A 57,671-nucleotide genomic window follows, 5' to 3' on the forward strand; every position below is an offset into this window, starting at 1 on the left:
GCCTTCTCGTATTTCACTTTCATTAATATCTAAAAACTCTTTCATCAGTAGATTGGTGTAAATCATAGCTTTGTCCTAAATGTCATATTAATCCAGTGCTGGCTTTAATTTTCTCTATTTCAGATAAAGATAATTGAGTCATAGCTATGATACATAACTCTTTACTATTATTAAAACCTACTACTAATCTATCATTTATAATATACGACTCCACTTTGCAATAACTAATTGAAAACCTTACAGATATATAGTTATTTCCTAAATCGAGATAAAGATCTGAATCAAGAGTATCTATAAAAGAGCTATCTAAGCACTTATTTGATTTTGTAATATCAAAAATTACAATACCTTTAGTTAGTGAATAGTCAGGAATTTTAAAAGAACTATTAAGTCTCTTAATATTTTCTCTTTTAATCACTGTCAAGGTACAACTGCTCATTACACCCTCTTCCGCATTAACTCCAATTTCGAGCAATGACCTTTTTCCATCACCGTATCTAAAATATGATTTTTGAAAGTTTGGCTTGCCGATATTTATATCAAAGGGAATATAGTCATCAAATTCGATGGAAACTATTTTATTATCATTGCTAATACTTTTGAACTTTAACAATTTATTCTCCTATTTATATAGCGTATACCCCAAGGGAACCAGCTATTTCACCCTCGAAACCTATTAATAGACCACTCATAACAGACTGCTATAGTGGAACCACTTATATTAGACCGTGTTTGATAATTCATAAATAGCCATCATTCACAACAAAGTTACCCAATACTGCGTGACACACTTCGAGTGTAGCAGTTTTATATAAGAGGTCTATTAATAAGCGATTTATCCGCCATCTCATTGGCCATCAATAGTGCTTGGTATAAGCTGGTCGCACTTGCGCCGTCGCGCCCTGCTAAATCAAGCGCCGTCCCATGGTCAACTGAGGTACGAATATACGGCAACCCCAAAGTAAGATTGACCGTATCGCCAAAGCCATGCGATTTGAGCACCGGCAAACCTTGGTCATGATACATGGCAATCACAGCGTCACAATTCGCTAAATGTCTTGGGGTAAATAAGGTATCCGCTGGCATCGCCTCTGATATATCGACGTCCGCATCGATAAATTCTTGTAGCACGGGGTTAATAATCTGAATTTCCTCGACACCCAAATGCCCGCCCTCGCCTGCATGCGGATTAAGACCGCAGACCAAAATACGCGGCTGCGTTAAGCCAAACTTCTCGCGCATATCGTCAATGACAATTTGTACGGTTTGGCGTACATTATCAGCGGTGATAGCAGCAGGTATGTCTTTTAATGCTAAATGTGTGGTAACAAGCGCCACTTTCATGGTTTGATTGGCGAGCATCATCACCACTTTTTCACAGCCACTTTGCTGCATAAAAAACTCAGTATGACCACTAAACATGGTGCCATCGAGCAGTTTAATATCAGCATCTATCAGTGCAGATTTTTGCAATGGCCCTGTGACGATAGCAGCAACTGTTTTGTTGATTGCTAACTGATGGGCGATGTCCAATTGCTTGGCAACCATGGCCGAATTGCGAGTATTAATTTTTCCGCAGACAACTGGTTCAGCACAAGGGATATTCAGCAGGATAAAAGCATGATTGTCATTATTAGTTTGCTGTGACATCTGCTCTAAAAAGTCATCGGCTGCGATGTCTAAATCGACAATTTGCCAAAATGGACAGCTCTCGAGCACGCCTGCTGTTACCAGCATATCAGCGCGCTTTTGCATCGCAGTGCTATCGGCAGTAACCCAGATTGGGCGTTTAAAATCTTGCAATTTACCTTCAGCTGCTAATAGCAGCACAACATCCATCCCAATACCAGCAGGCTCACCGGTTGTGATTAATAATGGTAGTTTTTTTTGTGTATCTTGCATAAGAACAATACCTTTATATTTAAAATAAGTATTTGATTTAATTATAATTATAATTGTCAGGATAAATATTTATATTAATATCGCATAAATGATTTTTTTACGTATTACAACCCTAATTTAGGTTAGATTGTTATTTATAGAGTCTGAAAAAAGTACATTATGTGTTAAACTTTCGCCTTTCATTGTAACATTTACCAGCAAGCGCTGAGACCACGTTTTGGTACTTCTCTCGTAGAGCTATGTCGCGCTTGCTTGACGGTATCACTCCTAAAATAAATACTGATAGCAAATAGCTATTTATACTCTTATATAATTAATTTTATACCGACTTTTGAAACTGACTTTTAAGACACTGGGCACCCATGGCAGACAACGAAAAAACCGACGACTTACTCAATCAGACACCGCCGCACAATATCGATATTGAAAAGGCCTTGCTAGCGTCTTTGATGAGTATCGAAGAGGCATACGATAAGATTGCAGATATCGTCACCAAAGACGACTTTTATGCAGGGCGACATCAGTATATTTTTGATGCGATTGCGCATTTGGCGGCGGTCAACGAGCCTTATGATACGGTCATGGTACATGACTGGTTAGAAGCACAAAAACTACTCAAAGGTGCCGGTGGTGACAGCTACTTAGCCGATATTTTGAGTCAAAGTCCTGCCACCTTGTTTAACCTCACCGCTTATGCGCAGCGCGTGCGCGAGCTATCGACCTTACGCCAGCTGATTACTACTGGCAATGACATGCTGACCCTTGCCTATAATCCCAAAGACCAAACGGTAAGCGATATCTTGGACAATGTTGAGGCAAAAATATTTAGTATTAATGAGCAACATAACAAACGCGCAGAACAGCGTGGCCCTGTTGGCATTACCTCGGTATTGACCAATGTTATTGATAAAATCCAAGAATTAAAATCCAATCCTGACGGCATGATAGGTTTGCAAACCCCATTCGTCGAGCTAAACAATAAGACTCAAGGCTTGCAGGCAGGCGATTTAATTATCGTCGCCGCACGTCCTTCTATGGGTAAAACAACCTTTGCGATGAACTTAGCAGAAGGGATTTTATTTAATGAGGATTTGCCAGTCGTGGTGTTTTCGATGGAGATGCCAGCCGAGTCTATCGTCATGCGTTTGCTATCTTCATGGGGCGCGATTAATCAGACGCACTTGCGTTCTGGGCAAATGAACGAAGATGAATGGGCAAAAATGATGAACGCCATTCAGCATTTGCAGTCTAAGCATTTATACATTGATGACAGTACTGCCCTTCCGCCCTCTGAGCTACGTTCGCGCTGCCGCCGTATCGCTAAAAATCATGATGGCAAACTTGGCGCTATCATTGTCGATTATCTACAGCTGATGAAAGTGCCTAATCTTGATGGCAACCGTGTTGGAGAAATCTCCGAGATTTCTCGTAGCTTAAAAGCCTTGGCTCGTGAGCTTGAATGTCCGGTTATTGCCTTATCGCAGCTTAACCGTAGTTTAGAGAACCGTCCTAATAAGCGCCCTATCATGTCGGATTTGCGTGAATCGGGTGCGATTGAGCAGGATGCCGATTTGATTATGTTTATTTATCGCGATGAGGTTTATAATGAAAACTCAGACCACAAAGGCGTGGCTGAAATCATCATTGGTAAACAGCGTAATGGCCCTATCGGCACCATACGCTTGGGTTTTGAAGGGCAATTTACCCGCTTTATCAACCTGACGCCAGAATATTATCAAAACGTCAGCTTTGAAAATGACGAGTAAGCGTCTGACTAAACGGTACATATAATAAGCTTTAACCTTAAAGCAATTACTCATAAAACTAGCCAGTGCGTCATCAGCCAAATTGATGACGTACTGGCTTTATTGCTTTACCACATTACTAATAACACCATTTGTTTAATGAAACCGTTTTACTAATAAAAATAACTTTGCTAATAAAGAAGGCAATTATGCGCACCATCACAATCAAACCAGCTGCCATTACCCATAATTTGGCTCAAGTTAAAAAACTGGCACCGACGGCTAAAGTCCTTGCTATGGTTAAAGCCAATGCCTATGGTCATGGCGTAGCCGCTATCCTGCCAGCATTAAAACAAGCTAAACCACAGGCAGATGGTATCGGCGTCGCCACCTTGATAGAAGCCTTGGAAGCTCGTCAATTGGGTTGGGATAAAACCATTGGTCTAATCGAAGGCGCATTTACCGCCGATGAATGGCAGCTGGCGATAGAGCATGATATTAGCTGCGTGATTCATCATGAGCCGCAATTAATATGGGCATTAGAAAACACCCCACCGGCTACCAGCGCCACCCGTGTGGTTTGGCTTAAATACAATACTGGCATGAACCGCTTAGGGTTTAATGACCAAACCCTTATTCCAGCAGCCAAACGTCTGCATGAAGCCGGTTATCAGTTGGTTTTGACCACTCACTTTGCCAATGCCGATGACCGCGCTCATCCTCTAAACGCCATTCAAATCCAGCGCTTTAACGACATGCTGCAGACCCTAAAAGAAACGGTGAGTAGCGATGTAAAAGGCTCATTGTGCAACTCAGCGGGTATCGTCAATTTCCCCGAGCATCATCACGATTGGGTACGTCCGGGCATCATGCTCTACGGGAGTACGCCTGTTATTGATAAAAGTGCGCGTGATTTGGACTTACAGCCAGCGATGGAATTTAGCGCGCAGATTATCGCCCTACAAACGGTCAACGCCGGTGATGGTATTGGTTATGGCAGCCGCTGGACTGCGATGCAAGATACCAAAACGGCTTTGGTTAGTATCGGTTATGGTGATGGCTATCCACGGGTGGTAAGTGACAACGCTTATGTTTCTGTTATTGATGCTATAAATCGTCAAAGCTATCCATGCGCGGTAGTCGGACGAGTGGCGATGGATATGATCGTCATTGATGTCAGCACTGTTCCAGAAAGCGTGGCTTTAGATAGTAAAGTGATACTTTGGGGTGATGCGCCGCACGTCGATGAAGTCGCCGCCCATGCTGAGACCATTAGCTATGAGTTGCTATGCCGCCTAAGCGCTCGTCCAAATCGGACCATAGCAAAATCATAATTAATAGAGTTTAATGTAATGATGGTTTGAGAGAAGAATGAAGCAATGCAACACTGCAGCACTGCTGAATCACGGCAAATTGGACATTTACATTAAGCCTAATTGCGCTATACTAAAAGTTTGTTGTCACACCAGTATACGCACTGACGCGATGCTATTAAAAAATGACAACGTATCATTTTTCATCGACTGCGATCGACTGCTAGGATTACTATGAGTTTGCGCCATTTTTTGACCCTATCTGATTTAACCAAACAAGAACTAGAAAACCTAATCAAACGCGCGAGCGAACTGCGTAAGATGCAACATGCTGGCGAGATATATCAGCCTTTTGTTGGTCGGACGCTTGGCATGATATTTGAGAAATCATCCACCCGTACGCGTATCTCCTTCGAGACTGGCATGGGTCAGTTTGGCGGTAATGCTATCTTTTTATCACCAAATGACACCCAACTTGGCCGTGGTGAGCCGCTAGAAGATTCCGCTCGCGTCATCTCGAGCATGGTCGATATCATCATGATTCGCACCTTTGGGCACGAAAAAGTTGAGACCTTTGCGGAATATTCTAGTGTACCGATTATCAACGCGCTCACTGACGAATTCCATCCCTGCCAGCTGCTTGCTGATATGCAGACCTATTATGAGCATCGCGGTAGTATCGAAAATAAAATCGTCACGTGGGTCGGTGATGGCAACAATATGTGTGCCTCCTACATGCAAGCGGCCAATCAGTTTGGCTTTGAGCTACGTGTAGCAGCCCCTTATGGTTTTGAGCCTGACCCTGAGCTGATGAAACGCTTCTCGCATTGCGTCAGTATCGTTGAAAACGTCCAAGAAGCGGCGAAAGATTCAAACTTAATTGTCACCGATGTCTGGGCAAGTATGGGGCAAGAGTCTGAACAAAATACCCGTGCGCGCCGCTTTGCTTCTTATCAAGTGACACCATCACTACTCGATAAAGCCGACCCTGAAGTGGTGTTCATGCATTGCTTGCCAGCCCATCGCGGCGAAGAAATCTCTCATGATATGCTCGATGATCCGCGCTCTGTGGTGTGGCATGAAGCCGAGAACCGCTTACATGCGCAAAAAGCTTTGATGGAATTTTTATTAAAAGACAAAATTAAGCTGCCTGCCTAAAAACAGGCTGGTAAAGAGCATAACGTGAAATATTGATAAACCAGCACGTATAAAAATAACACGTACAAAAAAAGGCAGAGCATATTTATAGTGCTCTGCCTTTTTATTGTTGACAGCTTTATTTAGCGATAAGTTATAGCATTAAATTCTGTCAATAATACATTAGCGCGTTAAAGTCGTCACGCCATTACTGCCCGCTTTTAATAAGACATCGGCTTGATTGGCAGCAAAGATACCATTACAGACCACCCCAACGATATTGTTTAATTGCTGCTCAAGCGCTAGTGGATTACTGACATCTAAGTCATAAGTATCTAAAATCACATTGCCATAATCGGTAACGAAATCTTCACGATATACTGGCTCAGCGCCCAAACGGGCTAATTGCCTTGCCACATACGAGCGCGCTTGTGGCAGCACCTCTATCGGTACGGGAAATTCGCGTCCCAACCATTCAACGCTTTTACTTTCATCAACCATGCAGATAAATTTATTGGATGCTGCAGCGACAATTTTTTCACGTGTGAGCGCGCCGCCGCCACCTTTAATCAATTGCAAATGCTCATTTACCTCATCAGCACCATCGATATAGACATCAAGCTGACCGGCAAAGTTTAAATCGACAATTTCGATACCAAGGGCACGAAGTTTATCTTCGGTGACCTGTGAGCTTGCAACCGCGCCAGCAAGCCTTAGTGTCGGCAACAACTCAATCAAACAGTTAACCGTACTGCCCGTCCCCACTCCAAGTATCATGTCATCTTCAATATAGCTTAGGGCAGCTTTGGCTGCAGCTTGCTTTTGTGCTTGCTGATCACTCATCATAAATCCTTGGAAAAATAAACGTCTCACTCTAAAAGAGCTAAAATGATAAAAGAGGTAAAATGCGCGCTTATTATAACCGATGGCTTTAAGCGATGTTAGCGTAAAACCCATTCTAAATACTCATTGCCCCTTCTCAGAGCCCATACTTACTTTAATGTATTGATGGCTTGACCTTTAACCTTCAAAAAAACTCCCTATAAAATTTGCAATTGTGTCTTGCAAGATAGTGAAAATCAGCATAGGCTAATCTATTTCGTTTTTGTGCTTATCTATACTGGTTTATAGTTATTTATAGCGGCTAATTTATAAACACTGACTTTATAGCCATTTGCACTTCTTTTATTCATCTTCACTCTGTTTAGGAATTATTATGCTGTCACATTGGGTACGAGCCATCTTGCAAGCCACCGTCTATGACGTTGCCATTCAAACACCACTTGAAGCTGCACCCAAGCTGACCCAACGTTTTGCTAATGATATTCGATTTAAGCGCGAAGACCTGCAACCAGTTAAGTCCTTTAAATTACGCGGTGCTTACAACCGTATTAGCCAATTGAGCGATGAGCAAAAAGCGCGCGGCGTCATTTGTGCCTCAGCGGGCAACCATGCCCAAGGCGTTGCTTATTCAGCGCGTAAGCTTGCCCTAAATAACATCATCGTGATGCCAACCACCACCCCTGATATTAAAGTAGATGCCGTTAGAGCACTCGGCGGCAATGTCGACTTGTATGGCGATAGCTTTGATGAAGCCAACCGTTATGCAATCAATCGCGCTGAAACAGAAGGTTTAACCTTTATTCCCCCTTATGATGATGAATTGGTCATTGCAGGACAAGGCACCATTGGTCTGGAATTAACCCAGCAATGGCGCAACATGGATTATGTATTCGTTGCTGTGGGTGGTGGCGGTTTGATTTCTGGTGTCGCAGCATTCTTGGGTGAAGTCGCGCCGCACGTCAAAGTCATCGCTGTAGAAGCAGACCAATCAGCTTCACTTAAAGCTGCTCTTGAAGCAAATGAGCGGGTCACGCTTAAGCAAGTCGGTCTGTTTGTCGATGGTGTTGCAGTCGCTCAAATTGGCGAGCTACCTTTTGATATCGTGCGTACGCAAAAAAGTGATAAATCAGGTCCTGTCGTCGAGCCTGAAGTGGTCACTTGTACCAACGATGAAGTCTGCGCGGCGGTGAAAGATATCTTTGAAGAGAATCGCAGCATCGTTGAACCTGCGGGCGCCCTACCCGTTGCAGGCATGAAAAAATATATCGAAGCCCATAACCTACAAGGTAAAAACTGCGTCAGTATCATTTGCGGTGCCAATATGAACTTTGACCGCTTGCGTTATATCGCTGAGCGTACTGAGATTGGTGAGAAAAAAGAAGCCATCTTTGGCGTGACCATTCCTGAGCAAACCGGCGCTTTCTTAAACTTCTGCCGCAGCTTACATGGCCGTAATATCACCGAGTTTAACTACCGTGCCGATAGCAAAAAATCACCAGATTCGATGGAACCTGCAGCAATCTTTGTCGGTATCGCCCTAAAAGAGGGCGACAAAGAGCGTCAAACGATTAGCAATCAATTGGCGGCTGATGGCTATGAAGCACACGATTTAACCGATGATGATATCGCCAAATCCCATATCCGTCATCTGATTGGTGGTCATGCGCATGTCGAAAATGAGCAGTTATTAAAGGTAGTGTTCCCTGAACGTCCGGGCGCATTGCTGACTTTCTTAGAAAAACTGGGTGACGATTTTAATATTACCTTGTTCCACTATCGCAACCATGGCGCCGCTGAAGGTCGTGTGTTGGTCGGCTTGCAAGCTTCTGAAGGCAACTCTCGCCAACTACAAGATGCGCTTCTTGATATTGGTTATGACTGCACTATGCTCAATGACAACATTGGTTATCAGTTGTTTTTAAAATAATCAAAGCAGAAGTAAACTTTCATTTATCAATGCGGTTTTTTAGCAATTAGAAAACCGCCTCTGATGCATCAATAATGACTATTCACTTATAGCATTGATTCATTTGTAGTGACTATTATTAGGTGGTAAGCCGTGATTCAAAAGATAGTGATATTTGTATTATTACTGGTTTTAACACTAGTAGGTTATAAGATGCTGCAACCTAAAACCACGACTAGCAATCCTACCACTGATGTTGCGGCTGATACTTCAGCTGCCGCTGCTTTCACCTCGACTGACTTGGATGACATACCGCCAACGTACGTCGATTTAGGCACAGCTTCAGATGCAACATCAATTCAGGCAGTAAACCCCGTATTAACGTCACAACTAGTATTAACGCCTAAACCAACAGCACCAAGTTTTGCCTGTGATGGCAGGCAACATTGCTCTCAGATGACCTCATGCGCCGAAGCAACCTACTTCCTACAACACTGTCCTAATACAAAAATGGATGGTAACTATGACGGCATCCCTTGTGAGCAGCAGTGGTGTAAATAGTTTTATATCAAGCATAAGTTGAGAACGTCATGTGCCGCGGTATTATTGGCTTTAGATTGCCTATCGATTCGATACAAGCTCAGTTTAAATTGAGCCAGAATAAAACTGTAGAAAACATTAATGGTGTGATAAACGGTTTAGAGCAGTTAAATACTAACAGTGCTGTAACAATGGCTGCTAAAGTTACCAATCAGAACAATGGCTAATTTCAGTTGTCCTTATTCACCATAAAAACCTATTTTGAAATACTTTAATCGCTCACCGCTCTTTTAATCAGTAAAAACAACACCATTATTATCTTACGTTATTGATATCTATGAGGTTTTGATGAGTAAACACAATAAGAACCATAATCAGCCCGCACATAGCCAACCAGATGCCGTGCGTATGCGTCTTGATAAATGGTTATGGGCCGCTAGATTCTATCGCACCCGCACCCTTGCCAAAGAAGCCATCGAAAGCGGACGCGTCCACTATGCAGGGAGCCGCGTCAAAACCAGCAAAGAGATTGCCGTCGGGGATGAACTCAGTATTCGCCAAGGCTCAGCAACCGCCATGACTGAGAAAACTGTGTTGGTTGAAGCACTAAGCGCACAACGTGGTAATGCGATTGCTGCCCAAGCGTTATATTCTGAAACTGAGGAAAGCGAGGAGCGCCGCGCTTTTTATGCCGAGCAGCGCAAACTTGCCAACCTTGCTCGCCCTGATAACAAGCCCAATAAAAAAGAGCGGCGTGATTTACAACGCTTCAAACACAACCAAGACTAAGGCTGTTATCCATACTGCTCACTCAATATTTATCGCTTTAACTTATTTTAATAATAAAGATGATAAATATTGAGGGTTCATACAGACTATTTATATAAGCTATTAAAGTCGGCAGCTTGCTATTATTCATAGCCTAATGTGACCCTATTGTTTTACCTCTACCCTTGCCATTCAACGTATTAACCGTTACGCTGATAGCCAATTAATTTACTCGATAACATGCTAATAAACCGCATTAACCATGCTGGTCTTGATAGCATGTTTTTTTGTTGTGATAAAAGGTCATTATATGCCAATTAAAGCGTCTACTCCCTCCTCTGTGCTACTGGTTTGTTTGGGAAATATTTGCCGTTCACCGACCGCCGAAGAGATTTTTCGTCAGCAAGCAGCCATTGCAGGGCTGGCGATGAAAGTGGATTCGGCAGGGACTGGCGACTGGCATATTGGTCATGCGCCTGATGTACGGGCACAGCGCCATGCTAAAGCTCATGGTTATAACATTAATAAGCTGGTCGCGCGTCAAGTAAGCGCTGACGACTTTCGCAAATTTGATTTGATTTTGGCGATGGATGCGCAAAACTTAGCCGACCTGCAAGCTATTAAAGACAGCATCAGCGACACAGATGGCAAGCTTGCCAAACTGGCGCTATTTAGTGAAGAAGATCCAACCTACGGCGGCGACGATGTACCAGACCCTTATCAAGGTGATGGCGACGCCTTTGAAGAAGTCATCGAACGTATCGAATCAAGTGCCCAAGCTTGGATTGAAAGTTGGAAAACTGCTTAGCAATGATTAATAGTGCTTAGCAATAAAGCACCATATTTCTGCTACTTTTATGCCGTGCATCCTTTATAATAAACACCGCATAATTTCTTGTTTATTTGCCAGATAGGCTATGTTATGACCTCAGCTTTACGCCATGATTCGAATGCTCAACCTACGACATCGACTAATCTTGCGGTAAATGTACCCCAGGCTAAGTCGGTCGATTTGTCCCATAGCAATACCATGGCATTGGCATGTGTGGCGGATGTGGTCGTGACTCTCACCGATGAGGCGCAACTTGATGCCTTTATGGCAAATTACGGAAAAGATGCAGAGCTTACTAAGCCGTTATTCGTACTTTCTGGCGGTAGCAATGTTTTATTGCCAGCGCATCTAGATGCGATTGTCTTACGTCCCCAAATGCACGGTATCACTATGACGGCGCAAACAGACAGTCATGTCGATATCGAAGTGATGGCCGGTGAAAACTGGCATGATTTGGTGATGTATACCGTGGCTCAAGGTTGGTATGGACTTGAAAACTTGGCATTGATACCGGGTCTGACGGGAGCGGCGCCTGTACAAAATATCGGTGCTTACGGTGTGCAATTAGAAGATTGCTTAGAGTACGTACGTGCTTATCATCTGCCAACCCAAACTTGGCATCATCTAACAGCAGCAGACTGCCAGCTTGGCTACCGTGACAGCCTCTTTAAGCGTGCGCCCAATACTTGGCTTATCACTCGCGTGGGTTTTCGCTTACATACCAATGCCAATAAAATCCTTGCCAGCTATGGCGATGTACAGACGGTCGCGCAGCGCTATGCAGAGCAGCAAGGGCGCGTGCAGCCCGTACCTGCTGATGTCATGCAGGCGATTATAGATATTCGCCAACAAAAACTGCCCGACCCTAAACAGCTCCCTAATTGCGGCAGTTTTTTTCAGAACCCTATTATTCCTCAAGCGCAATTTATAGCGCTACAATCCGCTCACCCTACCATCGTTGGCTATCCAATGCCGGATGCCATGGTCAAGGTAGCGGCTGGCTGGTTGATTGAACAATCTGGTTTAAAAGGTGGCGGTTTAGCGCCGATTATGACCCATCAGCAGCAAGCCTTGGTGTTGACCAATCACAGCCCTTATCAAGCGACGCAAGCCGATGTGGCAAAGGCTCAAAATCATATTGCCCATATTGTCTCTGAGATATTTGCGATTGAATTATCACGCGAGCCAGTTTGGGTAAATGTTGACGGCTCTATTGGGTTTCATGAGCATGTGGTCTAAACGATCATGGTCTAAGCGCTTATGGCGCTCTTACTTACGTTCAGCTGAGCGTATGATAAAGCTGTTTCGAATTATAAATGCCACCTTTTTACTGGGTTCAACGGCTGTTATTCTCGTTATTATCAGTTTATTTACCCCGCTATTTTCACAAGCGGTGATTTACCTTTTAGCCCATTTACCTTTACCAAAGATGCCACCTGCCGCCATGAGCTCTCCACCGACCGCCTATGTGGTATTGGGCGGCGGTCTGACCAATGACAATAATAATCAAACCATCCTAAACAGTTATAGCCTCAACCGCGCCCGTACGGCGGCAACCGCCTATCATGATTTGCCGCTACCTATTGTACTGAGTGGTGCTGAGGCGCCTTGGCTTGGTCAGTGGCTTATAGAACACGGTATTGATGGGCTCATCAGCGAAAATGCCAGTATGAATACCTGTGAAAATGCGCGTTTTACTGCTAAGCGTATTCCTCTACATCATGTGTACCTGATTACCGATAGCTATCATATGGCGCGGGCAAGGAGACAGTTTGCCCTAAACGGCATCAATAGTACCCCAATCAATGCGCCTTTACCGGTCAAACGCGATTGGATGGAACCGGCACAGAACTTGAGTCATTCGCGGCGGGCAGTTTATGAAGTGGCCGCCTACTTACGTGATGTGATACGCCCACAAGCAAACTGTCGGCATGCTAAGGATGTGACCTCGCAGCAACTCTTAACCCCTAGAGGCAATGCCGTGAAAACGCCTACTGAATAACGCTTAGCTGGCATTCTCTGACCTAGTATTATTAAATTAGCATCATTAGATTAGTATTATTAGATTAGTATCATCAGACGACTATTATTGCCCCATTATCCACTGTCTCACTTTTAGTATTTATAGAACATCTATAACAATTGCAATAAGTGTATAATATAAGAAACTGCTATTGAAGAGGTTTGCCATGCTCAGTATATTTTTATTAATTCCTTTAAGTTTAATGCTGTTCGTGGTCGCCATCTGGGCAATACGCTATGCGGTCAAATCAAACCAGTTTGAGGACTTAGATAATGCGTCACAGCGTATTATCTTGGATGATCGTCAAGAACGTCGGCAAACGATTCAAGCTCATACGCCTAGTGACGATATACCGCAAGCTGATGACACGGCAGACTCCAACAAAGCCGACGATTGAGTACTACTGATTCACCTTTTGCCGATATCGTCTTAACAAAGCAAATAGCTATCAATAAAATTCAAACATATAGCCTTCCATATCTCATTTATACGTGACTGCTTTTATCATTTTTTTAGATAAATGATAAAAATAGGCTCACGCTTTACTATTTTTAGGAGAGACTCCCCATGACCACAGCTTTACTTGTTGCGGCATTACTAATGGGATTTTTTGGTTCACCACATTGCTTAGGCATGTGTGGCGGGCTAGTAGCAGCATTTAGTCTATCGATGAAAGATGTCAGCCCTGCTAAGCGCCGCGCTTTGATAGCCACCTACCACTTCGGGCGTTTAAGCAGTTACGCATTTTTAGGCTTGGTCGCCGGACTTGTGGGTACCACTGTTTTAGAGCCATTAATGAAAGGCAATAGTACGCCTCGTATCTTATTGGGCTTGGTATTGGTATTTGTTGGTGTCACGATGCTTGGTGCACCATTTTTAACCAAGCTTGAGCGTGTCGGCATGCGTTTTTGGCAGTATCTGAGTCCGCTACGCCAAAAAGTATTTCCACTTAATACCTTCCCGCGTGCTTTAGCGGCAGGGTTATTATGGGGGTTCTTACCTTGTGGTTTGGTCTACGGTGCGCTACTCATTGCCGTCGTTGCTCATAACCCATTGGGCGGTGCGGCATTGATGTTTGTCTTTGGTTTGGGGACAGTGCCGATGTTGGTTGCCACCCATGAAACGGTTGGTTGGCTACGTGAGAAAATTGGACGCCTACGTTTAAGGCAAATTAATGGCGCTATCATGGTTTTATCGGGGTTAGCCGTCGTTTTCGTGCCTATCGCTATGTCCAGTATGCATGGTGACCATGGCGGTGGTCATAGCGTGAACATGGAGCATGGTGAGCATACCATGATGAATGACACAGGTAATACCACCGACCACGATATGAGTCAGATGGACCATAGTATGCACAATATGAATGATGACTCAGCAGATATGGAACATCATCACTAACTAATTGCTGTTTAATATTCCTTTAAATTGATGGCATCTAAAAACAGACGTATAAAAAAGCCCTTAATCATGCATTAAGGGCTTTTTGCTGTTTAAATACTTTAGAACTTAATTCAAAAAATTCTATTAAGGCTGCCACTGCTCAAGGCTAAACTTGGTATCTAAATGCTTCTCTAATGCTGGGATATTAAAGGCATCATCTTCGCTGACGAAGCTAATACTGATACCGGTTTGGCCCGCGCGTCCAGTACGTCCGATACGGTGTACGTAATCATCTGGCTGATCCGGCAAGGTATAATTAATCACATGGCTGACATCATCAACATGAATACCGCGTCCTGCCACATCGGTTGCGACCAACACAGAAGCATGACCATCTTTAAAGCGTTGCAGATATTTTTCGCGCTTTTGCTGAATCACATCGCCTGATAACATGACGATTCTATGTCCCTGACGCAGCTTATGATACAAGCGCTTAACCTGATCTTTACGGTTGGCAAAAATAATCACCTTCTCGACTGTGCTATCAGTGATGATACGTTCGACCGCTGCTAGTTTTTGATCTTCGGTTAATAAGTAAAAATGCTGATCGACCAATTCGCTGGTCTTATGCTCAGGCTCAATCTCTACAAACTCTGGCTCATGCAACCAGCGGTAAGCGAGATTCATCACATCTTGGTTAAAGGTGGCAGAAAACAACAAGCTTTGACGATCAGTATTTGGCGGCATACGACCAACCAAACGCTTGATATCAGGGATAAAACCCATATCGAGCATACGATCCGCTTCATCTAATACCAATACTTCAACGCGATCTAGATAGACCATGCCTTTGTGCATTAGGTCAATCAAACGACCTGGAGTGGCAATTAAGATATCCACATATTGGCGCTCAAGCTCATGCTGCTGGGTTTCATAATTGGTGCCACCCATGATACACACGCTGTGTAGCGAGGTGTATTTGGTCAGGGCAATGCAGTCGTCAAATATCTGCTGGGCAAGCTCACGGGTTGGCGCCATAACAACGGCACGTGGCTCACCTAAATAACGTTCTTCATCGGCAGCAAAAGGACGTTTTAATAACGCTTCCATAATGGTCAGTAAAAACGTTGCCGTCTTGCCAGTACCCGTTTGCGCCTGTCCAATGGCGTCTTGATTTGCCAATGTATGCGGTAATATCTGTGCTTGAATGGGCGTCAATTCAGTAAAACCTAAATCACTCACGGCACGTAAAGTAGGGTTTGATAACGGCAAATCCGTAAACGTCTTAAAAGTACTCAAAAAAATATCCTTGTGTGTGAATCGCTTGTCTATTATTAATAAATAAAAGCTCATGATAAGCGTTGGTTTTATAATACGACTATCTGTTGTGAATAGGAAACATTGTGATTAAGAGCTACTACTTAAAAAAGCCCAGTCCGTAATCTCTAATCAGATAAATTATAAAACTCATAAGCATAAAAAAGCCAAGCCCAACGCCTAAACTTACCAAATATGCTGCGTTCAACTCAACATAGGTAAGACAAGACGGGCTTGACTCAGTAGTATATCAGTAGTTTGTACAGACATTATAGCTGAACGGCGCTAATCACTGTAGCGATTACTCTTCTACTTTTCTGACTTCTTCAGCTTGCAGGCCTTTATCGCCTTCTACCACACTGAACTCAACCTTTTCGCCATCTTTTAGAGAGCGATAACCATCACCTTGGATTGCGCGGAAATGGACAAAAATATCTTCGCCGCTATCACGTTGAATGAAACCAAAGCCTTTTGAGTCATTAAACCACTTAACGATACCTTGCTCACGAGCTGACATAATATTACTTCCTAAAAAGTCACTTAACCCCAAATTCCTTTGCGACATTGCATATAAACGGGGTTTAAGATTATGAAATCAAAATGTAAGAGTACTACTCTACATACCATCATCTGCACATAAAGCGTGTTATTACCCTCTTTATGATGCAGCCTATAGTAAAATTACCATAGTCAATGTAGGTTCATATCAAAATTGCTTTATGCACTTTAATAATTAACCTAACTGACATTAGCAACAAATAGGTAATATTTGTTGCGTAAAAAATATCATAGCACGGGTTTTTAGCAACATAAAGACTTTTAACACGATTTTTAACCCCTAGGATAATTTTTCATGTTATTTTTTATTACATGGCTGCCAAGCTGTTATGATAAAAGGATAAGCGCTTATCTATTCGGCTAGTTTTATTCTTCGGATAACTTTACTCTTAAAACCTTACAGCAAAGTTATCTTATACGGCCCTACTATTGACCCATAGCGATAACAATACTTATAAATAAAATACCACTTTATAAAGATAGAGACTATTATGACCACACCTTCTCAGTCAACAGTGACCGACAAAACCTCTAATCAAGAAACTCTTATAAGTTCAAATGACATAAGTTCAAACAATATAAGTGCAAACGCCAAAACGCATAAGCTGTTGCTTATCAATGGCGTTAATTTAAATTTATTGGGTAAACGTGAGCCTGAGATTTATGGTCATACAACCCTTGCTGATATTGAGAAAAATTTGGTCGCACGGGCAGCCAAATATGGCATTGAGCTGATTTGCATTCAATCAAACCATGAAGGCAAGCTTGTCGATGAGATTCAATATTATGGTCTGTTAGCAGAGTCAGCAGCGCAAGTAGATGCGATTATTATCAATCCTGCTGCCTTTACTCATACTTCGGTTGCGATACGGGATGCATTATCGGCGACACAAAAACCCTTTATAGAAGTGCATTTGTCCAATGTTCACGCCCGTGAATCGTTCCGGCAGCATTCTTATTTTAGTGATATAGCCGTCGGCGTTATTTGCGGCTTGGGGCATTTAGGCTATCAGATGGCATTAGATTATTGGCTGACTCATACTTATGATTTGAAGTTAGACAGCTAATGATTTATCACTTGATGCTTGTTATTGAAACCCTATTTATTAGCCAATAAAAAACCGTCATACTGTTAAGTCATAAGCGACAATATATAACTTATAAGCAGCATTAAGATACGCATACTGTTGCTTTTGGCACATTTTTTGGCACACTAGTCAAACAGCAATCCTTTGCTTAAAATAATAACATTAGGGCTTAGTAAATAAACCCACTATATGGTGACATGAATGGCAAAATCGTCCGGAAAACGCTTTATGAAACTCGCTGGCATGACCGCCAGTATTGCCGGCAAAGCCGCAAAAAACTCATTAAAGCATCTCTCAAGTGACGAAGAAAAACGTCTACAAGCGCGCTCAGAGCTGATGCAAGATGTCGGTGTTCAGATAGCTGAAACGCTTGGCGAAATGAAAGGCGCGGTGATGAAAGTGGGTCAAATTGCCTCGCAATATAAAGATGTTTTTCCGCCGGAAGTTGCAACGGCTTTAGAGAAGCTGCAAAAAGATGCACCGCCGATGCCGTATGCGCAGATACGTGCTCAAGTTGAACGTGAGCTTAACGCACCAGTTGCTGAGTTATTTACTGAATTTGAAGAAGCACCCTTTGCCGCCGCCTCAATCGGGCAAGTGCATAGAGCCGTTTTGCCATCTGGACAAAGGGTGGTGGTAAAGGTTCAATACCCTGATGTCGATGAGAACTGTGATAGCGACCTGAAGCAAGTACGCATGGCGCTAAAAATCGCCGGCGTGCTCAATATGAGTAAACAATTACAAGAGCAGTTATTTCACGAGATTCGCCAAAGCTTGCACGATGAGCTCGACTATATTAAAGAGGCGCACAACCTCCAAGTATTTGGTGCGTTTCATGCAGAAGACGACGGTCTTATTATTCCTAAAGTGATTGGTAGTCATTCATCTAGACGGATTTTGACCTTAACCGAAGAGATGGGTGAAACGCTCACGGTCGCCGCGACGTGGGATAATGCTATCAAGCAAAAAATTGCTGAGCGCCTGTTCCATTTTAGCGCAGGGCAACTATTTGGTTTATACCGCATGCACTGTGACCCACACCCTGGCAACTTTGCTTTTCGCACCGATGGCAGTGTGGTCGCTTATGATTTTGGCGGAATTCGCAGTTATAGCCATAGCGAAGTACAATTATTTCGCCGTTTTGCCAAGCATGCTTTAAAGGGTGACGTGACCGCGCTTGAGCAAGATTTAATCGCCCTAGACATTCGCCGTGATGACGAGAAAGTTGTGCCGGGTGAGTTTTATCAGAAATGGCTAGAGATTGGCCTTAAGCCTTTATCCGTAAAACCTTATCAAGAAGGTGCATTTGATTTCGGTAGCAGCCAGACCCATCACGAAGCCATCGCCCAAATGCGTACTTCTTTAAAGTATTTTGGTCAGTTTCAGCCATCAGCGACGACGATGATGCTTGACCGTACGATTTCGGGTCAGTATTGGAATTTGGTCAATCTGGATGTGGTGATAGATTTATCGCCACTGGTTGCTGAATATATAGACTATTAGTACTTAGAAGCCCGATAATTTTAAAAAGCCATATAAATCGCGTTAATAAACACTAAACATGCAGGGCATGACCGCAGCGATCGCAGAAATCTGCTCCTACGGCGTGGCCGAATTTTCCGCAGTTTGGACAGGCAATAGGATTGAGCTGTGGACGCATATTACGTGCCAGCTCAGCGGTAAAGATACCCGTCGGTACGGCAATAATCGCATAACCGGTAATCATGACCATAGATGCAATTGCTTGTCCGATGGGCGTTTTTGGTGACATATCGCCATAGCCAGTGGTGGTAACCGTTACTACCGCCCAATAAATAGAGATTGGGATACTGGTAAAACCATTTTCCGGTCCTTCTACTACATAAACGACCGAGCCAAAAATAGTCACCAGCAATACCAAGGATAAGAAAAATACCGTGATTTTCTGCTGGCTGGTTTTAAGTGCTGAGGCAAGAAAACCCGCTTGCTGCATATAAGTGTTGAGCTTGAGCACGCGAAATATACGCAAGATACGTAGTATGCGAATCACGAGCAAATACTGTACACCACCAAATATTAAGCTTAAATAGCTTGGCAATACCGATAATAAATCCACTATCCCAAAGAAGCTAAAGGTATAACGAAAGCGATTGGGCGCTGAAAATAGCCTTAAGATGTATTCAATAGTAAACAAAATGGTAAAAAACCATTCTGCATAGCGAAATATGGTGCCATATTGCAAACGCATGTACAGCACACTATCTAGCATCACTACGCCGACACTGGCCAAAATCGCAATCAGCAATACGATATCAAACAGCTTACCCAAACGGGTATCCGTGCCTTCGATAATAATATGAATGCGGTTACGCAAATGAGTAATAGCTTCGGCAGTTGGTTGCTTCATAGAGTCAATAAAGTCACAAGATCAATGGTTATATAGAACCGAACGTTTTAGGCTGGCATGGACAAGCTAAGGTTGGTCAAAATGCGCTAAAGTGGTTTATAATATTGCAAATATTGTTGCTCTCGACCGTCATCGTCAGAATTGATGATGGGTCAAAATATAGAAAATAGCAGTGTAGCAAAAAAGCGCACCAAACGACATACAAATCGTTAACTGGCTGATAGGTCTATTACACTGCCTTAACAGCACAATCATATAATAAGAATACCTCATCAGGTATAAAAAGTTGTTACTGATGTATAGTCCTAACAACTTTTTTATCCGCACTATAAATAACACGTAAAACTTAAGGATGTCATATGGCAGGCCATTCAAAATGGGCAAATATCAAACACCGTAAAGCCCGTCAGGATGCGGTAAAAGGTAAAGTCTTTACCAAAATTATTCGTGAAATTGTTTCTGCTGCCAAGCAAGGTGACCCCGACCCTGATAAAAACCCGCGCTTGCGTGCCGTTATCGAAAAAGCACTGTCAGTCAATATGACACGAGATACCATCAATCGCGCGGTTGCTCGTGGTACAGGCGGCGATGACAATGATAATATGGATGAGGTCAGCTACGAAGGCTATGGTGTCGGCGGCGTCGCAGTATTGGTCGAAACCTTGACTGATAACCTGAATCGTACGGTCAGTGAAGTGCGTCATGCTTTTACCAAAAACGAAGGCAACCTTGGTACCTCAGGCTCAGTGGCTTATCTATTTACCAAGCGCGGCGAAATCACCTTTAACGATATCAGCTTAGAAGAAGAAGTTATGCTAACGGCCTTAGACGCTGGGGCACTTGATATCGAAAACGACGGCGAGTCACTACTGGTCATCACCGAATGGGAAAGTTTCGGTCAAGTCAAAGATGCGCTCAATGCGGCAGGTCTGGTCTCTGACAATGCTGAAGTGACTATGTCGCCATCTACCAGCGCTGAGATAGACAACGTAGAAGATGCCGAAAAAGTCATCAAGATGATTGATATGTTAGAAGATATTGACGATGTGCAAGAAGTTTATAGTAATGTGACTTTTTCAGATGAGGTTATGGCGCAGCTTGAGCAATAGTTCGAGCAATAGTTTCTAACCAATACCACCATTTATCAACACCTTATTGATTATTAATAAAAAGGCGAAACATTAAATATGTTTCGCCTTTTTTAGTGTTTAAGCGCGGGTGATGAGCACTTTTTCCATGCTAAGTTTTGTAGCTCACCCCTTCCAGCGCTAACAAATACGCTTTCTTGTCTAAGCCGCCTGTATAACCACCCAGCTTACCATCGCTGGCAATTACTCGGTGACAAGGAATGATGATACTAAAAGGGTTTTTACCATTGGCATTAGCAACCGCACGAAAGCCTTTAGGATTACCTACGTGCTGCGCCAGTGTGGCATAGCTAATCGTTTCACCATGCTTGATGCCTTGTAACGCCCGCCATACCTGTTGTTGAAACTCAGTGCCTAAGCTTATATCTAATGGCAAATCAAATACTTGACGCTTACCCTCAAAATACGTGATTAATTGCGCTATCGCTTCTATAAGTAGCGCTTGAGCAGGCACGTCTTTGCTTAGGCTGTTTTGAGCGATAAAGGTAAAATCTTGATCGACAAGCCCATAATGCTTTTTAAGTTTAGGAATGGATTTTGAGCTGTGCCAAGAATCGCCCACCTGCAGCCAATTGACTTCGACCAGCTTAGGGCTACTATGCACACTGGCAATCAGTGCTAACTGGTGCGACTCAACAGCTGCGATGGTGACTATCATAATTCTTCCCTCTAAACACTCATATTTTTAACGCTTATTTATTCATTGAAAAAACTACCAAGCGCTACTCTTTATCGTCAGTCTCAAATAGCGCTGCGACAAACTGTTTTGGACTAAAGGTACGCAAATCATCAATCGACTCACCGACCCCAATATAACGAATCGGCACATCCGAGGTTTCAGCGATATTGAACACCACACCCCCTTTTGCAGTACCGTCTAATTTAGTAATAGTAATGCCGGTTAATGGCACGACTTTGTTAAACAATTCCACTTGGTTAATCGCATTTTGACCCGTGCCAGCGTCGAGGACAATCATGCCTTCATGCGGCGCGCTTGGATCGGCTTTACGCATCACGCGTACGACTTTTTCAAGCTCCGCCATCAGGTGGGTTTTATTTTGCAAGCGCCCAGCCGTATCAGCAATTAATACGTCGATATTTTTTGCTTTCGCAGACTGCATAGCATCAAAGATAACAGAGGCGCTGTCAGAGCCATGACCTTGGGCAACGACTGGAATATTATTGCGCTCACCCCAGATTTGTAGCTGTTCAGTCGCCGCCGCACGGAACGTATCGCCAGCTGCCAACATAACGGATTTACCTTCACCTTGTAGACGCTTAGCAAGTTTACCAATAGTCGTGGTTTTACCAACACCATTCACGCCCACTACCAAGATAACAAAGGGCTTTTTACTGGTATCAATAACGAGTGGCGCAACTTTTGGCGTTAAAATATCGACCAGCTCAGTTTGTAAGGCTTTATATAATGAATGGGCATAAATCAAATCGCCACGAGCGGTTTGCTCAGTGAGACTTTTGATAATACGATTGGTTGCATTGACACCGATATCAGCCACCAACAGCTGGTCTTCAACCTCTTCTAATAGCTCATCATCAATCTCTTTACCACCGATAAGAATACTGACCATACCTTCGGCAAGATTTTTACGTGACTTACTCAGTCCCGTTTTCATGCGATTAAACCAGCCGCCTTTTTTCTTATTTTCCTCAGTCTGTTTTGACTCTTGTGACTCTTGTGACTCTTGTGACTCTTCTGGCGCGGCTGATAGCTGCTGTATTTCGGTTTGTGCTTTATTTATGGCACTGGTATCACCAGTGGCAGATGTAGCGCTTGGTCTATCGCCCAGATGATCTTGCAAAGGCATGGTAGGAATGGTAGTTGTAGACTGCGATGAAATAGCATTTGTATTGGTATTCGCAGTAGCTTCCAAAGTGTTTTCAGAAGAACTTTGTTTTTCTATCTCAACGATGGGCGTACCTAATGCCATATCTGCTGTATTACTCTTTTCTGCATCACTCTTTTCTGTATTACTGCTTGCAACACTGTCTGACGCATCGACGATGGGCACCGTTTGCGCTGGCAGACTGGGTAAGGTAATATCATCGTCATCCAAATCATCAAGACCACCGTCAAGGTTGATGACCACACGATTGCTATTATTGGGATTATTCATAAGCTTGCCCTAAAAGTTATCATTATCAGTAATTTGTTTTAAAGTAACTGTTTTTAAAGTGATTGTTTTAAAATGACTATGCCGCCCGCTTTTTATTATTTAACGGGTGATTATTTTTAGCCTAGTTTAGCATAATTCAAGTGGTGCTTAGCCTTTAGCATTGTAGAGCGCTGTCAAATTGTAAAAACGTGGTAATCCATAACAAACAGCCATGCCAAAAACCGTGCCAAACATACTGCTTTAAACAAGACTAAAAATTATGCTAGCAATCATACTGTAAACCATACGCTGGTCTAAGCAAGTTTCGCTTAAGGTTTGGACACAAAAATCTGACCTTTGATAGGCCAAACTTCGCCTACTCTTAGCGAGCGCTAAACCGTTGTATTTTTTAATTTACTCAACCACTTATATTGGAAATGACCTATGTTATCACTATCGAATAACTATAAAAAAATGACCCAGATGGGCGCCGCCGTGCTTCTCGCTACCATTGCATTATCGTCAACAGGCTGTAGCACCACACAAGAATTTAAGCCGACCGCTAGCGTCATGGTTGGGGCGCATAAGTCGTTATAACGGCTTTATGCTCATTATAAATATGTATATTACTAGACGCATTAACATACGCTCTTCTCATTCTATAAATCAGTTACTTATCAGCTGCCTTTTTATATAAGTAGAACCTATCATGTCATTGTCACTGCCTTCATCACTGTCTTTACCATCATCTGCTCACTCTCTACGCCTTGCCTGCGCTCTAGCTATGGCCACTACCCTTGCGGCTTGCCAAACCAGCGCGATTTCTTCGGCGAGTGGAGTTGCTACAAATAAAAATACTACAACTACAGATGTGATAAATAAAAACCAAACGCTTAAAGATGCTGAGCAATCTTCAGCGTTGACCATGGATATGTCTGGTCGCCATGAATATAAGCTCGCAAACGGTCTAAAGATAGTGGTCAAAGAAGACCACCGCGCGCCTGTGGTTATGACCCAGATTTGGTATCGCGTCGGGTCAGCAGATGAGCCACTTGATAAAGGCGGCATCTCTCATGTGCTAGAGCATATGATGTTTAAAGGCACCACTGATGTATCAAGCGACGATTATGAGCGTTTGATTGCTAAATTTGGCGGCGTTAATAATGCCTTTACCAGTTACGACTATACTGGCTATTACGAGCTATTCCCTGCCAATCGTTTGCCGTTAGCTTTAGAGCTAGAAGCGGATCGCATGAAAAACTTAATATTTGATGACAAAGCGTTTGCCAAAGAGCATCAAGTGGTGATGGAAGAGCGTCGTCAGCGTACGGATGACAACCCCCTTGCCAAAGCTTATGAGTCATTTCGCTTGCTGGCCTTGCCGAACAGCCCGAAAGGTGAATCGGTCATTGGACCCATGAGCGAGCTTGAGTCGATTACTCTTAACGATTTAAAAGACTGGTATAAAATATGGTACGCGCCCAATAATGCGACGTTGGTTATCGTCGGTGATGTCGAACCAACCGAAGTATTGGCGCAGGTTAAACGCTACTTTGGGGCGCTAAAACCAAGCGCGCTACCCAAGCGTCCTGCGGTCACTCAAAAGGGCTTTCGCGGTTATCAGCAAGTAGAATCCGAGCAAGCGGTGCAAGTGCCAGTTTTATTAATGGGTTATAACGTACCCAGTCTGGTGAGCGCTGGTGCTAATAATGAAAAACAAGCCTATGCGCTATCACTTGCCCAAGATGTATTGGATGGTGGTCTATCAGCACGTTTAGAGAGCAGACTGGTACGCGAGCAAGGTCTACTCACCACAGTTGGTACGTCTTACGATTTGCTTGATCGCGGCGATGGACTGTTTTTGATACAAGCAACCCCGCGCGAAGGCGTCAGCTTAGCGCAAGCACAACAAGCCATCATTAATGAGATTAATAAGCTATCGACCGACCCGATTGCTGCCGATGAAATCGAGCGCGCCAAAACCAATACTGTCACCGGTTTGGTGTATGCACAGGACAGCATGGAAGGTCAGGCGCGTATGATTGGCTCACTGCAATCTATCGGTCTTGATGATAGGTTACTGGCCAAATTGCCAACCAAGCTTGATAGCGTAACGATTGCGGATATCCAAGCGGCAAGTAAAAAGTATTTGGTCAAAGACAATTTAACGGTGATGCACATCATCCCGCCTAAAGAAACTGCCAATAAAGATAAAGCTAGCCAAGGTAAGATGAGCAAAGATACCGTTAGTAAAAATAATGCTACTAAAGAAGCGGTAAGTAAAGATAAATAATATCAATATGTTATCTAATTATCTTAGCAAAAAACCAATACTTATGACCTTATTAATAAGAAGAAAGACATGACTCAAATACCTTTTCTTAAGAAAACCAAATTCTCATCTAATGTTAAGCAGCTTCCTTATCTGAGTGCAGGTATATTCTTTGGGATGATGACCTTAACTACTATCGCTCAGGCAGATATGGCAGGTGGCGAAGATGCTCGCACGCCGGCTGCCGCAGTCGATACTAGCGCGCCTATTGCCGCTTTAGCTAAGCTTAGTAGCCTTGATAATGCCAAACCTTTAGAAGTCACTGTTCCAAAGATTCAAACCTTTAAGACCAAAGCCGGTATTCCTGTGCTTTTTGTGCCGACGACTACCTTACCCATCGTCGATATTGATTTGCGCTTTAACGCCGGTAGCGCACGTGATGGCAGTATCAGTAAATCAGGCTTTGGTATTGCCAATATGACCGCAACGATGCTTGAACAAGGCTCCAAACGCTTAGATGAAAACGCGTTCACGCGGGCGGTCGAAACCTTGGGTATCAATCTAAGCAGTGGCGCTTATAAAGACATGTTTATTGTCTCGTTGCGTAGCTTATCTGATGATAAACATCTACTGCCTGCCGTTGACTTAATGACGCAAATGCTTACTGAACCAAGCTTTGATGAGCAAATATTAGCCCGTAATAAAGCACGCTTACTGGTCGGTTTACAGCAGCAAAAACAAGACCCAGGCAGTCTTGCTAGCATTGCCTTTAGCAAGGCACTCTATGGCGACCATCCTTACGCTCATCCATCGGTTGGCACGCTTGAAACGGTTCCTAATATTAAAAGACAACAGTTAATCGACTTTAAAAACCGCTATCTAGTCGCCGCCAATGCGTCGCTTGCCATGACCGGTAATTTGACTTTGGCACAAGCGAAAAATTTGGCTGAAGAAATAACGGCTGACTTATCGATTGGTCAAGCGGCGGCTACCCTGCCCGAACCAAAACCATTAACCCAATCTCAGCACATTCATATTCCGTTTCCTAGTAGTCAAACCACGGTATTAATGGGTCAATTGGGCGATAAGCGCGCGACTGACCCCCAAGCGCAGCAAAAGCAAACCAACTTTGCCGTCGGTAATGAAGTGCTAGCAGGTGGCGATTTTAACGCGCGCTTGATGACCGAAGTCAGGCAAAACCTTGGTTATACCTATGGCATTTCAGGCTCTATGAACCCGATGCTGGCGCGCGGACCTTATCAGATTGGTTTTTCGACTCGTAATGATAAAGCGCGCGCGGCGATTGATGCCAGCTTGGCGGTGATTAATGAGACGTTAGATAAAGGTATCACCAGCGATGAGATGAGATTGACCACGGATAATTTAAAAAACAGCTTCCCGATGGGTTTCGCCAGTAACGCAGGAATCAATAGTCTACTTGGCATGATGAATTTTTATCAGCTACCCAACAGCTACCTGACCAATTATGTCAGTCGTATCGAACAGGTCAAACTGTCAGAGGTCAACCAAACCCTGCGCGACACCTTAAAACCTGACGACTTTTTAATCGTTACCGTTGGTGAGGTGAACCCTTGGGATGAGAAGACGTCTAAGAAAAAATAATAAGCCTGATAGCATGTTTTTTATAGGCGTTTAAGAATATCGATTGAGCATTGATATACCTTTATTGATAATCAATTATCTATAAAAAACCAACTAAAAAAAAGCTCAGCCAGTAATATTGACTGGCTGAGCTTTTTTTAATTGAAGAGAAAGATTTTAATAGCGGCAAGCAGAGCTGCTACTGGCATGATTAAAGCCCCATTTACGATAACCATCAGTATCTAAATGAATCGCACCAGTAGAGTATAATCCTAGGCCAAAGTTGTGCGATTGACCCTGATATTGCCAAAACTCACATAAGCTGTCTTGCATACGACTCAGCTGCCATGGGCTACTTTCATATTCTGGCACCCAAATATCCATCGCGCCTGCGGTCATGTGCTTACTGGCGTTTGCCCCGCCTGCACAGCCATTTAACCCAGGACTGCGATAGACTGAACGTATCTCGGTATTGGCAGGCAAGATACCTTGGTTTTTGAGCTGACTATAAAGCTGCAAGGTCGGCACAATATTCGCCCATAGCTCCTGCGGCGGTAGCTGATAAGGCTCATAGCCGCATTTATCCCAACTACGGGCAGTCGTTAGCAGCTGTGATAAGGGCGGGACGTTTTGTGCCCCCACTCGTGAGCTTAAATAGCGCTGATAATTGGCCACTTGTCCGGCGCGGTAGCTATTACTATTTAGCCAAGTATTAAAATCCATACTGGTAAAATCGTTATAATTACTATTTCCGAAGTTATTATTACCAGTGTTATAAGTGGTGTTATAACGTGGCGTAACTTTATTGGTAATGACGCGTTTGCTCTCTTCTATCGACAAACCACTATCAAAATTAAATTCGCGCTGTTTTTGCTGAATGAGCCCTTGCATACTATCGCCGCCTAAGCTATTTGACCCACTCCTGCCCTCGCTTAATATTGTCGCGCCGCCACTATAACTATTGCTTTGACTGCCATAATTTCTAGCAGGCGTGATATAGGCGTTAGAAGTGCTATCAGTAGCGCTACTGCCATGGCGGATTTGGATACGGCGCTCACTATTATCACTTATAATAGCGGCAGAAGCCGAGACACTGCTGGCACAAATACATAGGGCAATAACAGGCTTATATATTTGCCTATAAACAGATTTTTTTGTCTTTATCATTATTAGAAACTACCGCTGAAAACGTTTTATCGATACTATCAAATTTTAAGCAAGCAGGCTAAACTATCGCAGCGAATCAGCGGTCACCTATTCGTTATTAACACTTATCCTTATAATGTTCATATTGACGTTACTTTATTACCAGCACGTTACTTTATGCGCTATTATCTGGTTAAATGAACGCCTTATAATCGCCGCTTGCTTAATGATTAGTTGCTTAATTGCCTAATTGATGAGCTATTATCCGTCAAACCTGACTTTTCTTTCACACCAACTGCCAGTCACATTTTGCCTATGTCTTCTAACCCGCAATACCGTTTTTCACGTCAGAGCCATCATCTAGGTCAAGGTCATGCGCCGACGCTATGGCAACGTACTCATATTGACCCGTGGCTAACCTTACTGCTATTAACGGTTTGCTGTATTGGTTTGACAATTTTATACAGCGCATCCGGCCAAGATAGCGACATGGTCATACGCCAAATGGTCAGCTATGGCGTTGCCTTTACGGTGATGTTTATCATGGCGCAGATACCGCCTAGCCTCTATCGCACCTTTACCCCCATATTTTATGTGTTAGGGCTGATATTATTGGTACTGGTTGATATCATTGGCGAGGTGCGCATGGGTGCGCAGCGCTGGATTAACTTACCGGGATTTGGCAGTGTGCAGCCTTCAGAGTTTATGAAACTTGGCATGCCGATGATGTGTGCATGGTTTTTATCCAAACGTGACTTGCCGCCCTCACTATCCAGCATTGCCATCACTTTGGCGTTAATCGTAGTGCCGGTATTGTTAATCGCTAAAGAGCCTGACCTTGGTACTTCATTACTGGTCGCGGCCAGTGGCATTTTTGTGTTGTTTTTGGCAGGACTTTCGTGGCGATTGATTGCGATTGCAGCGGCTTTGGCGGTGCCTTTGGTCGCTTTCGCTTGGAACTTTTTATTACATGATTACCAACGTACGCGCGTCTTAACCTTATTTAATCCTGAGGCTGATGTACAAGGAGCTGGCTGGAATATCATTCAATCCAAGACCGCTATTGGTGCAGGCGGCCTTACTGGCAAAGGCTATCTAGAAGGCACCCAGTCTCATCTACATTTTCTACCAGAAGGTCATACTGACTTTATCATTGCCGCATTTTCTGAAGAATTTGGCTTACTTGGCGTGATATTACTCATATCTATTTATGCCTGTGTGCTGACTCGTGCCTTATATATTGCGTTCAGCCATCCTGATACCTACAGTCGATTACTGGCAGGCGCGATTGCTATGTCCTTTTTTGTCTATGTTTTCGTCAATGTCGGTATGGTCGGCGGCATTTTGCCGGTTGTTGGCGTGCCTTTGCCTTTTATTAGTTATGGCGGTACAGCTATCGTTACCTTGATGGCAGGTTTCGGCTTATTGATGTCAATCCATACCCATAAATCTGACTAATGCTTTTTTAAGCAGCTTGCAAATAAAGTAACTTACAAAGTGAATTATGTATAGCAATTTTTATGCTTAATGGCCGTTTTAGCCTTGGTTGAAATAACGATAAAAACACGCTATTAAGCATCCAACTTAGTCATTTAAAAAGTCATTAGGCAGCAAATCGGTGGGCAAATTTAGGAAGAATTTGCCATCAGCATTCATTCAGCCTTTATTCGATATCAACACAGAATTTGCAAAATTAGGCGGACACTTGTTGTTTTAACCTAATTTTATTTGTAATCAATTCTACATAGATTGTCATAAAAACCCTAACATCACGCACTTATTAATAATCATAAGTCATTGTTATTATTACAAATAATACCAAAAACCTACCAACTACACCCCTATAAAAACCCACTATTAGCCCACTCATACTGAGAGGTTTTATTCCTTGTTTTTTACAAAAAATTGCGTTAACCTCGTTTTATGGTAGATATGATACATAACCCGTACATAGATACTAACAAACTTATCATTCAATTATATTGTCGTTGTAGCTCCTCCGTATAGTTAGCAACTTGTAGATTTCAGACTTTCAAAGTTACTACTTAATTAACGGTTTAATAACAAAGTAATACGTAATACACTTTAAACTCTTTATTAATTTAGCATTGTGTGAAAGTTTGGTTATCGAATAGCAGTATCCCATTTTAGTGGTTGATGCGTTATTTAATTCATATTGTTAACTATCATTTGAGCGTGTCATAAGTTAAGTTTGGTGATTTGTCCCTAAATCATAAACGCCTACTCACTTATGATGATGAAATAAAAATTACCATATATTAAAATTTATTGAAGCCGGGCGGTAACGTCAGTCATTATGAGAAAGGTGATTGATCTCGGTTTTAGGGTTTGCGGCAGGGTTAGATTGGTCTAACCCTGCCTCGCTCCATCTAAGAGGTTTTTAGTGTTAAGTTTTGATGTATAAGTTATAGAGGTACTTATGAATAAGCGTTTATCTGGTTTACTTACAATGTCAGCGGTTTTATTTGCTGGCTCTGCAGTCGCTTCTAATGCAAATGCGGTAGAATCAAAAACCTCCCTTGCAATGATCTCGCAAGATAACGCCTCCCATATTGACCGTGTACTCGGTGAACTTAGTCGTCAGCACGACGGCGCATCAAGCTTAGTTAAGTCTGCCCGCCAACCTACTTCATTGGCACTGAGCAGCTCACTGTTGGCCAGTGACACCGCACAAGTATCTAAAGACGAAGATGTGCTAGAACGTCTAACAGCAGTCGCCTCTAACTCTGTGAGCAAATTCAAGCAAACCGGCTTAGCCTCTTGGTATGGTCGTCAGTTTCATGGTCGCAAAACCGCTAGCGGTGAGACTTTTGATATGAATGGTCTAACCGCTGCGCACCGTTCACTACCACTGAACTGCTACGTTAAAGTGACCAATAAAAACAATGGTAAAAGCGTTGTGGTAAAAGTAAATGATCGTGGTCCATTCCATGGTAACCGTGTGTTAGATTTGTCTTATGGTGCGGCGAAGCAACTTGGTATTACTGGTAAAGGTGTGGGTAACGTGGCTATTGAACGTGTTTCAGGCCCATCCTCTTAAACCATTAACGTCTTAGAATAATAGCGTTTTAAGCCCTTAACGGTTTCGTATTATAGAAAAACCATACTTTTAGCTTCAAATAAAAAGCGCCTAACTCATTCAAAGTTAGGCGCTTTTTTGTTGTGTAAATTTTAATTATGAATATAAAAGGGTTTGCTATTAAACCCTTATAGCTCAAACGCCCTTTCAATCGCATCATCTAAGCGTTCTACTGCAATCACATTGATACCTTTGAACTGCGGCGCATCTTTAGCAGGCGCATTGGCTTTAGGAATAATCGCATGTTTAAAGCCGTGCTTCATTGCTTCTTTTAAGCGTTCTTGACCATTAGGTACAGGGCGAATTTCACCTGACAAACCAACTTCACCAAAAACAGCCAGTGATGACGGCAAAGGCTTTTCTTTGATACTAGAGGCACAAGCTAAGAGCACTGCCAAGTCAGACCCTGTTTCTATTACTTTCACACCGCCGACGACGTTGACATAGACGTCTTGTCCGCTAGTATGGATACCGCCATGGCGATGCATGACCGCTAGCAACATCGATAGTCGTTGAAAATCTAGTCCTAATGCCATGCGTCTAGGTGAACCTTGTGAATCATCAACCAAGGCTTGTACTTCCACCAGTAGCGGTCTGGTACCTTCACGACTCACCATGACCACAGAGCCTGCTACGGGTTTGTCATAACGGCTTAAAAATATCGCTGACGGATTGGCGACCTCTTTAAGCCCCATATCGGTCATGCCAAAAATCCCTAACTCATTGACCGCGCCAAAACGGTTTTTCACCGCGCGTATCATACGAAAACGCGAGTCAGACTGACCTTCAAAATATAAAACCGTATCAACCATATGCTCAAGCACACGCGGACCGGCAAGCGTACCTTCTTTGGTCACATGCCCCACTAAAAATAATGCCGTACCAGTTTGCTTGGCATAACGGGTCAAAATAGCCGCCGACTCGCGAATCTGACTGACACCCCCCGGTGCCGAATTGATGGCATCGGTATAAATGGTCTGAATCGAATCAATAATAGCAATCGCAGGCTGCTCTTGGGTTAATGCCGCGCAAATAGTTTCGACGTTGGTTTCAGCAAGTACACGCAACCTATCAGCAGGCAAATCTAAACGTTTAGCACGCATAGCCACCTGCGCCAATGATTCCTCACCCGTCACATACAAAGCACTACCCGCCAATGAATCAGCCTTTGCCATATTAGTCGCGGTTTGTAGCAAAATCGTCGATTTGCCGATACCTGGGTCACCACCTATCAAAACGACAGAACCGGCCACCAATCCGCCACCTAATACCCGATCAAACTCACTGATACCGGTTGGTAAACGCGTATCTAAACCTACGCTTACGGCATTGAGTGGCATGACCGCACTATGTGTGCCGGAATAGTTCCCGGTTGGTGCTCCACCCGATGAGCGAGGTGTTGCACGATTTGCTGCTGGTTTAGCAGTGCTTTTGTTATGATGAGGCATACTGACGTTTGGTGCTTCAACTAAACTGTTCCATTCGCCGCAATCAGAGCACTGTCCCGACCATTTACCAAAATGTGCACCGCAGCCTTGGCAGACATAGCTACTTTTATTTTTTGCCATAACGTATGAACCTTATTCAGCTGGTCAATCGAAAGTAATAAATAAAGAATAATAGATAGAATTTATGAAGCTCTGTAAAAGCTTTAATATAAGAGTGTTAGAGATGATATATCAGCCTGTAGAATCAGGCGGTAATTTATAGAGGACTGTGCTTGCAAAGAATGTACTGACAAAGATTGCTTTTATCAAAAAGCAATTGCTAAATATACGTTGAAGGTCTGCCTAATAACGAAATATCTGGCTAAAAATACAGATGAGGTTTAAAGAAAGTATATCGGCTAAGCCGTAAGATTATTTTATACCTGAAAATCTTTACCAAGATAAACTGACTTCACCAATTCATTTTCTAATACTTCGCTCGACGTCCCTTCAGCAATAATAGCGCCTTCTGAAACGATATAGGCTTTTTCACAAATTGCTAAAGTATCACGTACATTATGGTCAGTAATTAAAACCCCAATACCACGATTTTTTAGCGTTAAAATAACGTCTTTAATATCCCCTACAGAGATAGGGTCAACACCTGCAAAAGGCTCATCTAATAAGATAAATTTGGGGTCAGCAGCCAAAGCGCGCGCAATCTCACAGCGACGGCGCTCACCACCTGAGACACTCATGCCGAGTGATTTGCGTACATGTTCTAAATGGAACTCACCGATCAATTTTTCAAGCTCTTGGCGCTGCTCAGAGGCGCTCAACTCATTACGAGTTTGCAGAATAGCTAAGATATTGTCTTCAATCGATAATTTACGGAAAATAGACGCTTCTTGCGGCAAATAACCAATACCGGCGCGCGCACGCTCATGCATGGCATATTTGGATAAATCCATTTTTCCTAAGGTCACACGGCCCTTATCCATGTTGACCAGTCCCACCACCATATAAAAGCTGGTGGTTTTGCCCGCGCCGTTTGGACCTAGTAGTCCAACGACTTGCCCTTGTTCAACAGAGAATGACACATCTTTCACCACCCAGCGTTTACCATAGCGCTTACCTAAATTTTGCATCGTTAAACGAGCGACAGGTTCAGAGCTATTCGCTGACGCTACAGAGTCATTATTAAGCTCATTGCTATTAACAACATTATTTTTAATATCACTCATAACTTACTCATCACTTACTTGTAAAGTTGCAACACTCAAGCACTAATATGGATAGCTTAAATACGGACGGCTTACATGTTTAATAGTTTAACGATTTTAATGCATGCAGCTTTATGAGCCATCTAACCAATTGTCATTTAACATGTTAATCGGTTTAATTACTTAGCGTATGCTGCTTTGATTGGTGCTGTTATTAGGCGGGAAAACCAACTCTACGCGTTGATTGCCACCAGCGGTTGCTTCTACATCGCCCGCTTTTAAGCTATAACGAATGACATTACCGGCAAAGCTTGCGCCATTTTGTACCAGTTTTGCATTGCCTGTAAGCGTAACGATGCCTGTGACCGCGTTATAGTCGATTTTATTGGCCTGACCTTTTGCCAAGCCCTTTTCTTGCGTAACCACCTGCTGCATGGTGGCTGGACGACCGGTTGCGACGGCTGAATTGATACTGCGACCCTGTGATAAATTGACCGTAATATTATCAGCGGTCATCTTAAACGTCCCTTGCGTAATCACTACCGTACCCGAATAGCTGGTAATTCCTGTGCGTTCGCTATAAGTGGCTTTATCGGCCAATAATTTGATTTCTTGATTGGCATCTGATGGCAAGGCATGGCTATATAACGGCAAAGCTAACAGCATCACTATCGGCAGCGCACGTAATCCGTTCGATACTTGGATAGAGCGCGTCGATAGCAAGCGTAAAGTAGGCAAAAAAGTGGATTTCATAAAAGTTACTCGTGTCATTATGGGTAGTAGAGTTTGCAAACTTCCTGCTAGGTGCTGCTGTTAATATGCATCTAATATCAGTATAAAGGCTAAAATAATTGGGTGATTAGGACAATATTAAAGCGGCAGCTGATATTAATTTGAAGCTTAAGTCGCTATTAAAACAAGGCTTTGTCTTGGCGTTTCGCTGGCGTAAAGGCAACCGCAACCTTGCCAAATTCATAGTCACCAGTTTCAAGATTGGCAGTCATGCTAGAGGCCTCAAAGCGATTCATACCTTGCTCGACTTTGACTGGCTCATCACTATAAACTTGACCTGACTTGGTATTGCCTTTTAATGTAGTACCCGTCACTTTAATAGGTTCAACATCAGAAGCACCGGCTTTACCTTCGCTGACCAAAGAGAAACCGCCTGATAAGCTCATTTCACCCGTCTGCTGACTGATAGCGGCACTGCCCGCTTCAATACGATAGCGCTGCTCATCTGAAGGCTCCCAATTCATCGTGATGCCTTTCATCTCATCCTTATTGGTCACAGGATTGTGGGTCAATGATTCAGCACTCAGCTCGTACTCAGTTTCACCTTTCTCATTGGTCTGCACCGCCTTGATATCGGTGGCTTCATAATCAACATCCGTCGCTTCGATACTGACCGGTGGCGTAATCTCTCCTTGCTGCTTAAAGAACCAGCCAGCAATCACAGCGAGAATCAACGCAAGAACGATTAAAACACGAGTATTCACGACAAGTTATCCTGAGTTTTGGCTTCATCAAGCGTATAAGACGCAATAAAGTCTTGATAGTGGCCATGACCCTTTAAAATCAGATCACATATTTCACGTACAGCGCCGGTGCCGCCTGCGTGCGTGGTCACCATATGGCTACGTTTTATGACTTCTGCATGCGCGTTTGGAACAGTTGCAGCAAAACCAACGGTTTGCATCGCTTTAATATCGGGTAAATCATCACCCATATAGGCACAATCGGCAGCGGTGATATTGAGCGCAGGATCAAGCGTGGCTAATAGCTCGTTTAGAGCAATCAGCTTATCATCACGACCTTGGACAATTTGATTGACACCCATCTCAGCAGCGCGCTTATCTACCATAGGGCTGCTACGACCGGTAATAATGGCGGTTAAAATACCATAACGTGCCAACGACTTAACGCCCACGCCATCTTGTACTGAAAAAGCCTTGGTTTCAATACCATTGGCATCATAAATAATTTGACCGTTTGACAGAATACCATCAACATCCATGACCAATAACTTCACTTCTCCGGCTTTTTTTATTAAGTCTTGCATCAGTGCTCTCTTATTGAAGGCTTTTTTAATATGGTAGTTATTAATATAGTACTTATTAATACAATAATCATGAATGCCATCATTGTTAATGCGGTACTTACTTCACACCGGCTTGTAATAAATCATGCACCGTAATGACGGCTTCCAAGCGCTCTGCCTCATCAATAATCAGCAGCTGGCTAATCCCATTTTCATTCATCACACTTAGCGCATCTGATGCACGCATGCTTTTACTGACGCGACGTGGATTGCTTACCATCAAATCACGCATCGGAGTTTGCAAATCAATGCCTTTCTCTAAGCCGCGGCGCAAATCACCATCGGTAAATACACCGACCACTTTTTGTTCGTCATCAGTGACCACTGTCATACCCAAACGCCCAGCCGACATGGTAAATAAAGCGTCTTGTAGTGGCGCTTGTTGATTAATCAGCGGTAAGTTTTCTGAATTGGTATGCATCAAATCTTCAACGCGCGTCAGTAGTTGTCGTCCTAGCGCGCCAGCGGGATGCGATAATGCGAAATCTTCTGAAGTAAAGTTGCGGGCATGAACCAAAGCCACTGCCAATGCATCGCCTAATGCCAAAGTCGCCGTGGTACTAGAAGTCGGGGCAAGATTAAGCGGGCAAGCTTCCTGTGATTTACCAAGAGTCAGAACGATGTCCGCTGCACGTGGTAGCATGCCGCGTTTGTCTCGGCTGATACTAATCAGCGGAATATTCAAGCGCTTAACTACGGGCAGCAGCATTTTAATCTCGTCCGATTCACCCGAGTTTGAGATGGCAAGTAAGACGTCGCCCTGTACTAACATCCCTAAATCACCATGCCCTGCTTCACCTGGGTGCATAAAAAATGCTGGCGTGCCCGTAGAAGCAAAGGTCGCTGCTATTTTACGCCCAATGAGTCCTGACTTACCCATTCCCGTCACCACCACTCGCCCTTGACAGGCCAAGATAATATCGCAGGCTTGGGCAAATCTATCATCGATTTGCTCAGTTAACAATTCTAGTGCCGCCATCTCAGTATGAATCGCTTCGATAGCAGTACTAATAAATTGTTGATGGGTTAAATTGCGTTGGGGATTACTCATACAGCAGCTCGATATTTAGTGACTTTACATTCAGCGACTTTCAATTTAGTAACTTTCAATTATATAACTTAAAATTTAATGACTTTAAATTCTTCAAATTGGAATATGCGATGAATCAATAGAATATTTTACTATACTATGCTCTCAATTAATAACGCTCTAGATTAATAGTATAGCGCATGATGATATGCCATCATTTTAGCACTAACATTGGCATTGCTAGATGCAATTATACGTCTATTTATACAAAAAAAACCCACTATAATATAGTAGGTCTCAATCAGATATAGAACATCTTAATAACATACTTTTTAATTAAGCATTACTTTAGATTTGAGCAATATGTTTCTAGCTCATTATTGCAAGCACAACCTCTTAAGTACGATATTTTGGGCATAAAACTTAAACACAGTACTTTCAACGTAGATTTTAGTTATTACTGTCGTCAGTGTCGTCATTTGGTTTATTCTCGAAGCCCGCATTATCTGACGGCGCTTCAAAACCACGGTCTTGACCAAAACCACCGCGCTCAAAACCGCGTTCTTGGCTTTGACCAAAGCTGCCACGCTCAAAACCGCGCTCTTGACCTTGGCTAAAACCGCCACGATTAAAGCCACTACGATTGGCAAAACCGCGCTCTTCAAAACCACCTGTGCTCGCAAGGTTGCTACCGCGCTCAAAGCCACTACTCATACCACCACCTTGATAACCAACGGGTGCGGCACTTGGCGTGGCTGTACTGGTGCCAGTTGCTGTGCTACTTCTAGGATTGCGCGCTGGCACTACTGTTGAGATGGCATGTTTATAAACCATTTGGCTAACGGTATTTTTTAGCAATACCACGTATTGGTCAAATGACTCGATTTGACCTTGTAGTTTAATACCATTTACCAAAAAAATAGAAACGGGGATGCGATCTTTGCGCAGCGAATTCAAGAACGGATCTTGTAAGGTTTGTCCTTTTGACATGAAATCTCTCCTAAATATTGTATAATTATTTTTAATGCCAATTATTTTAAGTGTCGCTTTAATTATAATGACTAAGGGCAGATACAATAATAAGTTTTATTTATAAAACGTATCTAAATAAGCGCTCATTGTTGTTAAGTGATTCCACTTTATCGTGAATACGTTATTATTGTAAATTATTAAGTAACCACTTGTTTCAAAAGCCATTTTATCAACAAACGTTAATTAATGGCCATTAAACAAGCGGTTATATAAATATAATTCCCACTGTGCTACTGGGTTTAAATTATAGCAGCTATCTACATTATACTTTGAAACTAATTGTCATTATTTTTTACGTATTTCTAATTCCGCTATCGGTTTAATCCGTCAGCAATATAAGCAGGCAGCAATATAAGCAGGCAACAATATAAGCAGGCAGCAATATAAGCAGGCAGCAATATAAATAGGCATCAATATAAATAATCTCGCACCTGTGCCATGGTATCAAACGTTTTTATCGTTATAGCATTGTCTATCTGCTTATCATCGTTAGACACATCACCAGATAAATCAGACAATTGAGTAAGTTTACGCAGCCAAGTGTATTGGCGCTTTGCTAGCTGTCTTGTCGCATATAATGCCTTATTTCGCATTTGCTGACAAGCAAGCGCCTCAGTCTGTCTAGTGTGCTCGGGCGCTTGAATGGCTAGCTGAGCTGTGCGCTCGGATCTTATCTGCCCACTTATTGAAGCATCTAATTGACCAAAAGCATCATAAAACTGTGCTTTATCTAAATGTGCTTGCTCAAATACTGGGTGATTAGTATGCACAAGGTATTCCAATACTTGCCGATAGCCAACACAGCGCATCGATGGCAAATTGGGCGTCAGTGGATACTGCTCAAGTAACCCTATCACTTCAGCGACCAATCCTTCATTCCACATGATATCCAAACGTTGCTCGATACGCTTATGCAACCATGGGCGATCAGGCATCACTGCCAACGCATGCCAATTTTGATTAGGATTATGAGCCAAAGCCTGTTTAGGCTTTTTTTGCCAATCACTGATGGGCATATTGGTTTGTAGATAGACTTCAAGCGCTCGAGTAATACGTTGAGTATCAGTGCCGTTCAGTCGCTCATGGCTAATCGGATCTATCTTACTGAGATAGTCATACAGCGCACTAATACCTTCCTCTTGCCGCCACTGCTCCACGCGTGCGCGCACGTTATCATCACTATCGGGTACGGGAGATAGCCCATCAATGAGCGCCATGTAATACATCATGGTACCACCGACGAGCAAGGGTATTTTGCCATTCTCATGACAGCTATCAATCAAACGGGCAACATCATGCACAAACTCAGCGACGCTATAGCTTTGCATCGGGTCAATAATATCGACCAAATGATGCGGATAGCAAGCCAGCTCGGTTGCTGTTGGTTTCGCCGTACCAATATTCATATCACGATATATCAGCGCTGAATCGACCGAAATCAGCTCATAACGCCCTGTATCATACAGCTCATAAGCCAGTGCCGTCTTGCCACTCGCGGTTGGTGCCATCAAACACACCACGCTATTATCCGTTAGCTTGGAATTGAGGCGATAAGATGAGCTATCAGACGAAATTTGCATAGAATTGCCTTTATTAATTATATGATTAGCGCTAAGTAAATTTGCGACTTGTCACTGCTAAAATTTGCTTATTATATTTTTTATGTAGTTATTAGATACACATTTACTCAGGGGCAGATGACAGCATCAATGCAACCAATCGATGACTATCGATAGATTTGAGCGCATGTTTAACAAGTACGCTTTCCATATCTGCTATGAAAATCATTAAGTCTTGCGATGACATTTGCATGCTCACGGTAGCAAGTTGCTGATTAATGGCAGCTGCGCTGTTCAACATCTTTTCATTTTTAAATGCCCTATCGCGAAATACATGTGACTCAAATAATGAATCAATTTTTGACTGCCAAACTGCTGCACTAATCAGTAAATGTTGGCTTTGGTAATAAAACAATAACAGCGGCAGCGCTTTATCTTCGATGTATGTCGTACTAGCAGATTCATTTAACACATTATTTAAATCGTCAATCACGTCCAGACAATAAGGCAAAGATGTCGAATTTATTGCTACATCGTTAGAGATATTACGGGTATTTTGACTGATGTTTTCAGAAACAAATAATGTGTCTACGGTTTGAGAAGTAGGCGTATTTTCTGATAACTGATAGGGCTGTTTGGGTGCTTGGACTTGCTGGCTTTTGGTTGAATGAGTAGTCGATGATGTCTGTTCCATTTGAGCAGCGAAGGTATTATTTATAGACAGACTATTATTTAATACCTGACTATCATCATTAACGGAATTAATGGTCTTTTTGCTAATGACCGTTTTAAGCTTTGTCCGAATCGCATGACTGAGATGCGCCATGATGTTGTTCAATGGACTGATTTTGATACGCTGTTTGGATGGGTGTACATTAATATTAAGCCACTCAGTTGGCAGATCAAAATAAAGCGCATAGCCAATACCTGCTAACTGAGCGGTTTGGGCAAGTTGGCGTAGCTGATTGCTGATTAATGCTTCTTTTACCAGTCGTCCATTCACATAAATCAACTTTGGAAAAGTACTTTGAGAATCATTGCTAGGCCATAACCATCCATTAATGCTTGCTTGACTGCCAAAATTATTATCAATGTAGGCTTTAGGCGACTGCATTAAACTGGTGAGGTCTATGGATATTTCTAAGGCGTTATCCGTTAATGGTAGCCCAGTCGCTTGCTCGAGACGTGATAAAGGCAGACGATTAGCATTATTGTTGCTGTTATCATTTGCAGACATGACTCTTGAAGAGCTTGTACTTGAAGACATTGCTCTTGAAGACAGTTCTCTTGAAGAAAGAGACAGCCGCTTTTTATTATCATGAAACAGCGTCAGCGCCACATCTGCGCGCGCCAAAGCCACTTCGCGCACTATCGTTTCGATATGACCAAACTCGGTGGCAATAGATTTTAAGTTGCCGCGACGAGCTGGCACGTTAAAGTACAAATCCTTCACGGTAATAGTTGTACCACGATGATGCACAACTGGCAGCAACTTTGGCACATCGTCCAATACACCGGCGACTTGCAACTGGCGACCAACACCACTGTCATCATGACTACTGCTTAAGATCAAACGAGAAACCGCTGCCGTTGCTGCTAATGCTTCGCCGCGAAAGCCTAAGGTCGTAATACCATGCAAATTAGCAACATCCGCGACTTTACTGGTTGCATGCCGGGTAATCGCCATAACCATATCATCAGGATGGATACCCATGCCATTATCGACCACTTCAATCATACCCATGCCGCCTTGGGTAATATGAATCGCAATACTGGTCGCGCCAGCGTCAATCGCGTTTTCAAGCAACTCTTTAACCACGGCTGCTGGGCGCGTCACTACCTCGCCTGCTGCCAATTGATTGATGAGCAGCGGCGATAGCTTTTTGATGCGAGTATGAGAATTATCGTCTGGCATTTGTGGCATTAAGAGGTATCGTTATTTTACGTGGTGATAAATGATGCTGTCGGCTATTGGTGATTTACCTTGGCTACAGATATGAGATGCAAACTAAATCTTAAGAGAGGATAAATCCAAGCCTTGCGCTTGACCTGACTTTGATAATCGCAGCTCAACCTGACGGGCTTCTTTTTTATTATTGTCTACGCTGTCACTTTGAACCATATCAATAAATAAAGTCGGCGGCGGTAAATAGCTGTCCGCACGGCTGGCCCATTCGATAATAACCAAGGCATTTGGCTCATCCAAATACTCATCAAAGCCAATAAAAGACAGCTCTTCTGGATCTTGCAAACGATATAAGTCAGCATGATAAACTGGCTTAATTGACCCATCATTTTGCTCGATACTATAAGGTTCAACTAAGGTATAAGTCGGGCTTTTAACGGCACCCGTATGTCCGAGAGCTTGTAACCAGTAACGGGTCAGCGTGGTTTTACCTGCACCCAAATCCCCCGCCAGCCAAACGCTACCGGATAGTGGTAAAGTTGCCAATTGCGCTGCCAAACTCTGGGTATCGGCTTCAGAGTACAGTGTCAACGTTTTAACGTTTTTGTCTTCTTTTATACTATTAGACATCAGAGTTACCTGCCTGTACTTGCATAGTCACGGATGGATTGACAAAGCTTTCACCGCGAATCAGCTTGGCATATAGCTCAGGGTCATGCCATTCACTGCTGACTTGATCGCTAAACTCAAACGCTTCTAAATTAAGCTTGCCCATTTGCTCATTGGCCACATCATCAGCAAAACACTGCGCATAACCGGTTGCGGTCTCATGCGCAATCACTGAGTAAACGCTGACATCAGACTCACCGTTTTGCATTTGAGTTTGTTTTAGAATCTCTTGTGCCCAAAAAAAGATTACACGTGAAAACTGCTCTGCTGATGGCGATACTGGCAAGCTTATCCAGCGCGCACTGAATTTCTTACAGGCAGCGATATACTCAGGGTCGTCTTTGTTCCAAAAGCAAATCGCATGATCAAAGCTGTCGATAATATCTTTTATAGACGATTTTAATAAACCGAAATCATAGACCATCTGCCCATGGTCTAAGCGCTTAGCCTCAAGAATCAATTCGATTTGATAGCTATGACCATGAATAGAATGCTTGCAGCGCTCAGAGCTACAATTACGCACAATATGCGCATTTTCAAATTTGAACAGTTTACGGATACGCATAATAATCAACCAAAACAGTAAGCATCGTTGTGCTAAATATGAGTATTACAAAAGCTTGCCGCGACGACTCATCGGCTTGTGGCTCATTATAGCAAATCACGATGACTCCGTAAGTAAGCACTTATTAATAGCCATATTGACTAAATGAATCCATAACGCTAAATACCCCTTTATCAAATCTATTTATCAAAAATAATTTGAGGAGCAGGATTAAAAAGAGATGTCTAAATCCAATCGTAGGTGAATTGTGCTGACGCTATCTATTGCGACACCTTAAGCCTATACTCATTGCTGTACGCAAAATTTGCGTCATCAGCATATAACCTAACCTTTAAGCTTGTTTACACTGGTTTTAAAGGGATTACGGCTTATCTCAAGAGGAAAATACCATGAGTAAAGGTCAAGACAGTAAAAAGAACGTAAAAAAGAAACCGCTATTAACGGCAAAAGAGAAAAAAGCCGCTAAGCAATCTAAAAAAGATGACAACGGCAGTATCTTAGGTAAACATTAATATTTAGTGCATCAGTATGCTAACTGAAGCTATATTAATCTAAACCATACTAATTAAAGCTATGCCAATTGAACCTCACGGTTTGATTGGCATTTTTTATGCTAGGTACTGTTTTTATAGTAGCTACTGTTTTTATGCTAGGAACTGTTTCATACTAACTACTGTTTTTATGCTAAGTACTGCGCGGCGCAAACATAATAATTGCCATGCCTAGCAGCGCTACGACAGAACCCAATATATCCCACGTGGTCGGCCTGATGCCGTTCACTGTCCACAGCCAGATAATTGCCATCGAAATATAAACTCCGCCGTAAGCGGCATAAACTCGACCAGCTGCGGTTGGATGCAAAGACAATAGCCAAACAAAAGCAACTAAACTTAGCGCACCCGGAACAAGCAGCCAAATCGACTTACCTTCTCGTAGCCATAAATAAGGCAAATAGCAGCCTGCTATCTCTGCCAATGCGGTCAGCGCAAACAATCCAACGGTTTTCAACTCAGTCAAAACCATCTACTCCTAAACGGTGATAAATCCTGTCATATACTGTACGGCATTGCCAGAAATCATTACTCTGTCACCTGCGACGACACAGTCTAAAATACCGCCTCGTTTTGATGCTTGATAAGCAATCAATTCATTTTTACCCAAACGCTCCGCCCATAATGGTGCTAAAGCAGTATGAGCCGAGCCTGTCACTGGGTCTTCATCGCCACCATTGGCTGGCCAAAAATAACGTGAGATAAAATCGTAATCTTTGTAGTCAGCAGAGGTAGCCTGACAGGTGACCACTACATCTAATGGCGCAAGCTGTTTTAGTCGCTCGTTATCGCGCTCTACGTTTAGGACATCTGCTTCAGCATTATAAATCACAAAATATGCTTGGGTGTTTTTATAAACTTCAACTGGTGCAATAGACAATCCTGCCAGCAAACTCTTAGGTATATTATCGACTTTTTCAGGTTTAGTATTGGGAAAGTCCATTTGTATCTTGCCAGTTTCTGTCTGTACGATGGTTAATATACCAACTGCTTTGGCGTAAAACCTAATAGATTCTAAACTAGGATTTCTGTTAAATAACACAAAGGCAGATGCCAATGTTGCATGCCCGCAAAAAACAATCTCAGACAATGGTGAAAACCAGCGGATAGGATAAATGCCATCATCATCGAGAACAATAAAGGCCGTCTCAGATAAATTGTTTTCAAAGGCAATCGATTGCATCAAATCATCACTTAACCAATTATCTGTAATGATAACTGCCGCTGAATTTCCTTTAAAAACGGTACTTGTAAAAGCATCAATGACATTGATTTCTAGCTGCATTTTATGTTCTCGCTGTTATTTTTTATAACTTCATGGTTTTATGGTTTTATGGTTTTATGGTTTTATAGCTTTATGAGTTTACCGCCAATATCAATCAACGATAAATAGCTTAGCGCCTGTCTTCGTTGATGAACGATGTGCAATCGTATTGTCCTCTACTTGATAAGTCATACCGGCTGTTAAGGTAAAAGTACGCCCATCCTTTAACTCGGTGTTTAGCTTGCCCTCAATACAAAATAAAATATGCCCTTTATCGCACCAGTGATCGGCAAGGTAGCCTGCAGAATACTCAACCATATGCACATTGATAGAATCAAATTCACGAGTCTTCCAATATCCTTTACCCGTTTCGCCTTTGATTTCTACCGCTTCTACTGTCGTCCAGTCGGTAGTAGCAAAAGGTATGTTTTTCATTTCCATGACGTCATCTTCCTGATTTAATCGATCATTTATGCATAATAACTCTCTTTACTTACTATACCTCAAATCCAGCGCCGCACTTTATTTAGATATGCTTGATAAGTTTTACCAAATTTTCGTGCCATCATTTGCTCTTCTGGCTGTATCTGAAAACGTGTCATATAAAGTATAAAAACGGGCAATAACACAAACGACAGAAAGTGAGACAGATAGAATGCCCAGCCTAATAAGATAAGCACCAAGCCTAAATACATCGGATTGCGACTATATCGATATATGCCACTGGTTACTAAACTAGATACTTTCTCAAGCGCCTGCGGATTGGGTGTGGTCTGCGCCTTTCTAAATTGCGTCACACCCATGACACCTAAGCTCATTCCGATCACACCCAAACCAACCGCTAGCACCGTTGAGCCACTGAGCGAAAACTGCAAACTTGGCATGATTTTAGCAGTGCCATACATGGCAGCAGCGGTAATAATGACTTGTGCTACTGGTGGTACTTTAAGCGCTAGAGCGTTCATGGTTGCACCTTATATATGACTAAACAACGAATTTAAACAACGAACCTAAACCATTCATTATCTATTATAACTACTAACTATTTGTGTGTTTATTTTTCTACCTGTGCCCGTGTCGTGTCTAGCAACTGCACATTTCACACCGCTATCATTGGTATTTTCCATATTATAAAACTTTATTCATACTAGAATTGGCGCCTATATTACTTCTAGAAGGTTATAATTGTCCTCTGTTTGATTTTTAGTCTTTATTACGGTAAAGGAATTGTCCCTAAGACTGTCGTTGAATTTAATGAGGAAGTTAGCGTCATGATGCGTATCGGATTGTTTTTATTGACCAACTTAGCGGTGATTGTGGTATTTAGCATCGTGTTTGGTATTTTATCCAGATTTTTTGGAATTGGGGGCGTACATGGCGCAGGCGGGCTAAATTACACCAGCCTTGCCATTATGTGCGGTATATACGGCATGGTTGGCTCGATGGTTTCGCTATTTATTTCAAAGTGGATGGCCAAAAGATCGACGGGAACGGTGGTCATTGAAACGCCAAGCAACGCTACGGAACAATGGCTGGTAGATACCGTCGCTAAGCAAGCACGAGCGGTAAATATTGGCATGCCAGAAGTGGGAATTTTTAATAATTCCCAGCCGAACGCGTTTGCAACTGGCTGGAATAAAAATAAAGCGCTGGTCGCGGTTTCATCTGGTCTGTTGCAGAATATGAATCAAGATGAAGTAGAAGCAGTATTGGCGCATGAGATCGGTCACGTGGCCAACGGCGATATGGTGACGCTTGCTCTCATTCAAGGCGTGGTAAACGCCTTTGTGATGTTCTTTGCGCGTATTATCGGCAGCTTCGTTGACCGGACTGTCTTTAAAAATACCAGTGATAGCCCCGGCATTGGCTACTTTGTGACGAGTATCGTGATGGATATTTTGCTTGGATTTTTGGCGTCCGCCATCGTTATGTGGTTCTCACGTCTACGTGAATTCCGCGCTGATGAGATGGGCGCAAAGCTTGCCAGCAAAGACAAAATGATTAGTGCACTTGATGCGTTACGTCCTTCTGCACAGCGGCCAGATCAAATGCCAGAGAGTATGAAAGCATTTGCAATCTCGTCTGGACAATCTACAGGCTTTAGCATCGCTAACCTTTTCCGCTCACACCCAACGCTTGATGATCGTATTGCGGCGTTGAGGAAGTATAATCCTCGGGAAGCATAGTAAAAAGTATGATGATTTATTTAGGCCGTAGGGTGCGCCCCGCCCAGTTGAGTAGATAATAGAGAATGGCAGGATCAGCTCCCTCTACCTTCCCGTAAAGTCACAATACAACCAACCAAACATAAAAAAAGCCTATCTTTAAAGATAGGCTTTTTATTAGATAAACTTACTGACTAAATATCGAACTCTAATGCTCTATCGCCTTCGCTATCTTTGATACGCGTTGGCAAACCAATCTTATTCAATAGATTAATAAACGGCTTGGCATCAAGCTCTTCAACGTTGACCATTTTGCCCGCATCCCACTCACCAGTTGCGACTAACATCGCAGCAGCGACAGGTGGCACGCCAGCAGTATAAGAGATACCTTGGCTACCGACTTCGTTATAGGCTTCTTTATGATCTGAGATATTATAGATAAATACCTCGGTATCAACGCCATTGATTTTACCTTTAACCTTATCACCGATGCAGGTCTTGCCGGTATAGTTTGGCGCAAGCGAGCTTGGATCTGGTAGCACGGCTTTGACCACTTTTAACGGTATCACTTCTTGCCCTTCCGCAGTCATCACCGGCTGCTCAGACAATAAACCTAGGTTTTGTAGCACAGTGAAGACATTAATATAATGCTCACCAAAGCCCATCCAAAAGCGGATGTTTGGCACATCTAGATTGGCTGATAATGAATGAATCTCATCATGACCACTTAAATAGCTGTTTTGTACGCCAACGACTGGCAAATCATCGGTACGCTTTACTTCAAACATATTATTCGACTGCCACTTACTGTCCTGCCAAGAATAAACCGTACCGGTAAATTCACGGAAGTTAATCTCAGGATCGAAGTTGGTCGCGAAGTACTTACCATGGCTGCCAGCATTGATATCGATAATGTCAATATCAGTCACAGAACCTGCATCCATCATGTCATAGCCAAGGCGCGCATAGGCGTTGACCATGCCGGGATCAAATCCTGCACCCAAGATTGCCGTGACATTATTGTCCGCACAGCGCTGCTTACGCTTCCATTCATAGTTGTCATACCATGGCGGCGTCTCGCAAATTTTGCGCGGATCTTCATGAATCGCAGTATCGATATAGGCAGTACCCGTCTCAATACAAGCTTCCAAAACCGTCATATTTACAAATGCCGAACCGACATTGATGACGATTTGTACGCCAGTATCTTGAATCAGTTGTATCAGCGCTTGGCTATCCATGGCATCGACTTGATGCGTATGTAAGACAGCAGCTTGCTTAAAGCTACGTTTGTCTTTGACGCTTTGGGCGATGGCATCACATTTATCTCTAGTACGTGAGGCGATATGAATCTCGCCGAGCACATCATTATGCATCGCACATTTATGCGCGACCACTTGAGCAACGCCGCCTGCGCCGATGATAAGTACATCTTTTTTGTTGGACTTAGCTTGTTGGTTTGTGTTCAAAGAACAATCCTCCTTTGTGTCCCTGTCGATACCATTGATATTGGCTATGCAAAACAGAAACGAGTGAATGATATGCGTGAATTAAAAAGGAAGACCGAGGAAAACCCACGCACCCGTTAGACAAATCCGACTGCCTTTGCCAGTGGCAATTATAACAATTTTTACTTACTTTTCGGCAAAAATTACAACATAACTTAGAAAATTCAAGACCAATCCTCATTTCTAGATAGTTGTTTGGCAGTATGATTTAATAATGCCAAGCGTAACAGCGTTATGACAAACTCGCCTTATAATCTTGATAATCAAACTCGCGCTGAATATCGATACTGCCGTCCAGACGACGGATAACAATTGCCGGCATGTTAACGCCATTAAACCAGTTTTTCTTCACCATGGTATAGCCTGCCGCATTACCAAACGCAATCTTATCGCCGACCTGTAAATTGCTAGGTAACGCATATTCGCCAAAAATATCACCTGCTAAGCAAGAACGACCGTAAATAATGGTGTTATCGACGGCATCGTCTACTTGGTCTTTGTTGACAGGTGCAATAGCCATGAACTCACCATTAATAGACGCTATAGGCGCCGACTCACGATAAATCAGCAAATCAAGCATATGCGCTTCGATAGACGCATCGACGACGGCTAGATTTTTTTCATTATGCATGGTATCTAAAACGGTCGTGACCAATGAGCCCGCGCCATGAATGCTCGCCTCACCCGGCTCAAGGTAAACTTGTACGCCGTATTTTTCGCTAAAGCCTTTTAATCTGTCTGCAAGTTTTTCTAATGGATAATCAGGCGCGATAAAATGAATACCTCCGCCCAAACTGACCCATTCAAGCTGTGCTAAGACGTCACCAAATCTGTCTTCAATATCGGCCAAGCTTGCACTAAATGCCTCAAAGCTGTCATTTTCACAGTTGTTATGAATCATAACCCCAGTGATATCACCAAGTACCGCTGCAATCTTATCTTTATCATGCTCACCAAGGCGACTAAAAGGACGGGCAGGATCAGCGATAATAAACGATGAATTACTGGTCTTTGGATTTAAGCGTAATCCAACTGGAATATTTTTTGCTGCTGCTTGACCTTTAAACGCATTTAATTGCGAGATAGAATTAAAAATAATTTTATCCGCATAACTTAATACTTCGTCGATTTCATCCGCGCTATAAGCGACGCTGTAGGCATGGGTTTCTTTTTTATCTTGGTTATTAACATTATTGTTAATATCGGCGCTATTATTACCAAAAGTCTCGTAGCCTAATCGCACCTCATTCAATGAAGACGAGGTAGTACCATGTAAATAGGGTTCCATCACATCAAAAACACCCCAAGTGGCAAAACATTTGAGCGCGAGTAAGGCCTTGGCGCCCGATAGCTCGCACAGACGAGCGATAATCTGCATATTTGCGACAATCGCCGCTTCATCAAGCAAATAGTAAGGCGTTTTTAGCGCGGCAAGAGAGACAGCTGGTGTTGAGTTCATAAGAGATAACCTAATAGCTTTAACAATATACGGCGATAATAGCTTAATGCTAACGATGGCTTAGTGGTGCACTGTGATACAGTCATGACACGTTATCACACATTGTGACAAGGCCAAATGACAGGGCCAAATAAGTGCGCTATAGTAGTATAAATTCATCACAATTAGAATAGCTTATGTCACTCTCAACCGATTATTCTACCTCAAAAAGCCATACCAATTTATCGTCACTCGAGCTCAAAAATATAAATTTAGAGCATCTTGATTCAGAGGCGCGTGCCGTGTTGGATTTTTGGTTTGACAAAAACAATGAGCCATACTGGTTTGCGCAAAATGATGACTTTGATAAGCAGATAAATGATAAGTTTGGCAAGATTTGGCAAGCCGCAAAACAAGGTGAATGCGTTACGTGGCGCATTGCAGACGCGCCAGCCGATAGTAACAGCTCAATCACAGCGTTGGCGGGACGCTTGGCTGAAATCATTGTCTTAGATCAGTTTTCGCGTAATTTATGTCGCGAGCAAGCATGCGCGTTTGCTCAAGATGGTATGGCGTTGGTATTGGCACAAGAAGCCATTGGGCAGCCACATTTTGATACCGTACCAACGCAGTGGCGTAAATTTATTATTATGCCGTTTATGCATTCTGAGTCAGCGATGATTCATAAACGTTATCTACCGCTTTTTGAGCAACTAAACGATGCCGACACTTTAGACTTTGAGCGTCGCCACAAAGACATTATTGATAAGTTTGGCCGTTATCCTCATCGCAATGAGACCTTGGATCGTGAATCAACTCTCGAAGAAGAGGCGTTTTTGCAGCAGCCCAACTCGTCTTTCTAAATAATTATGAAGCGTTAAGATTGAATAGAACCTAACTGTTGAATAATGAAATAAAAACCACCTGTTCAATAAACAGGTGGTTTTTATATTTGAGTGATAGCAATTTATCCAATACACTTGCTTAGGCTATTTTCTAAATATCTTGACTACTTACCTATTGCCACTCTCGGTATGCGTTACGTTTTCAAGCGCTTTTCTTACCGGTGCAAAGCTACGTCTATGCGCGGCTAACACACCATGAGCTGAAATAGCTTCCATATGGGCGCGCGTCGGATAGCCTTTATGCTTAGCAATACCATATTTAGGATATTCAGCATCAAGCGCATACATGGTTTTATCACGGCTTACTTTAGCTAAGATACTAGCAGCCGCAATACTGGTATGACGCGCATCGCCTTTTACCCACGCTTGGCAGTCAATGACTGAACGCTCTATGCCTGATTTAGCAAGGCTTGCATAATCCAAATCCGGACAGCGATTACCATCAATTAATACTTCACACTGCCTTTTATCACCGGTATTCAGGTGCTTGGCAACTATTTCTAACAAAACCTCAGTACATAGGCGCATACCCAGCATCGTTGCTTGCAAAATATTGACTTGGTCGATGACCGCTGCCGGTATATCAGCGACGATGTGACCGACGGCATATTGCTGAACCAATGGATAAAGAATGTCGCGTTTTTTTTCACTCAGCTGCTTAGAATCCGTCAATATAGATAATAGCGTACCTTTGAGTGGCGCGTCCTCGATTAGCCCTGACCAAGTAGCAGGTAATATCGCCGCAGCAACATTGACGCTGCCTAGCAGAGGTCCGCGCCCTGCTTCGTCTACACCAATTTGTATAGGTACTTGTTCGCGCTCTTCATTTATCGGATATTGCGCAAGTAACTCAGAGATATTTAACTGACCTGATAACTGTATGGGAGCAGCCAGTTGAATATACTGACCTTTAATATCTACTTGCTCGATACAGATGCTAATTGGCGTGAAAGGATTTGCGCTGCAAGGTGTGTTACTCATAAAATTGTACTGTCTTATTTATCTAGATATTAAAAAATTTAAGTGTGATGCAAATAATATTCAAGCTAGTTTAATTATGCTTAGGGAATTTACCTTTATTGAACTTGGGATTGATGATTATCCTGCAAAAACCACTGTTCAATCACGCTATTAGCAGGGTCATGATTACTCTGCTGTTGTAATAGATGCTTGGTATCAATGAGCGCCTTTAATTGCTCAGCATAGGCGCGAGGCTGCAGCAGACGCATTACGGTACGACAGATATTATCACCACTTGCTTGCTCTTGGATAAGCTCAGGAACAATCGCGCTGTCTGCCAAAATATTGGGCAAACTGACATAAGGCACTTTAACCAAACGTTTAGCAATCTGATAGGTCAGCTGATTTAACTGGTAAATCACCACCATAGGACGCTCAAGTAACATGGCTTCCAAGGTTGCAGTACCCGATGCCAGCATCACCATATCTGATGCCGCCATCGCTTGCTGACTAAAGGTTGGTTGGCTGTCATCATAGACCACCACAATCGCCGCGCGCAGCTGCTCTGAGCGCTTATCAATGACATCTTGCACGATATATTGATGATTTTGATCGACCGTTGGAATGATAAAACACAGCTTTGGGTCTAATAAAATCAGCTTTTGGATGCCATCGAGCATGAGCGGCAAGATTGCTGTAATCTCACCCCGTCTCGAGCCTGGCATGACACAGATAAGCTGGCTGACATCATCAAAGCGGTCGATAAAAAATTGCTGCAAGCCGTCATTATGCCAGACCAATTCACTACGGCGCTGATTGACTGGCGTCTCAAGTAGCGTCTGATCAATGGTTCGTAGTAGCGGATGACCGACACATATCGCCGGATGATTATGACGCTCATAAACCGGCAGCTCAAATGGGAATAAGCAAAGCACCAAATTGGTTGCCGCTTTAATATTGTGAATACGCGACTCACGCCATGCCCAAATAGAAGGGCTGACATATTGTGCGCAGAATACCCCTTGCGGCTTAAGCTTCTTCGCCACTCGTAGATTAAAATCAGGCGCATCGATGCCAATAAACCAATCAATATCGGCGGCTTTAAAGGCCGTTAATAATTCACGGCGAGCTTTAAGCAAATCAGGTAGTTGCGCCATCACTTCTACCAAGCCCATTACTGCCAAACGCGATAATGGAAAAATACTTTGTAGCCCTTGCGCTTTCATTTTTGCGCCGCCAACACCCACCCAAATGATATCATCACGCAGGTTATTCATCTGCTGCATAAAATCTGCGCCCAAGCTATCCCCTGACACTTCACCAGCGACAATCCCTATGACCAGTGGCGCACCCGTCACAGCAGGCATTGCCTCATAAGCATTATAGCCATCAGGCGCTGACGTTAAATCAGAAGGTTGGTGAGGCGTAGCAGAATCTGTCATGACAAGCTCTCAATATCAAGTTAGTACCATCAAAGCAGTACAGTTAAAATAGGACAAAAAATACAATATGAATATTATAAAATATAGTATATGAAATCGCTCATAAGATGCCTGTTAAAAGCCACCTTAACAGCATTTATTAGGCTCAAGCTCAACTTATCAGTCTTAAATGCAGTTGTTTATAAGCTCATCATACGTGACAGTGCTTAAAATAGCTAAATTAGCCAATAAAAGCTCGATAATTACTGTCTAAAACCACAACGCTTATTCATTAGCACAGACAAAATTAACTTTCATTTTAACACCTAATTTTCACATCTACTAACCCCAGCATATAGCTCAGACTCGGCAATGATAACGAAGTTTTAACCTTAGTATTCCAGTTAGCAGTCAATTAACTGTGCGACTGCCCTTGTCAACCGGCGCTTTTGTCCGCATAATGAATATCCCTATAAATCAGCTAGACGATATATAACCATGACAACACCAGTTATCCATAATGCAGATATTGACGACGTGAATATTGAAAAATTCATTCCTTTAATCACTCCCGCTGAGCTAAAGTCTGAGCTACCTTTGTCGAATGACGCCTATAACACGGTTCTAAAAGGTCGCAATACCATCCAAGATATCCTCGATGGTAAAGACAAGCGTCTATTTGTGGTTATTGGCCCCTGCTCTATTCACGATATTAAAGCCGCCCACGAATATGCCGATCGCTTAGCCGTATTGGCAAAAGAGATTGAAGACAGCATCTTCGTTGTGATGCGCGTCTATTTTGAAAAGCCGCGTACCACGGTTGGCTGGAAAGGCATGATTAACGACCCTGATATGAACGACAGCTTTGATATCGAAAAAGGTCTGCGCACTGCCCGTAAGCTACTACTTGATTTGAACGAAAAAGGTCTGCCGTGTGCGACTGAGGCATTAGACCCAAACACGCCGCAGTACATGCAGGATTTGATTAGCTGGTCAGCGATTGGCGCGCGTACGACTGAAAGCCAAACGCATCGTGAAATGAGCTCAGGCTTATCGTGCCCAGTTGGCTTTAAAAATGGTACAGATGGCGGTATGACGGTTGCTGTTAATGCCATGCAAGCAGTGAAAGAAGGTCATAGCTTCCTTGGCTTATCAGCAGATGGCAAAGTTTCTATCATCAAATCAAAAGGCAATCCTTACGCACACGTGGTACTACGCGGTGGTAACGGTAAGCCAAACTATGATGAAACCGCTGTTGCGCAAGTAGAAAACGAGCTGGCAAAAGGCAAGACCAATAGTAAGATTATGATTGACTCAAGCCATGCCAACTCAGGTAAAGACCCGTATCTGCAACCGATGGTCATCCAAAACGTTGCCGAGCAGATTAAAAACGGTAATAAATCTATCATCGGTCTGATGATTGAGAGCCATTTAAAAGGCGGCAATCAAAAGCTGACGGCTGATTTGAGCCAACTTGAATATGGCAAATCTATCACCGATGGTTGCTTAGATTGGGATAGCACGGTCACTGCCATGCGCAATCTACGTGATATGGTTAAAGACGTATTGCCGAATCGTTAATCTTTAATAACAATTGCCCATAAGCAAACGTCATTAAGTTTTTTAAGCATGATTAAGCGTTTCATAAAAAAGCCCGTCCGATAATAATATCGGACGGGCTTTTTCTTATAAAATCATTTAGTTTATGGTTATAGAGTCATTTAATTTACCCTACTCGCTCGCTGACCCTAAAACACTGTTTAAGCTTTCAATTACGTGCTTAGAAGTCGCTTGCTTTTGCAGTTCAAGCAACTGCTCATGCGCCATTTGACGACGTGGTTCAGCCAAGGTATTCCAACGTGCCAGCACTTGTAATAAACGCGATGCTAACACAGGATTGGCGTCATCCAGCTTTTTAATCACAGCGATATAAATATCTAAACCCTCTTGTGTCCATAAGACCGTTGGCTGCGAGGTAAAGGCGCTGATAACCGAGCGTACACGGTTGGGCGTATTCCAATCAAAATCTGCATGCGCAAGTAAGGATTTAATAGTATCAGGTGTGACCGTATCAGCAGAGGCTTGCACACTGAACCATAAATCAATGACCAAATCATTATTTTGGAAGCGCTTATAAAAGTCCGCCAAATAGGCATCAGCATTTGCCAGTTGATGATTGACCATCACTTTTAACGCGCCAAAACGTTCTGTCATACAGCTGGCATTATCATACTGTTGCTGCGCCCATTCATCTGCACCAGCAACGTTGGCGGTCAATGCCATATCGAGTACCACATTACGTAAAGCACGGGTGCCACGAGCGGCGGCACTGTCTTCATAAGCCTGCATCGGTAGCTGCTTATAAAGCTCAGACCATTGATCTTTTAGCGCCTCTGCCAGCTGTTGATATAAGCCTTCACGCTGTGCTTTTACCAGCTCTGGATCGTAATCTTTATGAATAGCAGATGCCAACTCCGGTGCTGACGGAATATCAAGCAAACGTGCCGCCAACATCGCATCACTAGCAGCCAATTCAGGTAAGGCCTGCGCCACTGCTTGCAGATATATCTCAGGACTGCTTTTCGCGCCTTGACCTTGCAGCAAAATGCGATTGACAAGCATTTGCGTCACTTGCCAGCGGTTAAAGCCATTGTTCTCATATTTAAGCAAAAACGCCAAATCTTCATCTTGATAATCATAATTGAGCTGTACTGGGGCGCTAAAATCACGTAGCAAGGATACTACTGGCTCGCTTACTACATTTTCAAAGGTAAAGGTTTGTGTGGCTTGATCGAGCAGCAACATACGCTCAGCGACGATAGCACCAGACTCTTTATCAAATAGTGCGGTCGCTACGGGTATCGGCAATGGTTTTGGTGCATCAAAGCCTGCAACATGACGGGTTTGCTGACTCAAGGTAATGGTCAATATTTGCGTAGCGCTGTCATAGTATTGGTGACCAGAGACCACAGGCGTACCGGGCTGACGATACCAATCGATAAAGTCCTCAATCTTGCTATCGGTAATACTAAGCGCCGATAAAAAGTCTTCAACTGTGACCGCTTGCCCATCATAGCGACGGAAATACTCATCTGTCCCTTTGCGGAAGTTGTCTGGCCCTAGCGTATTGGCAATCATACGCACGATTTCAGCGCCTTTCTCATAAACAGTGGTCGTATAAAAGTTATTAATCTCAACGAAGCTCTCAGGGCGTACAGGATGTGCAAGTGGTCCTGCATCTTCGGCAAACTGATGGGCGCGCAAGGTTGCCACATCATCGATACGCTGGACTGCACTTGACTGCTGGTCGGCTGAAAATGACTGATCACGGTAAACGGTAAAGCCTTCTTTTAGACACAGCTGAAACCAATCACGGCACGTAATGCGATTGCCCGTCCAGTTATGAAAGTATTCATGGGCAATGATAGATTTGACACTAAAGCTGCGCGAATCCGTAGTCGTCTCAGGGCTAGACAGTACACAAGCGGTGTTAAAGATATTTAAACCCTTGTTTTCCATCGCCCCCATATTAAACTGGCTCACCGCCACAATCATATAACGGTCTAAATCATAAGCGCGACCATAATTGACCTCATCCCATTGCATCGAATCTTTTAAAGCTTGCATGCCGACAGCACATTTATCGATATCTTCAGACTTCGCATACAGCTCAAGCATTACCTCACGCCCTTCGCTCGTCGTATAGCTATCAGCCAATACATCTAAGTCAGCGATAACACAAGCAAACAAATAGCTTGGCTTATTGGTCGGGTCTTGCCAAATCGCATAATGACGCTCAGGTGCATCCGACACTTCACCCGCTTCTAGCAAATTACCATTACTCAAGAGCGTTGGGAAACGCTTATCAGCTTCTAAGCGTGTGGTAAATATCGCCAGCACATCAGGACGGTCTGGATAAAAGGTAATCTTGCGAAAGCCCTCTGGCTCACACTGGCTGACAAACATGGTATCGTCACCACTACCGGCAATATATAAGCCTTCAAGCGCCGTATTGGTATGCGGATGGATGCGTACTTGCAGCTGTAATTTGGTGTTTTCTGGCGCATCGGTAATGGTCAATGCGCCCTCAGCTTGCGTATAACGATTACGAGAAAGCGGCTCATCATTAAGCTTAATAGACATCAGCTCAAGTGCTTCGCCATACAGCACCAAGTCGCCGTCAGTCTGACGCTGCATCACCAAAGTACTATCTACAATAGCATGATCATCAAATAGCTTAATATCCAAATCAACGGTTTCGACATCAAAACTTGGTGGTCTATAGTCTTTTAAATGAATTTTACTTGGAGCATGTGATGGCACATCTGGCATGTCAGGATTGATAATTTGAGCAGCGGTTTCAGTGGTGGACATGGAAGTTCCTATTATTATTTATGATAAAAAACTTGTGATAAAAAAGCTTGTGATAAAAAAATACGATAAAAATGTATGATCAGTTATATTCAAGCGGGTCATCAATGAGCAGCCGTTTTATTATGATTGCATGGCTTATGAAACATAGCTCATGAAATATAATTCATGAAACATAGTTCATGAAGCATAACTCCTGACATATGGCTTACAACACTTAGCTACATTGCTCTAAACCACCAAATTTCAAGTGCGAGGATGAATAAAAACCAGCTTAGCATTTATTACTCAGGTAGTAGTCAGGGCTAGCATGAACCGCTCGCCTTTTTATTCGTTTATTAATCACTATCCCCTTTATCAATCACAGCAGTTAATCATTGGATAATGCGTAGTAACATGATGTAATAGGCTGATGACTAATCTGACTACCAATTAAACGACCAACCTTATGACGAATTA

At 43.1% G+C, this 57,671-nt stretch carries 51 protein-coding genes and 2 pseudogenes (1 of these 53 running past the window's edge); 24 read left to right on the forward strand and 29 right to left on the reverse strand.

What is annotated here, in order from left to right; genetic code table 11:
* Positions 1-82: 82 nt before the first annotated feature.
* Together PG901_RS11465 and pdxA are read right to left on the reverse strand one after the other, a co-directional pair.
* Entirely contained in the window at positions 83-613 is a 531-nt protein-coding gene (locus PG901_RS11465) for a hypothetical protein (protein ID WP_201629082.1), read from the reverse strand.
* A gap of 194 nt (positions 614-807) precedes the next feature.
* Complete coding sequence (gene pdxA / locus PG901_RS11470; RefSeq protein WP_271134478.1) at positions 808-1,902, reverse strand: 4-hydroxythreonine-4-phosphate dehydrogenase PdxA; 1,095 nt, start codon at positions 1,900-1,902, stop codon at positions 808-810.
* A 362-nt stretch (positions 1,903-2,264) separates the two neighbouring features.
* On the opposite strand from pdxA, the gene dnaB reads away from it, so the two are divergent.
* From dnaB to argF, 3 genes are all read left to right on the forward strand, one after another.
* A complete protein-coding gene (gene dnaB, locus PG901_RS11475; protein ID WP_201625142.1) occupies positions 2,265-3,668 on the forward strand; it encodes a replicative DNA helicase in 1,404 nt (467 codons plus the stop codon).
* Positions 3,669-3,856: 188 nt separating this feature from the next.
* A complete protein-coding gene (gene alr / locus PG901_RS11480) occupies positions 3,857-4,981 on the forward strand; it encodes an alanine racemase (protein WP_271134479.1) in 1,125 nt (374 codons plus the stop codon).
* Between the two features lie 213 nt (positions 4,982-5,194).
* Entirely contained in the window at positions 5,195-6,118 is a 924-nt protein-coding gene (gene argF / locus PG901_RS11485) for an ornithine carbamoyltransferase (RefSeq protein ID WP_183618390.1), read from the forward strand.
* Between the two features lie 162 nt (positions 6,119-6,280).
* On the opposite strand, the gene rpiA is transcribed toward argF, so the two are convergent.
* Positions 6,281-6,940: a ribose-5-phosphate isomerase RpiA gene (gene rpiA, locus PG901_RS11490; protein WP_201619320.1), complete on the reverse strand. Its 660-nt coding sequence runs from the start codon at positions 6,938-6,940 to the stop codon at positions 6,281-6,283.
* A 373-nt stretch (positions 6,941-7,313) separates the two neighbouring features.
* On the opposite strand from rpiA, the gene ilvA reads away from it, so the two are divergent.
* The 8 genes and pseudogenes from ilvA to PG901_RS11530 all read left to right on the forward strand — a co-directional run bounded on the left by ilvA (position 7,314) and on the right by PG901_RS11530 (position 14,407).
* Entirely contained in the window at positions 7,314-8,867 is a 1,554-nt protein-coding gene (gene ilvA, locus PG901_RS11495; protein WP_271134480.1) for a threonine ammonia-lyase, biosynthetic, read from the forward strand.
* 402 nt (positions 8,868-9,269) lie between these two features.
* Positions 9,270-9,407: pseudogene (locus tag PG901_RS11500) on the forward strand (excalibur calcium-binding domain-containing protein); the annotation flags it as partial.
* A 327-nt stretch (positions 9,408-9,734) separates the two neighbouring features.
* Positions 9,735-10,175: an RNA-binding S4 domain-containing protein gene (locus PG901_RS11505; protein WP_201564959.1), complete on the forward strand. Its 441-nt coding sequence runs from the start codon at positions 9,735-9,737 to the stop codon at positions 10,173-10,175.
* Positions 10,176-10,464: 289 nt separating this feature from the next.
* Positions 10,465-10,962 carry a low molecular weight protein-tyrosine-phosphatase gene (locus PG901_RS11510; RefSeq protein WP_201619322.1) on the forward strand — a complete coding sequence of 166 codons (498 nt, stop codon included), beginning with the start codon at positions 10,465-10,467 and terminating at the stop codon, positions 10,960-10,962.
* 114 nt (positions 10,963-11,076) lie between these two features.
* Positions 11,077-12,225 (forward strand): UDP-N-acetylmuramate dehydrogenase, encoded by a 1,149-nt coding sequence (murB, locus tag PG901_RS11515; protein ID WP_271134481.1) that lies wholly within the window; start codon positions 11,077-11,079, stop codon positions 12,223-12,225.
* Entirely contained in the window at positions 12,209-12,988 is a 780-nt protein-coding gene (locus tag PG901_RS11520) for a YdcF family protein (RefSeq protein WP_442966902.1), read from the forward strand. Before murB ends, PG901_RS11520 begins: the two co-directional genes overlap by 17 nt.
* Positions 12,989-13,175: 187 nt before the next feature.
* Positions 13,176-13,406: a cbb3-type cytochrome oxidase assembly protein CcoS gene (ccoS, locus tag PG901_RS11525; RefSeq protein ID WP_201565277.1), complete on the forward strand. Its 231-nt coding sequence runs from the start codon at positions 13,176-13,178 to the stop codon at positions 13,404-13,406.
* 170 nt (positions 13,407-13,576) lie between these two features.
* A complete protein-coding gene (locus PG901_RS11530; protein ID WP_271134482.1) occupies positions 13,577-14,407 on the forward strand; it encodes a sulfite exporter TauE/SafE family protein in 831 nt (276 codons plus the stop codon).
* Positions 14,408-14,533: 126 nt separating this feature from the next.
* Here PG901_RS11530 and PG901_RS11535 read toward each other — a convergent pair whose 3' ends face one another.
* Both PG901_RS11535 and PG901_RS11540 read right to left on the reverse strand, forming a co-directional pair.
* Positions 14,534-15,742 (reverse strand): DEAD/DEAH box helicase, encoded by a 1,209-nt coding sequence (locus PG901_RS11535; RefSeq protein WP_442966904.1) that lies wholly within the window; start codon positions 15,740-15,742, stop codon positions 14,534-14,536.
* A 265-nt stretch (positions 15,743-16,007) separates the two neighbouring features.
* Entirely contained in the window at positions 16,008-16,223 is a 216-nt protein-coding gene (locus PG901_RS11540; protein ID WP_011513806.1) for a cold-shock protein, read from the reverse strand.
* Between the two features lie 532 nt (positions 16,224-16,755).
* Between PG901_RS11540 and aroQ the strand changes: the two genes are divergently transcribed.
* The gene (aroQ, locus tag PG901_RS11545; RefSeq protein ID WP_271134483.1) at positions 16,756-17,331 is read left to right on the forward strand and encodes a type II 3-dehydroquinate dehydratase; all 576 of its coding nucleotides are present in this window, start codon (positions 16,756-16,758) and stop codon (positions 17,329-17,331) included.
* 222 nt (positions 17,332-17,553) lie between these two features.
* Positions 17,554-18,855 carry an ABC1 kinase family protein gene (locus PG901_RS11550; RefSeq protein WP_271134484.1) on the forward strand — a complete coding sequence of 434 codons (1,302 nt, stop codon included), beginning with the start codon at positions 17,554-17,556 and terminating at the stop codon, positions 18,853-18,855.
* Between the two features lie 52 nt (positions 18,856-18,907).
* Here PG901_RS11550 and PG901_RS11555 read toward each other — a convergent pair whose 3' ends face one another.
* Positions 18,908-19,738, reverse strand: a complete 831-nt coding sequence (locus tag PG901_RS11555) for an ion transporter (protein WP_201565273.1) — start codon at positions 19,736-19,738, stop codon at positions 18,908-18,910.
* 359 nt (positions 19,739-20,097) lie between these two features.
* Here PG901_RS11555 and PG901_RS11560 point away from each other — a divergent pair, with 359 nt between their 5' ends.
* Entirely contained in the window at positions 20,098-20,847 is a 750-nt protein-coding gene (locus PG901_RS11560) for a YebC/PmpR family DNA-binding transcriptional regulator (protein WP_201565272.1), read from the forward strand.
* A gap of 130 nt (positions 20,848-20,977) precedes the next feature.
* Here PG901_RS11560 and PG901_RS11565 read toward each other — a convergent pair whose 3' ends face one another.
* Together PG901_RS11565 and ftsY are read right to left on the reverse strand one after the other, a co-directional pair.
* Complete coding sequence (locus tag PG901_RS11565; RefSeq protein WP_271134485.1) at positions 20,978-21,544, reverse strand: methylated-DNA--[protein]-cysteine S-methyltransferase; 567 nt, start codon at positions 21,542-21,544, stop codon at positions 20,978-20,980.
* 64 nt (positions 21,545-21,608) lie between these two features.
* Complete coding sequence (gene ftsY, locus PG901_RS13665; protein WP_333780711.1) at positions 21,609-22,520, reverse strand: signal recognition particle-docking protein FtsY; 912 nt, start codon at positions 22,518-22,520, stop codon at positions 21,609-21,611.
* 924 nt (positions 22,521-23,444) lie between these two features.
* Here ftsY and PG901_RS11575 point away from each other — a divergent pair.
* The 3 genes from PG901_RS11575 (at position 23,445) to PG901_RS11585 (ending at position 26,895) form a co-directional block, all read left to right on the forward strand.
* A complete protein-coding gene (locus PG901_RS11575; RefSeq protein WP_201565270.1) occupies positions 23,445-23,597 on the forward strand; it encodes a hypothetical protein in 153 nt (50 codons plus the stop codon).
* Positions 23,598-23,784: 187 nt separating this feature from the next.
* A complete protein-coding gene (locus PG901_RS11580; protein ID WP_271134487.1) occupies positions 23,785-25,293 on the forward strand; it encodes a M16 family metallopeptidase in 1,509 nt (502 codons plus the stop codon).
* Positions 25,294-25,362: 69 nt separating this feature from the next.
* Complete coding sequence (locus PG901_RS11585; protein WP_271134488.1) at positions 25,363-26,895, forward strand: M16 family metallopeptidase; 1,533 nt, start codon at positions 25,363-25,365, stop codon at positions 26,893-26,895.
* 156 nt (positions 26,896-27,051) lie between these two features.
* Here PG901_RS11585 and PG901_RS11590 read toward each other — a convergent pair whose 3' ends face one another.
* Entirely contained in the window at positions 27,052-28,041 is a 990-nt protein-coding gene (locus PG901_RS11590; protein ID WP_201619333.1) for a D-Ala-D-Ala carboxypeptidase family metallohydrolase, read from the reverse strand.
* A gap of 294 nt (positions 28,042-28,335) precedes the next feature.
* Between PG901_RS11590 and rodA the strand changes: the two genes are divergently transcribed.
* Together rodA and PG901_RS13715 are read left to right on the forward strand one after the other, a co-directional pair.
* Entirely contained in the window at positions 28,336-29,478 is a 1,143-nt protein-coding gene (rodA, locus tag PG901_RS11595) for a rod shape-determining protein RodA (RefSeq protein ID WP_271134543.1), read from the forward strand.
* Positions 29,479-30,733: 1,255 nt separating this feature from the next.
* Positions 30,734-31,081: pseudogene (locus PG901_RS13715) on the forward strand (septal ring lytic transglycosylase RlpA family protein); the annotation flags it as partial.
* Positions 31,082-31,248: 167 nt separating this feature from the next.
* Here the strand turns inward: PG901_RS13715 and radA are convergent.
* The 11 genes from radA to PG901_RS11655 form a co-directional block, all read right to left on the reverse strand.
* Positions 31,249-32,688, reverse strand: a complete 1,440-nt coding sequence (radA, locus tag PG901_RS11605; RefSeq protein WP_201565265.1) for a DNA repair protein RadA — start codon at positions 32,686-32,688, stop codon at positions 31,249-31,251.
* 296 nt (positions 32,689-32,984) lie between these two features.
* Entirely contained in the window at positions 32,985-33,695 is a 711-nt protein-coding gene (lptB, locus tag PG901_RS11610) for an LPS export ABC transporter ATP-binding protein (RefSeq protein ID WP_271134544.1), read from the reverse strand.
* Positions 33,696-33,953: 258 nt separating this feature from the next.
* Entirely contained in the window at positions 33,954-34,436 is a 483-nt protein-coding gene (gene lptA / locus PG901_RS11615; RefSeq protein WP_271134545.1) for a lipopolysaccharide transport periplasmic protein LptA, read from the reverse strand.
* A gap of 245 nt (positions 34,437-34,681) precedes the next feature.
* Positions 34,682-35,266: an LPS export ABC transporter periplasmic protein LptC gene (gene lptC / locus PG901_RS11620; RefSeq protein WP_201565264.1), complete on the reverse strand. Its 585-nt coding sequence runs from the start codon at positions 35,264-35,266 to the stop codon at positions 34,682-34,684.
* The gene (locus PG901_RS11625; RefSeq protein WP_271134489.1) at positions 35,263-35,829 is read right to left on the reverse strand and encodes a KdsC family phosphatase; all 567 of its coding nucleotides are present in this window, start codon (positions 35,827-35,829) and stop codon (positions 35,263-35,265) included. Before PG901_RS11625 ends, lptC begins: the two co-directional genes overlap by 4 nt.
* Before the next feature lie 97 nt (positions 35,830-35,926).
* Positions 35,927-36,919: a KpsF/GutQ family sugar-phosphate isomerase gene (locus PG901_RS11630; RefSeq protein ID WP_271134490.1), complete on the reverse strand. Its 993-nt coding sequence runs from the start codon at positions 36,917-36,919 to the stop codon at positions 35,927-35,929.
* Between the two features lie 429 nt (positions 36,920-37,348).
* Positions 37,349-37,888: an RNA chaperone Hfq gene (gene hfq / locus PG901_RS11635; RefSeq protein WP_201565261.1), complete on the reverse strand. Its 540-nt coding sequence runs from the start codon at positions 37,886-37,888 to the stop codon at positions 37,349-37,351.
* Positions 37,889-38,340: 452 nt separating this feature from the next.
* Positions 38,341-39,510, reverse strand: a complete 1,170-nt coding sequence (gene miaA, locus PG901_RS11640; protein WP_271134491.1) for a tRNA (adenosine(37)-N6)-dimethylallyltransferase MiaA — start codon at positions 39,508-39,510, stop codon at positions 38,341-38,343.
* 103 nt (positions 39,511-39,613) lie between these two features.
* Entirely contained in the window at positions 39,614-41,413 is a 1,800-nt protein-coding gene (mutL, locus tag PG901_RS11645; RefSeq protein ID WP_271134492.1) for a DNA mismatch repair endonuclease MutL, read from the reverse strand.
* 84 nt (positions 41,414-41,497) lie between these two features.
* Positions 41,498-42,025, reverse strand: coding sequence for a tRNA (adenosine(37)-N6)-threonylcarbamoyltransferase complex ATPase subunit type 1 TsaE (tsaE, locus tag PG901_RS11650; protein ID WP_271134493.1), 528 nt, complete (start codon positions 42,023-42,025; stop codon positions 41,498-41,500).
* On the reverse strand, positions 42,018-42,629 hold the full coding sequence (locus PG901_RS11655; protein ID WP_271134494.1) for a 6-pyruvoyl trahydropterin synthase family protein: 612 nt from the start codon (positions 42,627-42,629) through the stop codon (positions 42,018-42,020). The genes tsaE and PG901_RS11655 overlap by 8 nt, the downstream gene beginning before the upstream one ends.
* Before the next feature lie 389 nt (positions 42,630-43,018).
* Here PG901_RS11655 and PG901_RS11660 point away from each other — a divergent pair, with 389 nt between their 5' ends.
* A complete protein-coding gene (locus tag PG901_RS11660) occupies positions 43,019-43,141 on the forward strand; it encodes a hypothetical protein (protein WP_020443648.1) in 123 nt (40 codons plus the stop codon).
* Between the two features lie 172 nt (positions 43,142-43,313).
* Here PG901_RS11660 and PG901_RS11665 read toward each other — a convergent pair whose 3' ends face one another.
* The 4 genes from PG901_RS11665 to PG901_RS11680 all read right to left on the reverse strand — a co-directional run bounded on the left by PG901_RS11665 (position 43,314) and on the right by PG901_RS11680 (position 45,409).
* Positions 43,314-43,646: a YnfA family protein gene (locus tag PG901_RS11665; RefSeq protein WP_200662141.1), complete on the reverse strand. Its 333-nt coding sequence runs from the start codon at positions 43,644-43,646 to the stop codon at positions 43,314-43,316.
* A gap of 12 nt (positions 43,647-43,658) precedes the next feature.
* The gene (locus PG901_RS11670; protein WP_271134495.1) at positions 43,659-44,465 is read right to left on the reverse strand and encodes a PhzF family phenazine biosynthesis protein; all 807 of its coding nucleotides are present in this window, start codon (positions 44,463-44,465) and stop codon (positions 43,659-43,661) included.
* 90 nt (positions 44,466-44,555) lie between these two features.
* Complete coding sequence (locus tag PG901_RS11675; RefSeq protein ID WP_271134496.1) at positions 44,556-44,885, reverse strand: DHCW motif cupin fold protein; 330 nt, start codon at positions 44,883-44,885, stop codon at positions 44,556-44,558.
* A 62-nt stretch (positions 44,886-44,947) separates the two neighbouring features.
* Positions 44,948-45,409, reverse strand: coding sequence for a methyltransferase family protein (locus PG901_RS11680; protein WP_271134497.1), 462 nt, complete (start codon positions 45,407-45,409; stop codon positions 44,948-44,950).
* Between the two features lie 306 nt (positions 45,410-45,715).
* Between PG901_RS11680 and htpX the strand changes: the two genes are divergently transcribed.
* Positions 45,716-46,630, forward strand: coding sequence for a protease HtpX (htpX, locus tag PG901_RS11685; protein ID WP_201565256.1), 915 nt, complete (start codon positions 45,716-45,718; stop codon positions 46,628-46,630).
* A 173-nt stretch (positions 46,631-46,803) separates the two neighbouring features.
* On the opposite strand, the gene PG901_RS11690 is transcribed toward htpX, so the two are convergent.
* Positions 46,804-48,078, reverse strand: a complete 1,275-nt coding sequence (locus tag PG901_RS11690; RefSeq protein WP_271134498.1) for a saccharopine dehydrogenase family protein — start codon at positions 48,076-48,078, stop codon at positions 46,804-46,806.
* 271 nt (positions 48,079-48,349) lie between these two features.
* Positions 48,350-49,576 (reverse strand): carboxynorspermidine decarboxylase, encoded by a 1,227-nt coding sequence (locus tag PG901_RS11695; protein WP_271134499.1) that lies wholly within the window; start codon positions 49,574-49,576, stop codon positions 48,350-48,352.
* Between the two features lie 176 nt (positions 49,577-49,752).
* Here PG901_RS11695 and PG901_RS11700 point away from each other — a divergent pair, with 176 nt between their 5' ends.
* Entirely contained in the window at positions 49,753-50,418 is a 666-nt protein-coding gene (locus PG901_RS11700) for a DUF924 family protein (protein ID WP_271134500.1), read from the forward strand.
* 150 nt (positions 50,419-50,568) lie between these two features.
* Here the strand turns inward: PG901_RS11700 and PG901_RS11705 are convergent, their stop codons facing one another.
* Both PG901_RS11705 and lpxB read right to left on the reverse strand, forming a co-directional pair.
* Positions 50,569-51,441 (reverse strand): ribonuclease HII, encoded by an 873-nt coding sequence (locus PG901_RS11705; protein WP_271134501.1) that lies wholly within the window; start codon positions 51,439-51,441, stop codon positions 50,569-50,571.
* A gap of 95 nt (positions 51,442-51,536) precedes the next feature.
* Positions 51,537-52,787, reverse strand: coding sequence for a lipid-A-disaccharide synthase (gene lpxB, locus PG901_RS11710; protein ID WP_442966909.1), 1,251 nt, complete (start codon positions 52,785-52,787; stop codon positions 51,537-51,539).
* 552 nt (positions 52,788-53,339) lie between these two features.
* On the opposite strand from lpxB, the gene PG901_RS11715 reads away from it, so the two are divergent.
* On the forward strand, positions 53,340-54,422 hold the full coding sequence (locus PG901_RS11715) for a 3-deoxy-7-phosphoheptulonate synthase (RefSeq protein ID WP_201619352.1): 1,083 nt from the start codon (positions 53,340-53,342) through the stop codon (positions 54,420-54,422).
* Between the two features lie 150 nt (positions 54,423-54,572).
* Here PG901_RS11715 and pepN read toward each other — a convergent pair whose 3' ends face one another.
* Positions 54,573-57,215, reverse strand: a complete 2,643-nt coding sequence (gene pepN, locus PG901_RS11720) for an aminopeptidase N (protein WP_271134503.1) — start codon at positions 57,213-57,215, stop codon at positions 54,573-54,575.
* 445 nt (positions 57,216-57,660) lie between these two features.
* On the opposite strand from pepN, the gene PG901_RS11725 reads away from it, so the two are divergent.
* Positions 57,661-57,671, forward strand: the start of a protein-coding gene (locus PG901_RS11725; protein ID WP_271134504.1) for a DUF6231 family protein. Its footprint extends 652 nt past the window's final position; only the first 11 of its 663 coding nucleotides appear in the window; the start codon lies at positions 57,661-57,663; its stop codon lies off the right edge, out of view.

The sequence above is a fragment of the Psychrobacter sp. ANT_H3 genome (assembly GCF_027919975.1).
Taxonomy (GTDB): Bacteria; Pseudomonadota; Gammaproteobacteria; order Pseudomonadales; family Moraxellaceae; genus Psychrobacter; species Psychrobacter maritimus.

What these genes read in the sequence shown, in the direction of transcription:
- ftsY (WP_333780711.1), bottom strand. Translation starts at nt 22,520, where the DNA reads ATGAAAACGGGACTGAGTAAGTCACGTAAAAATCTTGCCGAAGGTATG.
- PG901_RS11505 (WP_201564959.1), top strand. Translation starts at nt 9,735, where the DNA reads ATGAGTAAACACAATAAGAACCATAATCAGCCCGCACATAGCCAACCA.
- PG901_RS11555 (WP_201565273.1), bottom strand. Translation starts at nt 19,738, where the DNA reads ATGAAGCAACCAACTGCCGAAGCTATTACTCATTTGCGTAACCGCATT.
- PG901_RS11565 (WP_271134485.1), bottom strand. Translation starts at nt 21,544, where the DNA reads ATGATAGTCACCATCGCAGCTGTTGAGTCGCACCAGTTAGCACTGATT.
- PG901_RS11715 (WP_201619352.1), top strand. Translation starts at nt 53,340, where the DNA reads ATGACAACACCAGTTATCCATAATGCAGATATTGACGACGTGAATATT.
- PG901_RS11575 (WP_201565270.1), top strand. Translation starts at nt 23,445, where the DNA reads ATGTTATCACTATCGAATAACTATAAAAAAATGACCCAGATGGGCGCC.
- pdxA (WP_271134478.1), bottom strand. Translation starts at nt 1,902, where the DNA reads ATGCAAGATACACAAAAAAAACTACCATTATTAATCACAACCGGTGAG.
- PG901_RS11560 (WP_201565272.1), top strand. Translation starts at nt 20,098, where the DNA reads ATGGCAGGCCATTCAAAATGGGCAAATATCAAACACCGTAAAGCCCGT.
- htpX (WP_201565256.1), top strand. Translation starts at nt 45,716, where the DNA reads ATGATGCGTATCGGATTGTTTTTATTGACCAACTTAGCGGTGATTGTG.
- rpiA (WP_201619320.1), bottom strand. Translation starts at nt 6,940, where the DNA reads ATGAGTGATCAGCAAGCACAAAAGCAAGCTGCAGCCAAAGCTGCCCTA.
- lpxB (WP_442966909.1), bottom strand. Translation starts at nt 52,787, where the DNA reads ATGCCTGCTGTGACGGGTGCGCCACTGGTCATAGGGATTGTCGCTGGT.
- aroQ (WP_271134483.1), top strand. Translation starts at nt 16,756, where the DNA reads ATGACCACACCTTCTCAGTCAACAGTGACCGACAAAACCTCTAATCAA.
- ccoS (WP_201565277.1), top strand. Translation starts at nt 13,176, where the DNA reads ATGCTCAGTATATTTTTATTAATTCCTTTAAGTTTAATGCTGTTCGTG.
- PG901_RS11655 (WP_271134494.1), bottom strand. Translation starts at nt 42,629, where the DNA reads ATGCGTATCCGTAAACTGTTCAAATTTGAAAATGCGCATATTGTGCGT.
- PG901_RS11540 (WP_011513806.1), bottom strand. Translation starts at nt 16,223, where the DNA reads ATGTCAGCTCGTGAGCAAGGTATCGTTAAGTGGTTTAATGACTCAAAA.
- PG901_RS11590 (WP_201619333.1), bottom strand. Translation starts at nt 28,041, where the DNA reads ATGATAAAGACAAAAAAATCTGTTTATAGGCAAATATATAAGCCTGTT.
- PG901_RS11660 (WP_020443648.1), top strand. Translation starts at nt 43,019, where the DNA reads ATGAGTAAAGGTCAAGACAGTAAAAAGAACGTAAAAAAGAAACCGCTA.
- ilvA (WP_271134480.1), top strand. Translation starts at nt 7,314, where the DNA reads ATGCTGTCACATTGGGTACGAGCCATCTTGCAAGCCACCGTCTATGAC.
- dnaB (WP_201625142.1), top strand. Translation starts at nt 2,265, where the DNA reads ATGGCAGACAACGAAAAAACCGACGACTTACTCAATCAGACACCGCCG.
- PG901_RS11520 (WP_442966902.1), top strand. Translation starts at nt 12,209, where the DNA reads ATGAGCATGTGGTCTAAACGATCATGGTCTAAGCGCTTATGGCGCTCT.
- PG901_RS11705 (WP_271134501.1), bottom strand. Translation starts at nt 51,441, where the DNA reads ATGAGTAACACACCTTGCAGCGCAAATCCTTTCACGCCAATTAGCATC.
- PG901_RS11680 (WP_271134497.1), bottom strand. Translation starts at nt 45,409, where the DNA reads ATGAACGCTCTAGCGCTTAAAGTACCACCAGTAGCACAAGTCATTATT.
- lptB (WP_271134544.1), bottom strand. Translation starts at nt 33,695, where the DNA reads ATGCAAAATTTAGGTAAGCGCTATGGTAAACGCTGGGTGGTGAAAGAT.
- PG901_RS11580 (WP_271134487.1), top strand. Translation starts at nt 23,785, where the DNA reads ATGGCCACTACCCTTGCGGCTTGCCAAACCAGCGCGATTTCTTCGGCG.
- PG901_RS11510 (WP_201619322.1), top strand. Translation starts at nt 10,465, where the DNA reads ATGCCAATTAAAGCGTCTACTCCCTCCTCTGTGCTACTGGTTTGTTTG.
- tsaE (WP_271134493.1), bottom strand. Translation starts at nt 42,025, where the DNA reads ATGTCTAATAGTATAAAAGAAGACAAAAACGTTAAAACGTTGACACTG.
- alr (WP_271134479.1), top strand. Translation starts at nt 3,857, where the DNA reads ATGCGCACCATCACAATCAAACCAGCTGCCATTACCCATAATTTGGCT.
- PG901_RS11670 (WP_271134495.1), bottom strand. Translation starts at nt 44,465, where the DNA reads ATGCAGCTAGAAATCAATGTCATTGATGCTTTTACAAGTACCGTTTTT.
- argF (WP_183618390.1), top strand. Translation starts at nt 5,195, where the DNA reads ATGAGTTTGCGCCATTTTTTGACCCTATCTGATTTAACCAAACAAGAA.
- pepN (WP_271134503.1), bottom strand. Translation starts at nt 57,215, where the DNA reads ATGTCCACCACTGAAACCGCTGCTCAAATTATCAATCCTGACATGCCA.
- rodA (WP_271134543.1), top strand. Translation starts at nt 28,336, where the DNA reads ATGTCTTCTAACCCGCAATACCGTTTTTCACGTCAGAGCCATCATCTA.
- PG901_RS11530 (WP_271134482.1), top strand. Translation starts at nt 13,577, where the DNA reads ATGACCACAGCTTTACTTGTTGCGGCATTACTAATGGGATTTTTTGGT.
- PG901_RS11625 (WP_271134489.1), bottom strand. Translation starts at nt 35,829, where the DNA reads ATGCAAGACTTAATAAAAAAAGCCGGAGAAGTGAAGTTATTGGTCATG.
- murB (WP_271134481.1), top strand. Translation starts at nt 11,077, where the DNA reads ATGACCTCAGCTTTACGCCATGATTCGAATGCTCAACCTACGACATCG.
- PG901_RS11700 (WP_271134500.1), top strand. Translation starts at nt 49,753, where the DNA reads ATGTCACTCTCAACCGATTATTCTACCTCAAAAAGCCATACCAATTTA.
- PG901_RS11695 (WP_271134499.1), bottom strand. Translation starts at nt 49,576, where the DNA reads ATGAACTCAACACCAGCTGTCTCTCTTGCCGCGCTAAAAACGCCTTAC.
- miaA (WP_271134491.1), bottom strand. Translation starts at nt 39,510, where the DNA reads ATGCAAATTTCGTCTGATAGCTCATCTTATCGCCTCAATTCCAAGCTA.
- PG901_RS11675 (WP_271134496.1), bottom strand. Translation starts at nt 44,885, where the DNA reads ATGGAAATGAAAAACATACCTTTTGCTACTACCGACTGGACGACAGTA.
- PG901_RS11535 (WP_442966904.1), bottom strand. Translation starts at nt 15,742, where the DNA reads ATGAGCTTTTATTTATTAATAATAGACAAGCGATTCACACACAAGGAT.
- mutL (WP_271134492.1), bottom strand. Translation starts at nt 41,413, where the DNA reads ATGCCACAAATGCCAGACGATAATTCTCATACTCGCATCAAAAAGCTA.
- PG901_RS11585 (WP_271134488.1), top strand. Translation starts at nt 25,363, where the DNA reads ATGACTCAAATACCTTTTCTTAAGAAAACCAAATTCTCATCTAATGTT.
- hfq (WP_201565261.1), bottom strand. Translation starts at nt 37,888, where the DNA reads ATGTCAAAAGGACAAACCTTACAAGATCCGTTCTTGAATTCGCTGCGC.
- radA (WP_201565265.1), bottom strand. Translation starts at nt 32,688, where the DNA reads ATGGCAAAAAATAAAAGTAGCTATGTCTGCCAAGGCTGCGGTGCACAT.
- lptA (WP_271134545.1), bottom strand. Translation starts at nt 34,436, where the DNA reads ATGCTGTTAGCTTTGCCGTTATATAGCCATGCCTTGCCATCAGATGCC.
- PG901_RS11550 (WP_271134484.1), top strand. Translation starts at nt 17,554, where the DNA reads ATGGCAAAATCGTCCGGAAAACGCTTTATGAAACTCGCTGGCATGACC.
- PG901_RS11630 (WP_271134490.1), bottom strand. Translation starts at nt 36,919, where the DNA reads ATGAGTAATCCCCAACGCAATTTAACCCATCAACAATTTATTAGTACT.